Here is a 57308-nt window from a genome sequence, read left to right as displayed (position 1 = left end):
ATCTTTGAAGTCGGTATCGGTTATTCCGGGCGAACCTACCAAGAGGGCAAGAAAATCAATTGGAAAGACGGTTTCCGTGCCATTTATGCGATCATAAAGTACAACCTCTTTCGCTGATTTTTTGCAGCTACAAAAGGACTTACGCTAGAAACGTTTAATCGATGGCTATTAAATTCATGGATAACGTTTTTTAGATTAGCCAAATCTGTATTATTTTCATTTAAAACCCCGTTAATTTGAAGTATTTAGCAATTTAGTGTTAATTATTTATTTTTCCTATTGCTCTTTTAGGTATTTTATGGCAATTTACCTCAATTGGTATAAAATTTATATCGATTGAGTCAATTAAAGTAAACTTATTATAAAAATATGAATAATAAAATTAACATTGGTGGTGGATATGTTCCTTCCCAAAATATCCAGAATAAAAAAGATAATAAATCTGAAAACAAGGGCGACAAGATCAAGGACATTACTGAGGAGGAAATTTCCCAGTTGTTTAAAAAGAACTTGAAGATAAACCTTAATGAAACAGAGCAAAAGAATAAGATCTCTAAACCTTCGAAAATAACAAAAAAGATAACTGTTAAAAAACCAGTTGTTAAATTTGCTCCACCAAAGCCTGATTTAACCGGTATTTCTCGGGTCAAAGAAACGACACCCCGGCACCTAGATTCAAAATGCCTTTATCTGGAAAATAGGCAAGCCCATCTAGCCAACCAACAGAATAATACTAACCCAGCTTTTAAGAGAAAGCTTTTCTAATTTGAATAAACAGTCGCGATCAACTTGTTTTTTCGCAACAAAAAGGCCTCACACTATGTGGGGCCTTTTTTATTCTATCCGATTCTCGCTAATAAAATCACCTTAAGGTAAGGTTTCAATCCACTGCCGCATATACTCCTTATTGTTCGTGGGCTGAGGCAGATCCATAGGGGGAGTATTTTTAACATCGACTAATTTATAGAACCTAATTTGCCTCAATGGCCAGATGTGCTCATCTTTGTAAGGTTCTAGTACAAAATCGTTATCGAGGTCATAGTTCTTTTTAGCCTTCAGGAAGCCGCCGTCATAGACGTATGTGCCGGTCGGAGCATTTAACAACCGACTCTGCTGAACATATACCGGTGGGTTCCCTTTTTGTTTTAAATAATGCAATACCCGATCCTTGCGTTTTATCGCATACGCGGTGCTCATGGCGTCTACGCGGTGCATGATCCATATAAAGGGGGTCTCCGAGAGCACAAAATAGTGTTTTCCGGCCATTTCCGAGTTTTTGATGATATCGATCATCCAGTTGACGCGATCCACGGGCAGTTGATTCTGAGAATAGTGTTTAGCAGAAATTTTTGGCACGCAGAAAACAAGTATCCCTAGACAAATAAACCAGGAAAACGTTTGCCGATAGGCGGGGTTTGTCGTGTAGGAGTAAATCATCCAGATGGGGATAAACACCATAGGGATCAGCATTGGGAATGCCAGGCGGTGGATGATCGGATCGTCCAGTTGACCAAAAAAATAGAAGATGATCAGAAGTGTATTCATCACGAAGCCTAGGCAGAAAAAGCACAGAACGATCAGCGGAATCGGGAAGCGCTTTTTGGCCTTCAGGAGCTTGTAGACCACCAAAATAAAGAAGGGGATAAATGCTAGGGCAAGAATGGCAATCGGCAAAGAATTTGTCATTTCAAGGCCGGCATCAAGGAAGAAATTGAGGGCGTGGCCGATGTTTTGATAGGCGTATTGAAAGCCAAAGGGGCTTGTTGCTGAAGAACGATCCCATAATTGCCAGTGACCATCGTTGAGATCAAACACTTTGTGCGTCCATAGATAGGGGATGAGCAAAATAGGCGTGATCATCAATCCCCAGGAGGTCGTAATCTTCTTTTCTCGCCACCAGGCATAGAGAATGAGCAAGCCAGCCGGCGCAATGTACATGACGCTTTCATAGCGCACTTGCGCTAAAATAACCGTGGTTAAGCAAAGCGCATTGAGGTTAGTCTTTGTCGGTCGCTTAAGGTATTCCATCCCGATCAGCATAGTCCCGAGGATCATGACTATATTCAAAACCTCAAATCCAGCTCCATTAGAGGCACGCACAAAGAGCGGTAAAAAGGTAAATAATAGGACGGCAAACACACCTCCTGTTCGCGAAGCCAGTTTGAAGCCCACTAGATAAGTCAAAAAGAGAAACAAGCCGGTGAGAAAGAGGTTGAAATAAAAGGCATTTTCAGGGCGAAAACCGCTAAAATCATGGATAACGGAGAGAAAAAAGGGATAGGCAGAGGGGCGTTTGTCTACAAAGCCGTCCAATATATAAAAGGTGCCGGCGATCGTATGGGCTCTATTGGGCACTTGGACTATGCGATCTTGGTGCATGGACATAGATGTGGCCACCAGTACGGGTTCATCCATCACTATTTTGTATTCAACTTTCTCTTGAAGGCGAATGTACAAAAAGCAAAATATAATCAATAGGCAGACGAGGAGGTTCTTGGGTTCAGTCCAGAATGCTTTTGTTCGAAAGTGCTTATCTTTTAGGTAGGGCAGGAGGCATTTATAGAGAAAATAGAAAAATAGACCTGCCGTGACGAGCATGATCCAGTAACCCCCATATTTCACGAAGGTAACGGCTTGAAGTGGGGAAAACGCCCATTGCCCTACAACGAGCGATATAATTGCAATAACAGCAAACGCAAGAACCGGTTTCCAGTTTTTCATGATTTTTAAACAAAAAAAAGACCGCTCGCTTTTATAGCAAGCGGTCTACAAGAGTCGTCAATTAGATTAGTACGTAAATGAAACAGACTGACCACCGGTTGTGGTTACAGTCAGTGTTCCACCGTCTTCATCAACCGAGATACCTGTGTACGATTCACCAGCAACAGCTGCGATCGTATTGAAGTATGTTGGGGTCAATGCAGTATAAGCTACTTGCGAGGCACCAGTGTCCAATATGAATTGAGCACCAGCTGAAGCCACTTGTCGCAAGTTATTCGTGATAGCTTTTTCACGAGATTCTTGACGTACTTTTTGGAATGCTGGAATGGCCATGGCGGCTAATAGACCGATGATGACCACGACAATCATGATTTCAACGAGGGTAAAACCCTTTTTTGATTTGGAATTATCCATAATATTCGGTTGTTGGGTTTGGGTTTGGGTTCCTATAGATTTATGAAGCTATTGGGTAATCCCTACGGCTCCACTTCTTACCTAAATATACCACGGTTTTATGCGAAAACCAACTAAATTATGTATTTTATGGATGCTTTTTTATTGAAATATATGGCGTTTTAAAGGTGGGTTTATTTCCCTTAATATGCTGGTATTCCGGCAGTTGCACTTGTTCCGTTTGCGTTTGAGGGGTTGCTGGCTGCATGAATACGCGCAAAGATCATTTTGCCACCGGCAGAGGGAAGGATGCTAATAACTTCCGCTGTGACTGATTTTCCTATGAATTGAGCGGATTCGTTTACCACAACCATAGAGCCATCAGAGAGGTATCCTACGCCTTGGTGTTCTTCTTTTCCGGTTTTTACCAGGTCAACATCAAGGTATTGCCCTATGCTGATGTCCGGGTTTAGCGCTTTACTCAGCGCGTTTAAATTTAACCACGCAATACCGTGAAATTCCGCCAATTTAGCTAAATTAAAATCTGTGGTCATCAGCTTTGCTTTCAGTGTTTGGCAAAGATAAATGAGCTTGGAGTCTACTTGCTCGGCTTGATCTACATCCACGTCTTGTATTCGCAGGTCAATGTAGTTCATGTTCTTGAGCTTGTTGAGCACTTCAAGGCCTTTTCGCCCCTTGATTTGCTTCTGCGTATCGCCGGAATCCGCAACACGGTGCAATTCCTCGATAACAAACTTGGGAATAACGATCGCGGAGCTTATAAAACGGCTTTGGCAGATGTTTACAATCCGGCCGTCAATCAGAATACTGGTGTCGAGGACTATGAGGGGGACATCAACGTTATGCGGAACAAATTTAATATAAGGAATCAATAGATTGAAGTCGTCTTTGCCGCGTAGCGTAATAATGGTTGCCAGGTACACGCTGATGATGAAAAGAGCTAATCTGCTTAAATGAAGGGTTTGTGGGTCGCCTTGGTCGAATAGGGGGGATGAGGTAATTAAAAAGGCTATTAGCGAGCCGACTGCTATGCCAAATGCGACTGCGGTAAGCCCTCGCACAGAAAAGCCTTTAATGAACACATCTATAAGAATCGTTAATGTGCCTATAGCCGCTCCTATAAAGAGGCTAAGCGCCAAGTATTCTTGTAAGTCAGGGTTAGCGTACCAGAAAAGCCAAGCCCCGAATACGCATAATGCCATGAATAATATTCGGATGATGAGTATCGTTTTGTTCATATATTTATTTAAAAGCGGGTTTTTTGGGAGTGACGAATGTCAGTTGTTACGTATGTTCTATTTTGTTCAAATTTGCAATGTTAGATTTGATGGAAAGCTGCCTTTACCTTTACAAGAAAATCCAAAATAAAACAAGCGGGGTCAAAATAAACGCAACCATCGTCAGCCGAAGCGCCAATAACGCTTGGTTCTTTTTCCTTACTTTTTGTATGGATAGTGAAATGCACATGTGTAATATGAAAGTGCAATTTACTGCGATTGCCAATTCGATAATTTGAAGATGAGTGACATTTCTAACGTTGCCGTTATTGGCTGTGGTCTCTTGGGGGGATCAATCATACGAGCTTTGCGCAAGCATCGTATCCGTGTTTTTTCTTGGGATAAGGATGAAGTGGTCAATCAGTACTGCATGGCGCAATTGGGCTGTACTGTTTTGCAAAATGATTTTGCTGACATTAGTCACGTGGATGTCGTTGTCGTTTGTGTGCCGATTGATCACATGGAATCTGTCTTTAAGCGCATACAGCCACATATAACTCCCCATTGCCTTGTGACGGATGTCGGCAGCACTAAGCAGCGAATTTGTCAGATTGCTGATAGCATTTTTGATAACGGCAATTTTGTCGGAGCCCATCCTATGGCCGGTTCGGAGAAATCCGGTATCATGGCATCGGATGAAGCCATTTTTATTGGCAAGCTGTGTTTCATTACCGCTAGCTCTCATGCTCAAAGGCATAGTATCCAGGTCGCAAAAGACTTTTGGAGCCTGATTTCTTTGAAATTAGTGGAGGTGGATCCTGTTGAGCATGATGAAATTGTGGCTGGGGTTAGCCATTTCCCTCAATGCGTGGCCTCGCTTTTAAGTGCTTTTTTATTAGATGCGCTTCCTTCTGAATGGGGCGAATATGCCGGTAATGGGTTAAGGGATACAACAAGAATTGCCGCAAGTAACCCGGATATCTGGATCCCTATCATTCAGGAAAACCGAGAAAATATACAAAAGCTACTGGTCGGGTTTAAAGAAAAGCTTGCCCAGGCCGATTTATTATTACAAAATAACGATCTCGACGCCTTCAAGGTTCTTCTTGAAGCGGGGCAAATTTTTCGCAAAGATCTGGATAGATAATTTTGTCTTAATGAACGACAACGAACTCGCTATAACCCCCTTTCAGTCCGCTGTATCAGGCACCGTGCGCTTGCCTGGCTCAAAAAGCATCACGGCTAGAGCGCTTGTGTTGGCCGCGCTTTGTGCCGGACCTGTAAGGCTCAAGAATGTTTTGTTTTCAGATGACACCGTGGGTATGATGAACTGCCTGGAGCAACTCGGCTTTCAAGTAGATCGCGATGAAGCAAACTTAACCGTTACGGTTTATGGGCAAGGGGGCGATATCCCTCATTCAACCGCAGAAGTGAATGTGGGCAATGGGGGTACTGTTGCTCGCTTTATACCTGCTTTATTAGCCTTGAAAAAGGGGGGCTCTTATAAGTTGACAGCGGGTGAAGCGATGACGAAACGTCCTATGAGCCCTTTGTTAGGGGCTTTGGAGTCTGCGGGCGCTATTTCGGTTACTTATGATGGGGAAGTTGGTTATTACCCTTTTTCTATTCAAACAAACGGCTTGCCTGGTGGAAAGCTTAAGATTGATGCTTCGCGCAGTGGCCAATTTGTTTCCGCGCTCATGCTGGTAGCTCCTTTGGCCGAGGGGCCGTTGTCTATACAATTAGCGGGAGAAGCTGTTTCTAAGCCGTTTATTACGTTAACAGAGAAAATGATCCATGAGTTTGGTTACTCAAGCCAAATTTCTAGCTCGGATAACGTGTACGATTTTTCAGGTAATGGGCATTATTCTTTTAAGGGGGGTGAGTATGCGATAGAGCCGGATGCCACCGCTGCCAGTTACTTTATTGCCCTTGTCTTATTGGTGGGCGGTAGAATTATTTTTCCGGGGATGTCTTCTCGGATGAAGCAGGGCGATGCCGCTTTTGTGAATCTTATAAAATCTTTGGGGCTGGAAGTGAAGATGTCAGAAGACTCTTGGGTTGTGCAGCAAAAAATCCAAACCGCTATGATTGGCATGGAGCATAATTTTAGTGAAATATCCGATACTTTCTTAACGTTTGCCGCTATAGCTCCTTTATTGAAGGGGTATTCGTGTATTACCGGGATTGGCCACACGCGCCATCAGGAATGTGATCGCGTTAAGTGTGTCGCACAAGAGCTTAGAAAGCTTGGCCAGGAGGTTCATGAAACAGAAGCGACTTTAGAAATTCATCCCAAGCCGCTACAGCCGGCTGTGATTGATCCCCATGGTGATCATCGCATCGCCATGAGTTTTGCCGTATTGGGTTCTTATAACTTTAATGGGGATGGTAGTTCTTGGATTACTATCAAGGATCCGGGCTGTTGTTCAAAAACTTTTCCGAAGTTTTTTGACATCTTGGAAAATTTGCGTATTCAGTAAGGTCTATGGGGAATAAACCTTTTGTCATTATCGCTATGGATGGAGGCGCTGCTTCTGGAAAGTCTACGACTTCTAGGGCGCTTGCTAAGCGTTTTCATTTAATGCATGTGGATACAGGCTGCTATTATAGAGCCTTAACGTGGTATTTGCTTCAAAATAACGTTGATCTGTCTTTAGGGAATAAGGTAACGGCCTTTTTTGATGGTATGGAGTTAGGGACTAGTATCGAGGGCGAAACAGCTCATATTTCTTTCAATGGGGAGGTTGTTCCCGATTCTGTATTGCGCACGCCTGAGGTGAATGCTCGTGTCTCTACCGTCGCTGCTATCCCTCGAATCCGGCAGTATTTATTTGATTTTCAAAGGGAGCAAAAACACATTGCAAGGGAAGCTGGTTTTAATGGGCTCGTCATGGAGGGTAGGGACATCGGTACGGCTATTTTCCCAGAGGCTGATTTTCGCTTTTTCTTGGAGGCCGATATCGAAACCCGTGTTCAACGCAGAGCCGCTGAGGGTAAGGTGGACCACATCGTAAAGCGCGATCACGTGGACTCTACGCGCGCGGCCTCTCCTACAAATTGTCCGGAGGGTGCTATTCGCATCGATACTTCGCATCTCGGTTTTGAAGAGGTGGTCGATAAAGTCTGCGAAATTATCAATGGAGCCCTTTGCCCCGCAGGCGAATCTCGTTCATAAAAAGGATTACTAGTTGTTGTGAGTGCTGAAGATTACAATCCGATTTATGATATAGGCCATTCCCTTTCCTATAATCTCTTTAATCTCATGTTCCGCTGTGATAGCGTGGGCGCGGAAAATGTCCCCAAAGAGGGCCCTTTTATTTTAGCCTGTAATCACGTGAGTTATTTTGATCCCTTTCTGGCAGGTAGCCAGTTTAGGCGCCGGATCTATTTCTTTGCCCGCAAAACCCTTTTCTCATCACGCTTTAAGGCCTGGATACTAAATCGCTTTCATGCGATCCCCGTAGACCGCGATGGAGACTCGGATGTGGGCGCTTTAAAACGTGTGTTTAAGGTGCTGGAATCCGGTAATGGCATCTTGCTGTTCCCTGAAGGAACGCGCTCTAAGGATGGCCAAGTGCAGCCTGGAAAACGTGGTGTCGGGATGATTGCTTGCCGCACACAAGTGCCTGTTGTCCCTGTCCGCTTTTTTGGAGCCTTCGAAGCCTGGCGCAAGGGCGATAAATTGCCTAACTTTAACCAAGATATCACGATCGCCTACGGAAAACCCCTTTTCCCAAAAGATTATGATCCCGGTAAAAATGCTGAAAACCGCTACCAAGTTGTAACCGACAAGATTTTGGATGCGATCAGGCACCTGGAAAAACCCAAGTTTAACGGTGCTTAAAATAAACACCTAGTTGTTTGTTTTTTTATGTAAAAATTCTACTAAAGGCATAAGGGCGTAGGGTTGTTTCTGGGGTGATCTTATGTTCACTCTTTCAGGGCATAGTTTGTTCCACCTGGAACAAACTATGCCCTAATAACGACAAAAAGACCTTCCTCACCGAGGAAGGTCTTTTTGTCGTTAAAGCCGATTAAATAGCGGTCTTAAGCCATTTTTTCCTTATTACCAAAGAGCTTGCCAAGCATCAGGCTAACCAGGTAAATAGACCATTCCCCAGTGAACCCCAATCCCGCTCCTACAATGCCAAAGGCGCCATAGACCACGTTTTCGGAATACTTTTTAGAGTAGGTTGTTATAGTATCTAACAGGAAGGAAGGCTTGCTGTAGGCCAGATAGATACCGGCCGTTGTGGTCACCCCCGTTAGTAAGCCGGACCAGCTTGTTTTAGGCAAGAACGGGCCTGCAACCGTATTAAAGAAGCTAGTGACCATTCTCGCAAGCGGTGCTACAGGGCCAAGATAGCTCGTAAGGTCCTTTACAGCACGCTCAGAGAGATCCTTAGTCGTCTCATTGGTCAATGAAGGCAAGAAGATGCTTCCCACATAGTCTTTGCTGAATTTCAGAATGTTGACTACGGCTTTGTAGCTCGGATCACGTTCCGTTACGTCATACCCTAAAAGTGTGTCTAGCATTTTGTCTGCAAAAACTTCAATCAGTTTATCAACAACTTGTTCTTTTTTGGAAAAGTCAGGCTTTTTTTCATCTTTGAAATCGTCATCAACTTGCTTCAAGTCCTTTTGTACCTTGTCTAGAAAGAATTCAGCAAATTTTGCCGGATTAAGATCCAGTTTTGCTAAAACAGGTGTAAGTAGAGGCGATTTTGCAATTTCAGTTGCTACTTTTGTAAGATCCGTAGGATCTTTACTGACGATCTGTTCCGCAGCCTTTACGAACCCATCGAATAATTCCTGTGGACTCTTTAAAAGATTATTACCCAAAGTATTGATTTTACTCTTTATAAATTCGTGTACACCATTCTTTGTGAGGTTTTCGAGTTTGGTTTCTTTTCTTTTAATATAATTTTTTGCGAGTTCGCCCACCTCTTCATCGTCTTCTACGCTTAATTGAGAGTTATTAAGCTCCTCTTTTACTTTAGTGACCTCGTCGTCCTTCCTTTTGAGTTCGTCGTCCTTCTTTTTGAGTTCGTCTTTTAGCTTGAGGATCTTTGTCTCTTTCTTGAGAAGCTCTTCTTTAGTTTTTTCATCGAGCTTTTTGGTTAATTCATCATTTTTTTCTAAAAGAGTAGAGCTGATATTGAAAACTTCTTTGCTGAAAAGATTTTCATTGCTTAGGTTCAGGTCACCCTGTTTTCGAGGTGTTTTCTTGGTGCTGGAATTCTGCGACTCTACCTTTTTTTCATCAAAGATACCCTCTAGATTCTCAAGTTCTTCCTTTTTAAGAATCGGTGATATATTGGGGGAAGTGTTTTTACTGCCAGTTTTAATATCAGACATATGCTTATCTCCTTTTTTTTAAGGTTAGGGTTTGTTAGGGGATTAGGGTTTAAGTTAAATATTTATAGTTTGAAAAACAAACAAAAAGTGCGTGCGTTGTAAAAAAAGAGGCGATACAAGCCTGTTTGTATCGCCTCTTTTAGGGATCGAACTATTTGTAAGTTGCTAAATAGTAGCCTTTTTGGGGAGTATTCGACTAATCGTTTTTTCTACCAGAGAAGGTTGCTTCTTAATCCTGTTTTGGGTTTGTTGTTTAAGTGCCTGTTGTTTTTTTACATGTTTAATGATTTTTTTGGTGACCGTAATTCCAACATCGATCGCCAGGCCTCCTGTAATACCAAGAATGAGGCCGCTAGCGCCTCCAATTGCCATGCCGGGTACAACGCCAACACCTTCTGCAGCGACACCGACAGCAGCGCCCACGCCCAATCCAACGATGAAACAAAGCGTTCCCCCTGAAACCATAAAGATGCCGTAGTTTGGCATGAATCCGGCAATGTTCTTGAGCGAGCTTGCGACAACCGATGGTCCTTTGCTGAGCAGGTTTATGCCGTCCCCATCTGTTATGCTTTTTATCTCATCAAAATCGATTGATGGTCGACTACTGCTACTATCTGTTGATCCCCTTCTGCTGGATTTACCTGAAGAGCACGAATGTTCATTGAGTATGTTGATGATAATTGGTTGATTGTGGGAGATGACTTCTTTAGTGATGATTTCATTACCATTACTAAGCTGCATGCGTATGGACGTTGGCGATAAAGAGAGCCTGTTCACTATTTGTTGCTCTTTGTTTTCAATTTGAAGGGATCTGCGTTTTAAAGCCGAATCGCTCTTGCTTTTGGTTACCAATTTCTTGATATCTCGTTTCAGTTCAAGAAGATTGTCTTCTTTGCTCACCTTGCGATCCTCTAATTGCTCATCTAAGATAACGATTTGGTATTCACCTTCCTTGAGCCCAGTTTTATTAAGCTTTTTATTAAGGGAAGATAAATCCAAAAGTGGAATATCCAGCGTTTCTTTTTTTTCATTCTTGATTTCCTCAAAAACGGTTTCCTTTTTTTCTTCAATCGTTTTTTCTATGCTTTCTCTTCTGCGAAGGATAGGCATAGAGTTTAGCCTGCTCAGTTGTGTATTCATAAACCATCCTCTGTTCATTTGTTGTTGTGCGAGGTTATAGTATGGCTTTAGGGGTTATTTTTACGTTATGAATAATTTCTGTAAAAAACAAGAAAATAATGTAATATTTTTACAACAATATGCGATTATCACACTAGGTATAGGCTATGAGTCACCATGATTTCGTTGAGCGGGAGGAGTACGAAGGAACGCTCCATCATGCGAGGGTGAGGGATGATGAGTTCGGCACCGTTCATTTCTAGCGTGCCGTAGAGAAGGATATCGAGATCGATGGTTCTGGGTGCGTTCTGAAAAGGACGTTCTCTGCCTAAACGTTGTTCTATTTGTTGGCAGCGAGCTAGAAGCTCGTGAGGAGAAAGGGTTGTGTCTAATAGCACAACAGCGTTTAAAAACATTCCCTGATCGAGATAGCCAACAGGCTCTGTTTCGTGGTAAGACGAAGTTGCCCTTAAGGTGATGCCATCAGTCTCTGCTAAGAGCCCAATAGCTTTGTTTAAATAGTCGTTACGGTCGCCTAAGTTGCTACCGAGGGCAATATAAGCCTCCGTCATCATTATCGCTTTCTGTTGAGTCTGATGCCTGCTGACTCACAAATGCCCTGAATGGCTACCGAGGGCTTTGTTATGGTTAGGGCGATTTCCTGAATAAGGGAATAGTTTTTTAAAAGAAGCGTGCTAATGTGTTCTGCAAGCCCTTCGATAAGGTGGAATTGGGTTTGCTCTACAGTTTCTTTAATCAATTGGAATATCTCGGCGTAATTGACGGATTTGGTGATATCATCGCTTTCTCCGGCGGGCTTGAGGTTTAGCGTAAGCTCAAGATCAACTATAAACTTTTGTCCAAGCTTGCGCTCTTCTGGGAAGTAGCCGTGGTGGCCGAAAAAAGTCATTCCTTTTAAGATAATCGCATCCATCTTTTAAGCCGGGACCGGTTCTTGTTTTCTTTTTAAAATGGCTTCAGCAACCTTCATGGCACGGTAGTTATCTTTAACGTCATGGACACGAAAGATAGATGCGCCGGCAGCCATTCCCATGACAGTAGTTGCTGCAGTAGCGCTTGCAAGCTCTTTTGGGGGGAGATTAAGTAAGGAACTCAATGTGGACTTACGCGACGTACCCAGGACGACTGGATAACCCATGGCTACGATTTCATCGAGGCGACCGAGGAGTTCCATGTTTTGATCCGGATCTTTGCCGAAACCGAACCCAGGATCTAGCCAGATGTGACTTTCAGGGACGCCTGCATCAGTCGCAATCTTGATAGAGTTGTTTAAGAAACATTTTATGGAGTCTATTAAATCTCCTGGATAGAAAGTACCTTCTTGATTGTGCATGAGAATGACTCTGGCATTGTGTTTAGCTGCAACATGAGCCATTTTTGCGTCTTTTTGGAAGCCCCAGATGTCATTAACTATCTTGGCGCCTCCTTTGAGGGCGGCATCAGCGACATTTGATTTGCAAGTGTCTATGGATATTGGAATGCGAATTTGTTTTACCAGGCACTCAATAATAGGGATGACGCGTTTAAGTTCTTCGGTCTCGGTGATAGGTGTGTGGTCGGGTCTGCTAGATTCTCCTCCAATATCTACGATTGTGGCACCGGCCAAGACCATGCTTTTGGCGTGCTCTAAGGCGCGATAGGGATCTGTGAACTTGCCTCCATCAGAGAAAGAATCCGGGGTAACATTAAGGATGCCCATAATCTGGTAGGGGGCAGTAGAAAAGAGATCTGTGTGATTGTCCATACCTGTTATATTACAATTACTTAGGGGGTGGAGGTCAATTACGGATTTTTGGGTGTATGGAGGGTCTTTGAGATGACTTTTGCTTTAATTGTAAACCCTGTTTACGTGCGCTTATGATAGTTGATGTTTTGCATCAATGGAGAAAGTATCCAAAAAACAGATACGCATTTTAGAACCAAAAAATGATACGGATTATTATTTGAGTGAACTCATGAATTTCAAGAAACGTTTGCTAGTTTAAGAAAAATTATTTATTTATAACGTCTTGTACCCCAAATGAATCAGCTTCGATTCTGAAGATTGATTGAACCCCAAAAATACCCCGGATTTATGAATATATTTAAGAAATCTACTGGCAGTAATAAGAATTCACCCGTAAACACTCCTACGAAAAATAGTAAAAAGGAAAATTTAAAGCAGAACGAGAGTGGCGTGACGATTGTTAAAGACGATCCTAATACACCCAAGATCAAAGAGCAGAAATTTGATAAAAATAACAATATAAATGAGATCGTTATTGATATTAGATCTAACCAGGAAAATTTATTAGATATAAAAGAGGTAAAGACGGAGGAGGTTGAGGAAAGCAATGAACGCTTAGAGGAGAAAGAATCTAAACGAAATATGTGGGAGCTTCTGGGGCAAGTCGTAAACCAAGTATCTAAGAAAATAGTGGAAGAGGAGGAGAAAATAAGCTCAGGAAAAAATACCCCTGACGGCAGGGGGAATGATCACGAAAACTTGTTAGTGGAGCGCAAAGACTCTATTCTAGAGGAAAAAAGATTGATCAACCTTGAAGAAGAAAAGAAAGAAGAGAACATATCCGTTAACGAAGAGATTGTTGAAGAAAAAATTATCGATACCATCAAAAAGGAGGAAATAATTATTGAGGAGAAACCGAAAGAAAAGGAATTGGAAGAAAATCAAAAAAGATTGATAGATAATTTCGTAAAGCAGGCAAGAAGCTTGAAGAAATCAAGAGAGATGCGAAAGACTAAAGATCTTGAGTTAGAAAGCCGTACAAAGGAAAAGATCTTGAGGTTGTCAACCAAGAGGGAGAAGACAGAGGTAGGTAATGAGAAGGCGATAGAAGTGAGCGATATTGAAAATCAGAATGATGAAAGGGAGGAGTATGAAAAAAAAGTTCTTCTAGATGAAGATCAAGTGGACAAGTTTTTGAAGACAAAATTAGTGGAGTTTTTAACAGGTGCAACTGAGGAAGTAAAAGAAGATCTTAAGAAGCAACGTGGCAATAAAACAAAAAGCCAGATGGAATGTAATCATGAGATTATAAACAAAATGGAGAAAAGGGTTTCTGAAGAATTAAAAAAAGTTCAGAGTCCTAGGGAAGAGGAAGAGGTTGATCCACACGAAAAAGAGCGTGAGGAGATGTTGACGTTGATTGCTGATTTGATTAAGAAAAATAAACGCCTATCCCGAAAATTAGAGACCAATGGAGCTGGTGGATGGTTTACGTCTGACTTCGGTACCAGTATAGACGAGGTTCTGGGTGGAGGGCAAAATGAAACCGGAACCAATCAAGAAGGTGGGAATGTTGAGAATGCAAATAATAACACGGCTAACACAAGCGCCCCTTCAAGTCCAACTGAGCTCGTTACTCGAGCTATTAAGTGGCTTTGGAATAGTGGCTGGAAATTTACGGCAATAGGAGGTTTGTGTGGGTTTTTACTTGGCACATATGTTTTGGGATCAGTTATAAAGGCTTTATTTACAACAATTAATAGTAATATTACGGATGCGACCGCAAAAGCTTTTGTGGAGTCTCTAGAAAGCTTAGGTGGAGGCGTAATTCTGGCTGTTATAGGAATGATTATAGGGGCTCCCATTGATGTCATTGTTTGGTGTGTTCGTAAACGCTGGGTGCTTCCTCAGCGTAGACAACGCAACGAAAGGCTTGAAGATTTAGAACAAATGTTAGCTAATACCCAAAGCACAAGCCTTCAAGAGGCCTTACGGAAAATGATGCAAGAATCGAACTCTCAAGTAACGACACCTAATAATGGGGGCAACGGCAATACGAATCTTATGCTTCAAGAAAACCTTGTGTGAGTATAGCTTTGAGACCACTTTCAATCCTATTGGCAAAAGTAAAGCGGTAGCACTGTATTTAGTTGACCGATGAGAACTTTTTTAGCCTAATGGTTTACATGACTCAGGATCATAAAGCTCCCCATGGTAAGAAACATCATAGCAAAGGCGAAAGCGCCGGTAATGTGATTGAAGGTGTTTTTCAACAATCTTCTTTTGAGGATAAATTATGGATTTTTCTCAAAAATAACAAACGCCTAATCACTTCTGTTATTGTTGTGGTCGTATTATTAGGATTGGCTATTCCTGGGGTGAATTTATACCAAAGCTGGCATGCGTCAAAGGTACAGAAGGCCTTTGTTGCCGCAAAAACGAAAGCGCAGCAAGAGGCTTTTGTAAAAGCCAACCCAAATGAAATTTTAGCCGCAGTGACGATGCTAGAATTTGCAGATAGCGCATACAGCGAAGGTGATTATAAAAATGCACTGACCTGGTATCAAAAGTCAAAAGCGGGCTTAAAGGAGAACTTTCTCGCAGGCCGCGCGCGGCTAGGAATCGGAATGGCGACTATTTTATCCGGTAATGATGAGCAAGGCAGAATGCTTTTGGAAGAAATTGTAAGCGATGATCGTTTGATGAGCGCATATCGTGCTGAAGCAGCCTATCATTTAGCCCTGTTGTTAATGAAAGACGGTCAAGACAAGGCTGGTATGATGAGGTTAGTCTCTATCGGGCAGATGCCCAACGCCGGTATTTGGCAGCGACGAGCTATGGCTCTGAGACAAATGCTGTCTGATTCTTAATTTATAAATACATGTTACCCCAATTGGAACCCCTATTAAGTGGAATGGAAAGACTTCCTATAGCCGGTGTGAACTCAAAAGAAGTGCTCGTGATCGGCTCAATCGCGTATGATGATATTATTACGCCCTATGATCGAATCGACAACGTCCTAGGCGGCGCTGCAGCATTTGGTGCGATGGCAGCGAGTTATTTTACACAAACGCGAATCGTTGGGATTGTTGGCAATGACTTTACAGCAAGCGATCGTGCGATTTTGGAGAGACGCGGGATAGATCTTTCTGGCGTTGAAGTGGATAATGACCGAATTTCCTTTCATTGGAAAGGCAAGTACCACGAAGACTTTAATTCTCGGGAAACCCTAGAGATCAACATGAATGCATTTGAGGGATATTACCCAACCTTGCCCGAAGCGACCACAGAGATGGAGTATGCGATGCTTGGGAATATTGCGCCGGCATTACAGTTGCATGTTTTAAAGCAGTTTAAAAAGAGCACCTTTACGATTGCGGATACAATAGATCTCTGGATAGAAACCAAGCGAGCTGAGTTAGCAGAGCTGATTCAGCACATCAGCCTATTTTTGATCAATGACCGCGAAGCGACCCTGTTGACCGGAGAAGCGAATTTGATTCGGGCAGGTGAATCCATGTTAGCTATGGGAGTACCCATGACGATTATCAAAAAAGGCGAACATGGAGCTTATTTGTTTCACCCTGAAGGTGTTTTTGCCTTACCTTCCTACCCGGTAACGGAGCTGAGAGACCCTACTGGAGCCGGAGATACATTCGCAGGGGGAATGCTAGGGTATTTGGCCGCTGTTAATAAACGTGATTTTGCGTCTATTAAGAAGGCGATGGCTTATGGGACGATTGTAGCAAGCTTGACGGTGGAGGACTTTTTCTGCAAACGCCTAGAGCAAATGGGTGCGGTGGAAATAGCGCGGCGGTATGAGCAATTGGTGCAGATGACTCGCTTTGCGTAAAATAGACTTACGTGTATTGTTTACCGCACAAACTGACCATCTTGCATTGGAAGTGTATGGTCACACGCATTGGCGATTTCCGGATTGTGGGTGACGATGAGGATGGCTTGATCTCGCTCGTGAGCAAGCCGATATAACAGATCGAACGCGAGGTTAGAGTTTTTAGCATCGAGGTTTCCCGTGGGTTCGTCTGCTAAGATGAGCCTGGGAGAATTGGCTAAAGCGCGGGCGATGGCGACTCGTTGTTGCTCTCCCCCTGAAAGCTGGGTTGCCAAACGGTGGGCTTTTTGTCCCAGACCTACTTCGGTGAGGAGATCATTGGCGTGATCAAGCATTTCCGTATGGGAAAGCTTGCCAAGTTTTTTCATCGGAAAGAGAACATTTTCCAAAGCGGTAAATTCGGGTAAAAGGAAGTGAAATTGGAAGACAAAGCCGATGTTTTCGTTTCTGGCTTTAGTTTTGAGCTCATCTTGGTCAAGGGGCATTTCTTGACCGTTTAAGAAAATGTTGCCGCTATTAGGCTTGTCTAACAAGCCTAGGAGGTAGAGGAGAGTACTTTTACCGCAACCAGAAGGGCCAACGATTGAGTAGACGTTGGAGGAATCGAGAGAGATGGATACTCCTCTTAGAATATGGTTTGCGTTTTCACCAGAGCCAAGCGTGCGGTGAATATTGTTGGCTTGTAAAATAGTATAGTTGGAAGGATCTTTTTTCATGCGCTGGTTCCTCTGACGATGTCGCCTGGTTCTAGTTTTGCTGCTCTACGAGCCGGTATGTAGCTGGCAGTGATGACAACAATGAGCGCAAGCACACTGGCCATGATATAATGGGAGAGGCTCCAGTGGACAACAAAGCTGTCTGTGGAAAATATGCCTCGAATGCGAAGCGGGATTTTTGAAATGCCGTAGGTTGCGAATGCTGCAAAGATCCAACCTAGAACAGTTCCAGCCACGAGGACGATCCCTCCCTGGAGTAGGAAGATGCTGGAAATGTCTTTTCTGGTATACCCCATGGAACGGAGGATAGCGATCTCTTTGGTCTTTTCCATAACGATCATGACCAAGGTATTAAAGATGCCCAGACCGGAGATAAGAATAATTGTAAACACGGTTATTCCTGCGGAGACGCGTAAGGCTTTGAAAACGTCTAGCCAGACCTGCTCGCGTTCTTGCCAGCTAGCGGCATGGTGTTGGTAGCTGGATTCGATATGTGCGGCAATTTGCGGAGCTTTGCTGGGATCAAATAAACTGATTTGAAAAATGGAACCGCCAAAGGGTTGTTTTAATAAAGAACGGGATTCTGAGAGGTGCATGTAGACGCGAACTTTATCGATATCTGAGATGCCCGTTTCAACGATGCCGGAGACGCGGTATGCTTTTTCTTGGCCGTGGGTATTGAGGTAAACGTAATCGTTTACCGTGAGATTGAGGCGTTTTGCGAGGCGAGAGCCTAGGAGGACACTATTATTGTCTGAAGCGTAGTCGGCGATATCTCCTAAAATGACCTGACGAGGTAAGTCGGAAACAGTTGCATGGTCTTCCAGACGGATACCCATCAGTTTAGCGGGTTGATTGCGGAAGCCGCTTTTAGCATCAGCATTCCCCTCCAGGATTTCCGAAATGCCTGAAATTTCTGAGTAATTTGTTAATTCCTCTTTTAGCATATGAGGATACTCTATGCCATATATGTACTGTTTGCCCTCGTTTACCGGTACTCGAAAATTATCCTGATCATCGGGATTACTTGCGATACTTTGAATGGTAGACTGGAAATGCTCGGCAATACGGATAGCGCCGTTAGTACTTAGGATTGTTTTGATGAAAAAGTTTTCAAAACCGGAAGTTTGCGCCTGTGTTACGATAAAAAAGCCAACGCCGAATACGACCCCCAGGAGACTGAGAATCATGGAGCGTTTTTTTGAAGTGATAAATCTCCAGGCGATGTATAAATTAGTCTTCATCCTTAGCCTGAAATCTTTTGGGTTTTGACGCGTTGGCCATTTCTGAAGTTAAAAATGTCCTCCACGATAACCACTTCGCCCGATTTAAGGCCTTCTTTGATTTCCACTTTATCAAAACCAATGAACCCTGGAACAATCTTACGTAGCTCTACTTTGCCCTTATTAATTACGTAGACAAAGTTGCCTGTGAGAGCGCTTCTGGGCACGATGACAACGTTATCATGGGTTGCCTTAGTGATGCTTGCCTGTCCGGTCATGCCGGGAGCCAGATCTTCGGCACTATTTAATTGAACAAAGACAGACCGCCGCTTGGTGTCTGCATTTGCAGTAGCCAGTAATGAAGTGACCTTTCCGGAGACTAGTTTATTGCCGTGGCCTAGAAAATTGATCGAAACGGTTTGGCCGATGCTGATTCCAGGAAAGTCCTCTTCGTTGATGCTGACCTCGATCATATTATCCTTTGAAATAACCTTAGCGAGCGATTCTCCTCCATAGACGTGAGCGCCTGGAAGGAAGTAATTTTCCGTCAAAAGCCCATCAATAGGAGAGCGCACGATCATTTTTTCACGTTGCGAGAGGCGGCGATTGAGTTCATTTTTGAGCAACTCGACTTCAAGAGTGCGATTTAGGTCATCATTTTCATAGACACGGGTGACGCGTTCAAGGTCTTGCTTTCTTTTATTGAATTCAGCTTCAGGAAGTTGGCCATGTTTGAATAAAGTTTCTACGCGCGGCATATCCTGCTCAAGGCTTCTTTTTTCAGCTTCGTAAGGGGAGCCAATTTCTTGGCGTTTTAGAGCAGCCTCGTAGCGTAGCTGTAAATGTTCGATTTCGCGGTCGAGCTCGGAGGTATCGAGTTTAGCGACGATATCATTGCTTTTGACCTCAATCGAGCCCGTGTTTTTTGGTGCGAGAAGCTCTTGGATATCGCCGGCAGTTTGTGTTTTGACGACTGCTTCCATAGCAGCAAGAACTTTAACGTTTCCGGGAACGGCATTGACAGCTGAGCCCATTTTGGCAGCAGCTACTTTAGCGGTAGGCGTGGCCGAGTTAAATGCGTAATAAGCTATGCCAAGTACGAGTAATAAAGTGACGATTATAATAGATGATTTTTTCATGGTAGTGGTGTATGAATTTATATTTTTGAAGTATAGATAAGAAATTCGTTTACATGGTTAAAGTATTCTCTAATGAGGTTTGCCAGCTGATATTCTACGGCATCGCGATTGCTCTTAGAGCTTAAGAAATCAGTATATTGGATAATACCTTGGTCAAATAAATCTTGTTGGGCGTTGAGTTGATTTTCATTGAGAGCCAATTTTTGCATTTGGATTTTGATGTGATCACGCTCGATGGCTAGCCCGCGTAAGATATGAGAGGTTTCCCTGAGGGTCTTTTGGCGTTCTTGTTTGAGCTCGAGTTTGATCCGTCGTTGCTTTGCTTTTGAGGTGATTCGCTGGCCTTCGGTACGAAAACCATCAAAAATATTCCATCGAACTTCGAGGCCTGCAAAAACATTGGCCCGTCTAACACCACTGTCACTTGTCGTGCTATCAACATTGTCTTCAAAAACACCGGTGAGGAAATTTAATTTAGGTAACTGTTCCGAGTGAATGCGAATGAAATTGTTCTTTTCGATTTCGAGCTCTTGCTCTAATGCATAATAGCGAGGAGAGAGGTCCGTTGGGTCGAGTTGTGGATTTTTATCCAAGATGCTTTGAGCTAGTTTCTGGGGCGGTAAGCTTTGTCCCATATTAGGTTTTTCCCCACCTGTTAAATCACAAAAGTAACTAGTAGCGTTCTCTAAGTTGTTTGAAATATAGGCGAGTTCGAATTGAGCTTCATTGTATTGAATGCGGGCGATGTCGAGTTGATGGGCTGATACTATTTTCATGGCAGCCTTGTCTTCCGCATCTTTTAAGTTTTTTTGCGCAAGCTCTAACTTTTCTTCCGCGAGCTGTTTATTGAAGTTGAGCGCATAGATTTCCAAGTAGCTCCGGCGTATTTCCTTTAGTAGGTGAGCCTTCGCTTGGTTAAAGTCCATTTTACTCAGTTTGTGTTGTATTTCGCCGATACGCTTTTCCGCATCTATGCTGCCCCAGTGGTAAAGGGCTTGGCTAAGGGTTAAGCTTCCCGTGGGTACATATTGAGCTTTGGAAAAATTGTCTTCATTATCACGCTTTCGAATGATTGCGAGAACTTGATACCCCCCAGATAGCTGAGGGAGCTTTCGCGAAGCCATGGACTTTTTATTTCCTTCCGCTTCAGTAACCAATTCGGAGCGGATTAGAATTTGTGGAGCATTTTCTTCTGCTTTCCTTAAAATGTCTGAGAGTTCCGGGAACGCCTGCTCGGGTAAAAGGATGGAGTGGAGTTGAGGAGCCGCCGCTTCAATATCCTGAGCAACGCCCTTTGCTAGCATGAGTAACAAGGCGATACAAGGAATTAAAAAGTATGTTCTTAAGGGAGAAAGCATTATATGAATAAAAAATTATGTTTGGTTAAGATTTATATCAAATATACAAGGGTTTGGCAAGTCATCTATTTGGAGATAAGCTATTTATAAATTGTAGGAATTGGAGCTTAATCGCAGAAGACTGAAAGTGCTCTTGATAGCGAAGAGCTGCGTTTTTGAGAAGAATAGCCCTTTCATGTTCGTCATTTATGATGCGGTGAAAGGCTTCTGCCATTTTATGAGGGTCATTATCAGGGATGATCATCCCTGCGCCACCTACTGTTTCTGGGACGGCTGCATAGGCAAAGGCGACTATGGGGACTTGTTCGGCCATTGCTTCAATTAAAGGGACGCAAAGGCCTTCATGTTTGCTCGTTTTGGCAAAAATATGCGCTTTTTGGTAGGCGTGATGGAGTACATTGTCTGAACCGCCATTGATCCAGATCAAGGCATGGTCTACTTCTAGTTCCTTGGCGAGGTTATTTAAGTCCTCCACATATTTTTTGAGATAGCGATTTTGCTTCCCAAAAAGGGTTAGTTGGCTATTGGGATTATGCTCTTTATGATAAAAGGCGAACGCGCGGATAAGATCTGCATGATTCTTTTGAGGCGATATTCGCCCGACAGAAAGGATATTAACCGGTGTACCCGGGAGGTATTTTTCCTGAGGATCTGAGCTTGTTTTAATATGAGATACCAAGCTGTCTACAGGCGTGAAGGAGATCAGTGTTTGTGTGATTTTTGGATCTAGGCCGTGGCTAATTAACTCATTAGCATTGTAGTTAGATGGGGTACAAGCCCTATACCAGTCTATTTTGCATAGTTCAGACAAGAATGCGCGACCCTCACGGCACCGCTTGGTGTGGCTTTCGCTATAGCCTTCAAAAAACTCCGCGGGCGTGACGTTATGATAGCGAAGCACCTTCTTACAAGGCGTTTTCCTAAGAAACGCTATGCCCTCGTTCCATCCCGAAGTGAAGTGGTAGATGAGAATGTCGTCTTCGGTGAGTGGCAGCTTTTGAAGCACTTTAAAACTTTTAATGGGCTCATGCTTCAAAGAAGAATGACGTTCGTTTGCATAAATGTGAGCATCATACCCTGCGTCTATCAAAGAATAATATGTGCCCAAGGCATCAATGGAAACGCCATCTCCATAGGTGAGCCATCTGGCCAGTACGATGACTCGACCCTTATGCTTTTTGGTGCGCATTTCGAAGTATTGGTCGATTTGCTTTTTAATAACATCAGGAGAAAAGTGGTCTTGTGCATATATGCGACCGACTTCGCCCATTTTTTGAATTTGATTTGGGCTTTGCAAAAAGAGCTCCAGATATTTTACGAATTCCTCAGGACGATCATGGGAGACCAGAAAACCCGATTGGTTCGGGATAAAAGCCTCCTGCACGCCCACCGTATCGACTGCGATAATCGGCAGCCCGAGGGATTGCGCTTCTATGATGAAATTAGGGAAAGCGTCTTCTTTAGACGTGGAAACGGCAACGTCTGCAGCCTGGTAATACGGGGCAGGATTCTTTTGAAAACCCATGAAGTGAATTTTGTCTCCTAAGCCGAGTTGGTTGACGATCACCTCGCAGGCCCTTTTTTGCTCCCCTTCGCCCACTAGCCATAGCTGCCAATTTGCTTTTCTGTCTAATTTAGCAAAATGTTCAATGAGCTTTGCGTGGTTTTTGCCTGGGCGAAACCCTTGTACGCAGATAAAAATGATAGTGTCTTCACTAGCTCCAAATTTTTTTCGCTGCTCTAAGCGATCTTCACTTGAGAAAGAAATGGATTGCGACAGAACGATGGGATTGGGAATCACCTCAATTTTATTCGAATTAAACCCACGTTTCAGTAAGTCGTTTTTCCACCATTGGCAATTCGTTAAAATGCTTTTAGACGTTTTAAGAGAACGTTTGTAGAGGCAAGAAAGCTTTTTTCCTGTACGCAATGTGCTGATAACATGAAGCTTAGGGAAACGGTTTTGCACAAAGCTGCCATACATGTTTGCGATCCGCCCCATGCAGATAACGATATCCGGTGAGAGTTTTTTGATGGTTTTAAATAATCTCGGAGCATACCAATCGAAACCGGTATCCCCTTTTTGTAAGGAAAAAACCTTTTCATCTTTGACCTCATCCCAGAGTAGGCCACCCGGTCTGAGTGTGATTAGCAGGGCATCATAGCCAGCTTCATTTAAATGGTTTACCAGGAAGACGCTTTGTTTTTCCGTGCCCCCGCAACGTAAGTAATCTTGTAAAATGACGATTTTCATGTATTGAGATGGTAATACCTTTTTAAAAACCAGAGGACGAGGCTTCTAGGAGCAATTTTGGCGAGGCAGGGGCCGATTTTAGACTGAAAAAGATCTCCAATCGCATACTGGCCGCTTTTTTGCTTCAGCAATATTTTTCTAAGCGCTTTTGCCGCGTGTTCAGCAGTGGGGGCTGCGTGTCTGTGTTTTTCTATGGCAGCCCACGCCTTGTGGAAATGTTTATTCGAAAAAGATGTATCTTTATGAGCGACATCGTTAAACGCAGTCTGGTAATCGCCCGGCTGGATGTCGACTACATGGATGCCAGATCCTGTTGCTTCCAGAATTAAACTTCCGGTAAAAGTAGAGAGGGCGCTTTTAGCACCACTATACAAGGAAAGCAACGGTATAGGGAAAATGCCGCCAAGCGAGCTGATATTTACGATGGTTCCCTTTTTGTTAGCCAGCATTTTTTTGTAAAAAGCTTGGGTAAGCAGAATGGGGCCGGTGCACAGGAGTTGAACTTGATCCTCTATCTCTTGTTTGGGAAATTCTTCAAAGGGATAAAATGAACCTGCGCCTGCATTGTTTATGAGTAGATCGAACGATAATTCATCAGAATTTACTCTTTGGATAAGCTTGTCTAGAGAAGTGTTATCTAATAAATCCAGTTGCAAGCAATGGAAAGGAGTATCTTTGGGCAACTTTTCGGGAGCTCGGGAAGTGATCCAAACCTCTATGCCTTCATGGCGCAACATATCCGCGAATGCTTTACCGAGCCCGGAGCCTCCACCCGTGACGAGTGCCCTTGTGTAATAATTGGATAATTTGGACATAAAATATGTGGCTTGCTTATAGGCCGAACTTAAGATTAAACTCTATTGCGTGTCTTCCGCAAAGCAGAAAAGTAGGCCAATATACATTTTTACACATGAGTTTTTCCCTAAAAAAGCCGGAATTTCTATTTGTGTGCAAGAAATGGCCAAATCTCTAGCCGGTTTTGGGCGAGAAGTAACCGTTTTTGCTCCAAAGCATTCTGCTTTCAAAACGCACTTATTTCCCTATAGCACTGTGCCTTTGAACAATAGAGGAACCCATGGATGGGGTTGCCGCATTGTGACTATGCGGGAAATGATGCGCTATAAAGACAAAATTGCGAAAGGGGTACTGTGTTTGCCAGAGCCCGGACCAATTTTAGCGTTTATGTATTTAAGGCTATTTAAACGTATCCAGCCACAGAAATTAATTTTAATCCTGCACGGCAGTGAGATTTTACGCTTTGGGAAAAGCAGGCTGTTAAAATGCTTATTTCGAAGTTTGTTGCGGGATACTGATAGAATTCTTTTGTTTTCCAAGTATTGTGAAAAAACCCTTTGCGACTATTTTCCGGAAGCGAGCGGAAGAACGGTTGTTGCCCCGGGTGCTCTACGTAGCGAATTTGTACCGATACCCCCTAGGGACACCCATTTAATGAGTAATACGGTAAAATTACTGACAGTGGCACGCCTGCACCCCAGAAAAGGGCAAATGCAGGTGCTGGAGGCAATTAACGCTATGCCGTCAGCGTTAAAGGAAAAAGTAGTTTACCAGATTGCCGGGCCTATTGTTAAGGCAGCCTATTTCGAACAAATCAAACAATATGCCCAAACGCACCATATTAACATAGCATACTTGGGTGAAGTGCCTGAAGAAGCGTTGCCCCGCTGCTACCATGAGGCCGATATATTTGTAATGGCCAGTATTCCTTACCAGAATAGTATCGAGGGCTTTGGGCTAAGTTATTTGGAAGCTTCGGCAAGTGGACTTCCCGTTGTAGGGTATGATTCTGGAGGCGTTTCCGATGCGGTTTTAGACAACAAAACCGGCTTTTTAGCCCCTGTTGGTGGTGTTGATGAGTTATCCAAGATGTTGACGCGCTTAATTGAGCAACCAGAGTTACGTAAGCGTATGGGGAAAGCTGGTATAACCTTTGCAAAGCAGTGTTCTTGGATTAAAAATGCCAAAATTACCTTTGAGGATTGAAAAAATCCTTCGTTTTAGGGAATATATTAGAAATAAATTGATTTATACTTGACCGCAGGAAGGTTATTCCTTTTACTAGAAATTTGAAATTTTAATTGTAGGAAGATTTATTATGTCACGACACAGAAGTTTTAATCAAGGAGGCGGTTCAGGAAAGAAGAAGACCGTGCTTAAACGTTTTGACCGCATTAAGCTCTTAAAAGAGCGTGGACAGTGGTCTGAGGGGAACTCCGTTATGGGGCTTCGTAAGACAAAGCCTGCTGAGTGATTTAGTTTCTCAGAATGATTTCAAAAAGAGCAGCCGTTTAGGGATTAAGCGGTTGCTCTTTTTTTCTTAATGAATTTGGTAAGAGGGAGGAGAAGCCTTTTTGCGAAAGATAGACAGCGATAAACATCACGCAGCCGCCTAAAATAAGGCGCTCGTAATCTGTGTGCTCGCCAAAGATAATCAGTGAGGAAAGAATCGCTAATGGCACTTTGATATTATGAAAAACAGCCAATGTAGCGATTTTGGAAACCACAGCACCTTTGTTCCACCAGAAGAAACCAAGCCCTGTGGCGAAAACACCTAGAAAGGCTAATATGATGACTTGCTTAGCGCTCATCATTGAGAGGGTTGACCAGTCTCCGGCAACGGTTGTAGCAATTGCGGTTATGATTAAAGCGCCTGTGAAGACGATGGCATAAATTTCTCTATCCACTAAATGTGGGTTTTGATGACGCAGGCGGCGGTATTGGATTTCCCCTAATGCGAATGAAATATTCGCTATTTGCATGCAAATGAATCCCGTAAGAAGATTTTGAAACGACATACCATCGTATTTTATGATGCCTGCTCCCAAAACAGCCAAACTGGCCATGATAAGACTGTACTTTGGGAATTTTCTCTCGTAAATGCCGTTTATAAAGACGATATAAAGAGGCATCATAATGGCAAATAATGCTACTTGATGACTGTCTAGATATTGAAATGCAAATAGATAAGCTAAATAGCACACGCCATATTGCATTGCCCCGATGAGGAGTAGGCGAATTGTAAGCGATCGATTAAGGGACTTAACAACTAAGAAGGGAAGAAACAGCGGCAGTGCGCACAGGATTCTGCCAAATGCCAAAAAGTGAGGATCCAGGCCAGATAGACCTGTTTTGACTAAGCCGAATGAAAAGGCCCAAATGAGGGAGACGGTGATGAGATAAATCATTGTTAATCTTGTTTTCAAGAAAGATTAACAATGATTTATTTGACTGTCAAAGCAATCGTGCCGAATTACCAAATACCAGTGTCGGTCTTTTTGATAGACTTAGAGAAAGCAACAAGAAGTTTGATTGCATTTTCAACATCTTCGAGGTCAACTACTTCACTGGGCGTATGCATGTAGCGAAGTGGTATGGAGACTAGCCCAGTGGCTACCCCTTGTCTCGATATTTGAATAGAGCGGGCATCGGTGCCGGTTGGTCCCGGTTCTGCTTCCACTTGGTAAGGGATTTTATTGGCTTTGGCAACGGCGACAAGGCGCTCGAAGACAAAGGGGTTAATATTTGCGCCACGGCAGATAATGGGACCTTTGCCCAAATAAAATTCGCCGAATTGGCGTTTGTCGCAATCTGGGCTATCTGTCGCATGACCTACGTCAACGGCAACGGCAATGTCCGGGTTAACGGAATAACCGGAGAGGATAGCGCCGCGGGTGCCGACTTCTTCCTGGGTGGTTGCTACGGAGACGATTTTCGCCTGTAGTTTAGTTTTTTCTTGAGCAAGCCTTCTGAGTGTCTCGCAGACAACAAAGCAGCCTGCTTTATCGTCAAAGGCGCGAGCTGTTGCACGACATTTGCGAAGGATTTGGAAACCATGATCATAGACAATAGGGTCGCCGATCTCGACAAGCGATTCGGCTTCTTTTTTGTCCTGGGCGCCAACGTCAATCCAGATTTCATGACGTTGGGGAACTTTTTTACGGTCTTCCGGTGTCATGAGGTGGATAGCACGTTTGCCGGTGACGCCGTGGATAGTACCGTTTTTTGTTAAAATTTGAACACGTCTACCCGAGATTATAGAAAGGTCATGGCCACCGATGGTATTAAAATACACAAAACCCTTATCGTCAATGTAGTGGACCATTAATCCGAGTTCATCCATATGCCCTGCGAACATGACAACGGGGTTACCCTTCGGGTTTAAGGTAGCGAAACGGTTGCCCATGGTGTCTTTTTCGTAAACGTCAGCCGAGGGCTTGACGTATTTATCGATCACTGCTTGAGCCTCTTGCTCATAACCTGATGGGGAACGGGCATTCAGGAGGTCTATGAGGAATTCGGGTGTTTTAGGTTTTTTTGTTACAGCTTTCTTTACCATAAAGAGACTTTACATAATACCGTTTGAAAATACAATCTAGTTCTGTGGGCCTCAATGGCAAACCAATACCCCTGAAAAACCCCTAACAGATGGATCAATTATGAAGACAATAAGTGTTAAATGCCCATCTTTGTACACAAGAATTTTGGGCAAACAGGAGTTTATTAAAATCTTCTGTTTATTAAATTGCGCACTAGGAACTTATGAACAGTATTTAACGATCCCTGTAGGAGGAGTGCGGCCAGTTCTGTTCGGGAAAGGTAATCATTTGTTAACTGAGGGAATTCGCTATTTAAAGACGTTTGATGAAGAATCGACAAAGCTCTTAATTGAGAAGGGAAATAGTTATGCAAAAAAGGAGATCAGAGAACGGCTCATTGAAGTAGCTACAACAAAAGGCAAGAAGCTCGATCCTGTGGGGGTTGCTAGGAAAGTTTATGAGCAAGTTATGAAGGAAAACGATTTTACCGTATCCTTTTTCCTAGCGCTAAAACTCAAGGATTACCATCGCTATGAACATCCTCAAAGCGGGCTCAAAGAATTAGCTTTGGATAGATGCGTTGATTGGCTAACCAGTAAACTATAGCGAAAAATAGCTGCTTACGGCAAATGAGCTTTTGTAAGTGGAGTTCCCGCAGGGAGATCTTGTTTTGCTTTTTGACCCAGTAAACTTTCCCAAAATATTGGGTGCAAGCCAGTTGCGGGGCGTATAATCTTTATGTTTTGCGGGGTAAATACTTCATCTTTTTTAATGTCTTGAGAGACGAAGATGGACCTGCGAAAGCGTAGGCGAGACTCTTCTTGCTGCGTAGGGCCTATTTTATCCGTTCCAAATGCTTTGTAGACCAGTTTTAAAGCGTTTGCCAGTTGTTTAAATTCTTCAGGTTCTAATGCAAAACCGGCATCTAGGCTGCCATCATTACGATCCATAACAATATGCTTTTCGATCACGCAGGCACCTAGTGTGATGGCGCTAATGGCAATTTCATTCCCCAGGGAATGGTCTGAGAGCCCGATGAGGCAATTGAATTTAGAGGCCATTGCTGGAATAGATCGTAAATTAAAATCGGTGGGATCCGCGGGATAGGCGCTGACGCATTTTAAGAGAACGATGCTTGGCGTTCCAGCCGTATAAAGGGTATCGATCGCCACATGAATTTCTTTTTCGGTAGCCATACCAGTACTGAGGAGCACGGGTTTTTGGGTTTTACCAATATGCCTTAGTAATGGCAGGTGGTTGATTTCAAGTGATGCGACTTTGTATAGAACGGGGTTAATAGCCTTTTCTAAGTAATCGACTGCTGTCTCATCGAAGGGAGTGCTGAATAGCGTAGTACCAAGTTCTTGAGCGAATCGATTGAGCTCCGGGAGCCATTCCCAAGGAGTCATGCCTTCTTGGTACATATCGTACAAATGCCTTCCATTCCAGAGGGTGTTGTTTTCGTAAAAATCGGGCGCATCCACCGGTAACGTGAGCGTGTCCGGCGTATAAGTTTGTAGCTTAACGGCATCGGCCCCAGCATCGACAGCTGCTTTGATTAATTTTTTTGCGTGCTTAATATCCTGCTTATGATTGCCGGATATTTCAGCGATCAGGAAAGGGCTTTCTTTCGGGCTGATTTCTTTATTATTGATGGAGAATCGTTTTGCCATGTGCCGTTATGGGGCAAGTAGTTTTCAAAGTGTTGTATGTGTTTTTTGATATCAGCAATAGTCAATCGGTCGGGATTATTATCGCTTGTATAGGCGAAGTTACTAGGGCACTTTTTCCCTCCTTTCGGGAGGGCGCTTTTTGTCCAGAAACGAAGCGTAGGTTGAATGACATAGTAGTCCTTGTATTCAATGGTTAAGTGAGCCTCATCGCTTGGAATGAGCGTTTCGTGCATCTTTTCTCCTGGTCTCAGCCCCACGATCTTCTGCTTCGAATTGGGTGCAACGGCATGTGCCATATCGCCCAGTGTGCAACTAGGTAATTTAGGGATAAATAGTTCACCCCCAACCATTTTCTGGAGGCACTTCATGACAAATAGGACGCCTTCTTCCAGTGTGATATAAAAACGAGTCATATCCGGATTCGTAATGGTCAGGTGCTTTTGATCTCTTTGTTTTATAAATAGCGGGATAACGCTGCCTCTGCTACCGATAACATTGCCGTATCGTACCACAGAAAAAAGGGTAGGGCTTTGATTGCCTCTATAACTATTCCCGGCAATGAATACCTTGTCTGAGCAAAGTTTAGTCGCACCGTAGAGATTAACCGGGTTGACTGCTTTATCTGTGCTTAACGCAATTACTCTAGGCACATTTGCGTGCAGGGCGGCATCAACGATGTTTGTGGCACCGTTAACATTGGTTTTAATAAATTCATTTGGATTATACTCTGCTGCGGGAACTTGCTTCAACGCGGCTGCGTGGACAACAATATCCACTCCCTGCATGGCACGTTTTAATCTGTCAGCATCTCTGATATCGCCTAAGAAATACCGCATGCGCTTATTATTATAGAAAGTAGGCATTTCTTGCATTTCATGTTGTTTAAACTCATCTCTGGAATAAACAATCACACGCGAGGGAGCCATCTTGAGTACTTTAGCACAAAAATGACGACCGAAAGAACCGGTGCCGCCGGTTACGAGTATGGATTTGCCTTTAAACATTTGGGGAAAGTGGGGAATTTTGGGAGCCTTATTTTTTATACTAGCTGGCACTAGTAAAGATTTCCAGCTTATTATTTAATCTTCCCTAGAAAAGAAAAAACCCGCCAGAAAAATTTCTGACGGGTTTAAAGTTCTGATAAAAATCAGGTCAATAAGACTAGAGGTGAATTCTTACACCAAAGTCGATATTGTGTAGGTAAGGTGATTCCATCTTCAACTGGCCGCCTGCAGGATTGCGATAGCGAGGCTGAGTTGTTGAGAATAAGCGGTATCCAACATAAAGCGTGAATTGCTCTTGGAACATGTAACCAATTTGAGCCATTAACTGCCAGCCAAGAACATTGTCGCCACGGCTGTTTAATAGACGTACGCCTGCGCGGTTGATGTTACCCATTTTAGCATATGTCCAGCCAAGACCACCACCGAGGGAGATGATAACGTTTTCAAAAGCAGGGATGTCATAAGCTGCGTTAACTAATAAGCTGGTATACTCAACGCTACCGGAAGCATTTGCTTTACCAGTAGTTGGGGTGCTTGCTTTTTTAACAGAGTTTGTGCGATAGGAACCTTCGAGTTCGAAACGGAAGTTTTCCATGAACATCAAACCAACTGCAACGGCACCGCCGCCACCAGTTTTAAATGAGATTTCGCGTGCTGCACCTGTGGGAGTACTTTTGCTCTTTTGGTTTGAGTGGAAACCCACAGAACCGGAAGCACCGAGGTACCAACCATCAATATTGAATGAGTTGCTGCTGCTGCTTTTTGAGTTAGAGTTTTGAGCACCTACGAGTGTCAGTGCACTAGCGCAAAGACCCAAGAATAGGGTTAGAATTTTCTTTTTCATAGTAATTTGTCTTTTTTTAGGTTTTAACAAACCCCTTGGTAGGGGATAGTCTAATTGTCAGTTAAAAAGTATATTTCAAAGATGTCAAACGGATTTTCTAATTTTTTAAACGTTATTTCTGTGAAAATGATTTTTTTGTTTTTTCCCGCTTAAATATTAATTCGTAAGCCAACTTCCAATACACTTAAGATAGGGTGCTGCAATTTAACATTGGGGCTTCCTGCTGGCCCGCGAAAAGTAGGTTTTTCCATAAACATAAGGCGATAGCCGCCTATTAAGGTCCATGAAGGGGTGAATTCGTAGCCAATGCCAGCCATCACTTGGCCGGCGGCCAGACCACGTTGGGATTCCCTAATCACTGTTCCTAGCGTATTATTACGGATATTGCTAATCATAGCATAGGAATACCCAATGCCGGCACCGAGGTATACAGAAAAATCTTTAAAAGCTTCCGGTTGAATATCATAATAAACGTTTAAAAAACCATTTAGGTAGCCCACAGCGCCCTTGGCGGTAAATTTACCTAGCCCATCTGGTTTTACCCAAGCTGCTTTATTGTAAAAATATGAGACCTCTGCGGCAACGCGTACACTTGGGTATTGAGGAATGATTCGTCCTAAACTAAAAGTGCCCCCTTCGCCTGTCCTGAATCGAATTTTTGCATTTGGGGATTGATTGCGAGTTTTGATATCTTGTTGCTGGGAAAACGCCCCTGTTAACGCGATGTACCAGTTTTGAAAAGCTTCAGGTCGGGAATCAAAGGCAGGATCACCGGATTCGTAATAATAATCGTTGGCAAAGGCTTGTGGGAATGTCCCGCAAGCAAATAAAAGAATCCCGCACAGGATATAAATTTTTTTCATAAGGTAAATAGGCTAAAACTTGGTTTATATATCATAGCGTAAGCCAATTTCCACCATGTGGACAAATGGGTTGGTAAAGCGCACGTTGCTAAAAGTTGGACGTGTAGCCATTAATAAGCGGTAGCCGCCCCAGATGTTCCATTCTGCGTTTAAATTTTGAGCCAGCCCGATCATAACTTGCCCGGCAAACAAACTGTCATCACCTTTGCCAACCCGTGGGCCTGCGCCTCCTGTCACCCTAAACATTCTGGCAAGAGAGTAGCCGCCGCCAACACCGAAGTAAACGTCTAGCCCGTTGACGATTTCGTAGTCGTAGAAGAGGTTGATCAGGAAATTAATATATTCGAGGCGACCACTTGCGCTTACACCCCCTGCTTTATTTAGCGCTTGAGCTAAGTATGAAAACTCGAGTTCAGCTCGGAAATTTTGCCAGAAATGCATACCTGCAGAACCATGAAAGCCAGCACCTGTTTGAAATTGGTATGAAACGTTAGGGGTTTGCCCACGTGTTTTGATTTTGTCGTGAAAGTTAACGCTACCCGAGGCTGCTACGTAGAAGTTTTGATCTACTAAATTTATATCATCGTAATAATAATCGGTTTGGGCATCTGCGAAGGCCTTTATTCCAAGAGCTGATAAAATTCCAGCGGTGAGCGTGAGGAATAAGAGTTTTTTCATGCTGATAAACGGTTCTGAGGTTTTGAGGAAATGGTTTAGGGATTTAATCCTACCATCTATACAGGTGTTTTTTCAAGAGCTTGTCAACTCAACATTGCCTTAGCTCCTATACGTTATTAAATATGATAGCGAAACAGGCACAAAAAAACCCGCTTCAAATGAAGCGGGTTGTAAATTAGCTTAAAACAACTAACAACTAGAAGCGGTAACGAATACCGATTTCAAGATTGTTAATGTAAGCATCCTTCATCTTAGCTTTGGAAGTAACTCCTGTGCCAGCGAATGTGAGCTTCTTTACGTTGTGTGAAGGAACTGCGAATAAGCGATATCCAGCATAGATAGAAACATCTTCATTGATATTGTAGCCGACGCCCGCCATTGCTTGCCATGCGAAGACAGTTCTTGTGCTTCTGTAGTTAGCAATTGTTCCTACTGTAGGAGAAACCATGTCGTTCTTGATTTTCTCTTGAGCAACACCTGCACCAGCACCTACATAAACATAGAAGTCTTCAGAAACAGGGATGTCGTAGTAAACGTTAGCCATCAAGGAAGCGTAGCTTACATGACCTTTGCCATTGTTAAGAGGCACATTGATGCCTAAAATAGATGCTGTTGTCTTCTTGATATTGTTTTGACGGTATGCGCCTTCAATTTCAAAACGGATTTGATCGAAGATATAACCTACGGCAACACCACCACCCAAGCCGAATTTGTATTCGGTTGTGTTAGGCGTGTTTAGGCCTGCAAGATTAAGATTTTTCAAGCTAGAATCATTGTGCCAGCTGCCGTTACCGAAACCGGCTACGTAGAAGTCAGAAGTACCAGCGAAAGCTTGGCCGCCAATAAAGGAAGCTGCAGCTATTAGTATTGTTAGTAGTTTTTTATTCATAATATATTATCGTTAGGTTTATTGTTTATGAAACGAGCCAATATTTAATTACTTTTGCGCTACAAGGTCAATGTTTTTCGCTTTATTTTTTTTATAAAAAAACCCGCTTCAAATGAAGCGGGTTGTAAATTAGCTTAAAACAACTAACAATTAGAAGCGGTAACGAATACCGATTTCAAGATTGTTAATGTAAGCGTCCTTCATCTTAGCTTTGGAGTTGATTGAACCACCCGCAGCTGTTGTTGTGAAACGCTTGATGTTGTGTGAAGGAACCGCGAATAAGCGATATCCAGCATAGATAGCAACATCTTCATTGATATTGTAACCAACACCAACCATTGCTTGCCATGCAAACACTGTTCTTGTGCTTCTGTAGTTAGCAATTGTTGTTGCAGGAGATGCAATCATGTCGTTCTTGATTTTCTCTTGAGCAACACCGGCACCCGCACCTACGTAAACGTAGAAGTCTTCAGAAACAGGAATATCGTAGTAAACGTTAGCCATCAAAGAAGCATAATTTACATTGCCTTTACCTTTATTAAGGGTAAGACCTGTAACAGTGCTTTTCTTGATGTCGTTTTGACGGTATGAACCTTCAAGTTCGAAACGGATTTGTTCGAAGATATAGCCAACTGCTACACCACCGCCGAAGCCGAACTTGTACTGAGTTTTGTTTGTTACACCAATGTTTTTGATGCTGGAGTCATTATGCCATCCACCGTTACCGAAACCGGCTACGTAGAAGTCAGAATCACCTGCGAACGCTTGGCCACCAACGAAGGAAGCTGCTGCGATCAATATAGTTAATAGTTTTTTGTTCATAATTATCTTTAGGTTTGTGTTAATTTATGAATTGAGGGGACATTCTTAGATTTTCTGTTGGTTGTGTCAATATTTTTGTTTAAAGATTTTTACTTCCTTTTTATGTGAAAAGAAAAACGTCTACTTTGTGGTAAGAAAAAGCTTAGAAACGATAACGGACCCCGAGCTCTATGTTATCAATGAACGCATTCTTAATCTTTGCTTTGGATGTGGCACTGGGGCCATGGATGTCTTTGATGTTGTGACCGGGGACAAAGAAAAACTTGTATCCGGTATAGATCGTCCAGCTTTGATTGATGGCATAACTAAGCCCCGCCATGGCTTGGCCGGCAAATACAAGCCTTGTGCTTTCGTAACTTAAGGTGCTGCCTTGCTGGAAGCGGATAGTTTGTTTAATGGTTTCTTGGGAAATGCCCGCACCCGCGCCGATATAAAGAGAGAAGTCGTAGCCAAGGGGGATATCGTAATAACAATTCAGGATGAGGGAATCGTAGGAGACGGCTCCTTTTTCCGGAAGAAAAAAGGGGAAGGGGAGAATAATGAACAAGAAAATATCTCCGAGGTCCATGTCGCTCTTCATGACACGGTTTTCCCTGGAAGAGCCTTCTATTTCAAAACGGAATTGCTCGAAGACGTAACCGATTGCTAGTCCTGCGCTCACACCTATTTTTGTGGAATCGTTAAGCGAAGCGCCAAATTGAGGCATGTTTATTTTAACATTGTTTCTCGCGGTAATTCCCCCGAAGGCACTGATGTAGTAGTTGCTTTTGTCTATAGCCTCATCTTCTGCGGACGCCTGTGTGAGGATTCCAGCTATAATCGCCAATAGCGATATTATTATTCTTTTAGTCATGTATGCAGTTTTAGTTGAAAAGCCAGATATTAGACGTTTTAAAAGGAAATTTGTCAATGATGGAAAAGGTGGCTTGTTTTGGATCAAATGATTTGTCTATCAATACTAACGACTCTATTATTCATAGCTGCCTTGACAAATATAGCTTTGGCTGGAATAATTTCTAGGATGCGAAGATTTGGCGTGTTACGCAGGAGTGCACATTTTATCATTCTGGGGTTAGGGCTGTCATTGCTTATCCCTGGGCTCTTTGGTGCTAACGGATTGGGGAAGGCGAACTGGAATGTGGGTTATGTCTACCGGGAAAAGATGTCTGAGGAAGATTTTTTGAGGATATCGGAGTTTTTTACTGGCAAAGAGAATATGGGTTTTCATTTAGTATTAAGAACAAACTCAGAGGAGCGCGAAGGTCTATACTTTATAATAGGTTTAAACGGGAATGTTAATGATTTGCCCAAAGGAACCGAATTAAGAATTAATTATATATTAAGTGATAATCCGGATCCCCAGACGATTTCCTTTGATTTGCCGGAAGGGCAAGGGATGTCCCGTGAACTTTATGTTGGTCTAACGGGGGAAAGTATGCCGTTGGACGGCGAGCCTCCCTTAGCTTGGGAAATCGAGTTTTTAGACGCTGAAAAGGAGATTTTAATTAAAAACCAGAGCTTTTTGTGGAAAATGCCACAAGCTGATACGGCTGGATAGTCGACCTCGAGCGGTTTTATGTTAGATTTCGGTTTAGCTTGAAGAGCCTGGAAATCGGGGAAAGGAGTTATAATATCTTCCCTATATAGCTTTTTTTTAAAAAACACTATTATTTTTAATTTTTAGTATTGACGTACTTTTAAAAGAATTGCAAATTAAGTACCTTACATTCACAGCCCTACCAAGCCAAGGAAATTTCAGGTGGGCCCTTGTAGCTCAGTCGGCAGAGCGCATCCTTGGTAAGGATGAGGTCGGCGGTTCAATTCCGCTCGAGGGCTCCATTAAGAAACAAAAACATATTTAAACTTAAATCTTCAGAGAAAATGGCAAAAGAAAACTACGAACGCACAAAACCACACGTCAATGTTGGAACAATTGGCCACGTTGACCACGGTAAAACTACGCTGACAACAGCGATCTTAAAAACGCAGTCTGACAAAGGCTTAGCAGAGTTCAAGTCCTATGCGGATATCGCTAAGGGCGGAACAGTACGTGACGATTCTAAGATCGTAACGATTGCTGTGGCACACGTTGAGTACGAGAGTGACAATCGTCACTACGCTCACGTTGACTGCCCAGGACACGCTGACTTCGTTAAAAACATGATTACCGGTGCTGCCCAAATGGACGGTGCTATCCTTGTTGTTAGTGCTGCTGACGGCCCTATGCCACAGACTCGCGAACACATTCTTTTGGCTCGCCAGGTTGGAGTGCCTAACATCGTTGTTTTCTTAAATAAAATTGATTTATTGGATGACCCAGATCTTCAAGAACTTGTTGAGATGGAAATTCGTGAACTCTTGAGTAAATACGAATTTGATGGTGATAACATCACAATCGTTAAGGGTTCAGCTTTGGCTGCTCTCGAAGGCAAGCCAGAAGGCGCGAAGGCTATCCAAGAACTTCTTGATGCAATCGACAAGGATATTCCTATTCCTCAGCGTGAAGTTGACAAACCTTTCCTTATGTCTGTTGAGGACGTATTCTCTATCACGGGTCGTGGTACTGTTGCGACAGGCCGTATCGAACGTGGTGTCGTTAAAGTGGGTGAGGAAGTTGAGATCGTTGGTCTTGGCGATACAAAGAAAACTATTTGTACCGGTGTTGAAATGTTCCGTAAGCTTCTTGACCAAGGTCAAGCAGGTGACAATGTTGGTCTATTGCTTCGTGGTATTGATAAAGAAGCCATCGAACGTGGCCAAGTTTTGGCAAAACCAGGTTCTATTAAGCCACACACAAAGGCTAAGGCTGAAATTTACGTCCTAACCAAGGATGAAGGTGGTCGCCACACTCCATTCTTTAACGGATATCGTCCTCAGTTCTACTTCCGTACGACAGACGTAACAGGTATCTTGAATCTCGCAGAAGGTGTTGAGATGGTTATGCCTGGTGACAACTTGTCAGTTACAATCGAATTGCAGAAACCAATCGCTATGGAAGCGGGGCAGCGTTTTGCTATTCGTGAAGGTGGCCGTACAATCGGTGCCGGACGTGTAACAGAGATCATTGCATAATATCTTTAATATATAACGTTTTTGCCGAGTGCTCTTTACGTAAGGGGCTCGGCTAAATGTTATGCAGAGGCTTTATAAAAAATAATACAATTACAAAAATTTAGGAGAATAGCGCAATTGGTAGAGCAACGGTCTCCAAAACCGTAGGTTGGGGGTTCGAGTCCCTCTTCTCCTGCCATAAAAAAAATGAAAAATCCATTTAAAGTCACCAGAATATTCATGTCCGAAATGGTGGGGGAGCTCAAAAAAGCATCCTGGCCAAATCGCAAAGAATTGCGTGATTCTACGATCGTGGTGCTAGTCGGTATCGCTGTTTTAGGAGTTTATGTCAGCGTGGTAGATTTTTCATTATTTCAAGTGGTTCAATTGTTCACCTCATGGGCCCGTTTTGGTATTTGGGGGTAGCTACTCGCTAGAGAATTTTAAAGATGTCTAATATACAATCAATTCATGATTACCGATGGTACGCGATACAGACCCTTTCCAATCAAGAGGGGAAAGTAAAGCTGTATTTGGATAAGTTTATCGAAATCGAGAAAATGGATGAATGGATTAAGGAGGTATTGGTCCCAACGGAAACAGTTGCAGAAGTTAAAGCTGGTAAGAAATCCAGTCGTGTTCGCAAGTTTTATCCCGGGTATGCCTTTATTCATATGAAGTTGTATGACGAGGATAATAAAATTCTTCAAGCCCCTTGGTTGTTTGTTAAAAACACACAGGGTGTCATTAATTTTGTGGGCGGAGAGCGTCCAGTTCCTTTAAAGGAGGACGAAATTGATCGTATTTTAAGTCAAGTACGTGAGGCTGAAGGCAAAGAAGTACCTAAGGTTCAATATGAAATGGGGCAAACGGTTAAGATTAATGATGGTCCATTTTTGAATTTAACGGGTCGTATCGATGAGATAGATCCAGAACGCGGAAAGCTTAAAGTATCCGTTTCCATTTTTGGTCGCTTTACTCCTGTTGAATTGGAGTATTGGCAAGTGGATCGGGTAGAAGGATAGTTTTTATAAAAAAATAATTGTACAATATAGGAAATCGGTCATGGCAAAAAAAGTAATTACTCAAATCAAACTTCAGCTTCCTGCAGGCGCTGCAAATCCAGCTCCTCCCGTAGGGCCAGCACTTGGTGCTGCTGGGGTGAACATTATGATGTTCTGTAAAGAATTTAACGCAAAGACAAAAGAGAGAGCGGGTCTTATTATTCCTGTCGTTATTAGCGTTTATGCGGACAGATCATTCTCTTTTATATTGAAATCGCCGCCTGCGGCTATATTGCTTAAGAAGGCAGCTGGTATCCCTAAGGGTTCGGGTGTTCCTAACCGTACTAAAGTAGGTAAGGTAACGCGTAAGCAAGTTGAGGAAATCGCTAGAACAAAACTTGAAGACATGAATACAGATGATATTCAAGCTGCCATGAGAATGGTAGAAGGTGCGGCTCGCAGTAGTGGTATTGAGATTATTGATTAATTTATAGGATAGGAGAGTCATATTGTGAAAAAACATAGTAAACGTTTTAAGGAAGCACTCAAGATTGTGAAATCTGAGAAAGCTTATAATCTCGATGAAGCTCTTGCTTCAATGAGCAAGACACCTGCGGTCAAGTTTGACGAAACAGTCGAATTAAATTTTCGTTTAGGGGTAGATCCTAAACAGAGCACGCAAATGGTGCGCGGAACTGTAAGACTGCCTAATGGTAGTGGTAAAAAGGTTCGCGTCATAGTTTTTACTGAAAACGCACAGGCAGCGTTAGATGCCGGTGCAGAGTTTGCAGGCCTTAAGGACATGATTGAAAAAGTCCAAGGTGGATGGATGGATTTCGATGTTGCGATTTCAACAACATCCGCGATGAAAGAGGTTCGTTCTTTAGCACGTGTACTCGGACCTAGGGGGCTTATGCCAAATCCAAAATCCGGTACTGTTTCTGATGATGTCATTAGTGCTATTCAGGATGTAAAAGCTGGTCGCGTTGAATACAAGATGGACAAAACAGCTAATATGGCTGTGGTTGTCGGAAAACGTTCATTTGAAGCTAGTAAGCTCAAAGAAAACGCGGAAGCCGCGTTAAAGAGCGTTCTCGAGAGCCGTCCAGATGGTATTAAGGGACAATATATAACAAATGTAACGCTTGCTTCAACCATGGGCCCAGGTCTTAAATTGAGCAGCGATCTTTACACAAGCAAAAGCAGATAAAGGTTATGAGAGAAGGAAAACAATATTTAGCAAAAGCAGTAGCTACACATTTAGAGAAATCAAGTTATGTGTTGTTGCTCGATTATAAGGGCGCAACGGTTCAAAATATCGCGGACATCCGTGCTTCTTTGAAAAAACATAAAGCTGAGTTTCACGTCGTCAAGAACAGTGCTCTTAAAGTTGCTGCAGAACAAACAGAACGCCCAGACTTTACGGACTTTTTATCAGGACCTGTCGCCATTATCGTTGGAGGTGACAATCCTTCCGAAGCAGCCAAGGTCATTGTTGAATTCCGTAAGAAAAACGAAAATAAGTGTGCCTTTAAAGTAGGTGCCTTAGGTGATCGTGTTTTGACAGCTCAGGAAATTAACGAACTATCAAAATTGCCAAGTTTGGATGTATTGCGAGCACAACTCATGGGCTTATTCAATCAACCAGCCGAAAAACTTGTCAGGGTATTCAATGCAGTACCTCAAGGCGTCTTAAATGTCTTGGATGCTCACGCGAAAAAAGGATAAATAAATATCATTTACACAAACAATGGTTTTATTTTACTCTTTACATGAAATTCAAAATCATTAATCTGTAACTTTTTAATCAAAAAATTAAAAAAAACCTGTTAGGGGAGAATATCCCTTAAATTTCCAAAAGGAAGCTAACACTTAAAAGAAAAAAAACAAAATGGCTAATATTACAAAAGAACAAGTCGTAGAATGGTTAGGTAACCAAACCGTAATCGAAATTGCCGGACTGGTAAAGGAACTCGAGGACAAGTGGGGCGTAAGTGCTGCTGCTCCTGTTGCAGTTGCTGCAGTTGCGGGTCCTGCCGCAGAAGTTGCGGAAGAAAAGACCGAGTTTGATGTTATTCTTAAATCTGGCGGCGAAAAGAAAATCAATGTGATTAAAGAAGTTCGTGCGATCACTGGGTTGGGCTTGAAGGAAGCTAAAGACCTTGTTGAAGGTGCTCCTAAAACTGTCAAGGAAGCAACCAGTAAAGCCGATGCTGAAGACATCAAGAAAAAGCTTGAAGCAGCTGGTGCCGAGGTTGAGATTAAATAACTACAGTTTTTTTTCACTTGAAAGAGTCATACGAGCCTTATTGCAAGACTCGTATGGCTTTTATTATTCTGACGCAAAATACCCCTTTTCAAAGAAATCGTTATCACTGTTTAAAATTTTTTCATCTAGCTAAAAAAGTATGTCCAAGTCCGAGCGCATTAATTTTGGAAAATTAAAGGAAATCATCACACCTCCCAATTTGATTGAAAATCAATTGGATTCATATGAGGAGTTTTTACAGAAGGACGTAGCGCCCTCTAAGAGAAAGAACTTAGGGTTAGAAGCTGTCTTCCGCGAAGTCTTCCCGGTAGAGAGCTACGATGGGCGTTGCAGTTTGCAGTACGTTTCTTATAACATTATCGCTCCCAAATTGTCGGAGATCGAGTGCTTACGAGAAGGGTCATCCTATTCCGTTTCTTTATACGTCACATTAAAGCTCGTAGAAGAGGGTGTCGAACGTGATGAAGAGATTTACATGGGCGAAATCCCCATGATTACCAAAAGTGCGTCATTTATCATAAATGGAGCCGAGCGTGTTGTTGTTAGCCAATTGCACCGTTCTCCTGGTATCTGCTTTGAAGAGGCTTTTCACACCAGTGGTAAGGCGCTCCACTCTTTCCGTATTATTCCTGATAGGGGTACTTGGTTAGAGGTTCAGTTTGACCAAAACGACCTTCTTTATATTTATTTAGACCGTCGCCGTCGTCGTCGCAAATTCCTTATTACAACTTTATTGCGCGCGATGGGTTACGGCAAGGATTCGGACATCTTGAATCTTTTCTATAAACTAGAAAAATTGAATTTGAAAAAAGCAGCCGCAATGGAGAATGTTTCTAACCTAGTATTGGTTGAAGACATTGTTGATGCTGAGCAGGGTATTGTTTTAGCACGCGCTTTCGAGCCGTTGACAAAAACGATTGTACGGTCTTTCATCAAGGCAAGGATTGATTCTGTTAACGTGATTGACACTTCTATTGATGATGGTGCAATTATCCGAAGCTTGAAAAAGGATCCAACTCGTAATGAGGAAGAGGCCTTAAAGGACATTTATAAGCGTTTGCGCCCAGGGGAACCAACGACTACTGCCAATGCCCGTGCTTTAATTAAAAGACTTTTTAATGACCCTAAGCGTTATGATTTGGGTCGCGTCGGTCGTTATAAGCTCAATCAGAAATTAGGCTTAAATATCGATTTAGAGACCAGAATTATTGTCATCGATGACATTATTGCAGCGACCAACTACTTGGTGAAGCTCAAAAGAGGCGAGGGGATTGTTGACGATATTGACCACTTAGGTAGTCGTCGTGTACGTACTGTAGGTGAGCTCGTCGCAAACCAATGTCGTGTCGGTCTATCTCGTACAGAACGTTTGGTCAAAGAGCGTATGACTTTGTATGATCAAAGCGCTGATTCTATTTCTCCTCAAAAACTGATTAATCCTAAGGCGTTAAGTACTGTTATCAGAGACTTTTTTGCGCGTAGTCAGCTTTCTCAGTTTATGGACCAAATTAACCCATTGGCAGAAATAACGCACAAGCGTCGTTTATCAGCTTTGGGGCCAGGTGGCTTGAACCGTGACCGTGCCGGATTTGAAGTGCGTGACGTTCATCCATCTCACTATGGTCGTATTTGTCCAATTGAGACACCGGAAGGTCCAAATATTGGTTTGATCAATTCATTGAGTACTTATTCTCAGATCAACGAATTTGGATTTATTGAAACGCCTTACCGCGTTGTTACTGACAGTGTTGTTACTGATGAAGTTCACTATTTAACAGCCGACCAAGAGGAATCCTTCGTTATCGCACAGGCTAACTCTGAGATTGATGACAAAGGCAAGCTGCAAGGTAAAGTGGCTGTTCGCTTACGCGACATGGTGCTTGAAGTTCAGCCTTCTGAGGTTCATTACATGGACGTTTCTCCAAAACAGCTTGTTTCCGTAGCTGCAGGGATTATTCCCTTCTTGGAGCATGACGATGCTAACCGCGCATTGATGGGATCAAACATGCAACGTCAAGGTGTACCGCTGTTGCAAACAGAAGCTCCATTTGTGGGCACTGGTTTGGAGCGCAAGGTCGTCGAAGACTCCGGAACAGTTATTATATCTGAATCCAAAGGCGTGGTTGCTTCTGTGGACGCAAATCAAATCGTTGTTACAAAAGACGGTAAAATGCCTCGGGTAAAGCCAGATGAAGCTCTGCAAACGGATGTTAATCAAGAACTTTATGTTTACGGTTTAAGGAAGTTCATGCGTTCTAACGCTGCAACTTGTTTTAACCAAAAACCAATTGTGTGCAAAGGCCAACCTGTTAAGAAAGGTCAGGTCATTGCGGATGGTGCGTCTTCCGATAATGGGGAGCTCGCATTAGGCCGAAATGTTTTAGTGGCCTTCATGCCATGGAACGGATACAACTTTGAAGATGCTATTCTCTTAAGTGAGAAGTTGATTAAAGATGATGTCTTTACCTCAATCCACATCGAAGAGTTTGATGTGGCCGCAAGAGACACAAAGCTAGGACCGGAAGAAATCACCCGTGATATTCCTAATATTGGTGAAGAAGCTTTGAAGAATCTTGACCGAAACGGAGTTATCCGAATCGGTGCTGAAGTTAAGCCAGGTGATATCCTCGTGGGTAAAATTACGCCAAAGAGTGAAACTGAACTTGCTCCAGAAGAGAAACTTCTGCGCGCCATCTTCGGTGAAAAAGCCGCTGATGTTAAGGATACTTCACTCGATGTTCCATCCGGTATCTACGGTATTGTCATGGATGTTAAGGTTTCAACCCGCATCGATGGCGAGCGCGAAAAGCTCTCTCCTTCCGATAAAAGACGTCAGTTGAAGCGCATTAACGAAGAATTTAAGAACAATAGCGATCAATTGCGCGATGAGTTGACAGAATCCTTGTCTAACATTTTGTTAGGGGAGAAGATTCCTTTAGATGTCTTTAACGCTGAAACAGGCGAGGTCGTGATTCCTGCTAACCGCAAGATAACAAAGACACTGCTCAGAAAGCTAGCTGCCATTTCGGATAATATTCAAATCGATCCTTCTCCTGTTCGTATCAAGATCATGGAGATTGTTGACAATTTCCAACGAAGGTTCCAAGAACTGGAGGAAGAGAGAAGCGTCAGAGTTAAAAATGTTGAGTCTGGTGAAGGTATTGAAGCAGGTGTTATTAAAAATGTAAAAGTTTACATCGCTACGAAACGCAAAATCCAAGTGGGTGATAAAATGGCTGGTCGCCACGGTAACAAGGGTGTTGTTGCAAAGATTGTTGCAGAAGAAGACATGCCTTTCTTGCCAGACGGTACGCCGATTGAAATCGTACTAAATCCACTAGGGGTACCTAGCCGGATGAACGTTGGACAGGTTTTAGAGACGCACTTAGGTTGGGCATGTAAAAAGCTGAATCTCAAAGTGGCAACTCCAGTATTTGACGGGATTTCTGAAAAAAGAATACGTGAATATTTAGAAGAGGCGAAATTACCTTATTCTGGTAAATCTCAATTATATGATGGCCAGACAGGTGAGCCATTTGACCAACACGTTGTTGTCGGCTACATCTATATGATGAAGTTGAACCACTTAGTGGCAGACAAGATCCACGCTCGTGCGGTTGGGCCTTATAGCTTGATCACGCAACAGCCTTTGGGCGGTAAAGCACAGTACGGTGGTCAGCGTTTCGGAGAAATGGAAGTGTGGGCTCTTGAGGCATATGGCGCTGCTTATACGCTGCAAGAATTGCTCACCGTAAAATCCGATGACGTACAGGGCCGTACAAAAATATACGAAGCCTTGGTAAAAGGGGACAATTCATTGTCTGCCGGTACGCCACAATCATTCAACGTTTTAATGAAGGAAATTCAAAGCCTTTGTTTAGATGTTCGTTTAGGTACAGACGAAAAATAACTTCAAATTATTTATAAAGTTAAATTACGCAATTTATGAGTAGCCACAGTCAAGCGCACAAACACGAAGATAAACACGAGCATAAGCACGATTTTCTGCTCGAAAGCGAACAGTCTTTCGATAGCGTCGGCATTTCCATAGCTTCTCCGGAAATTATCCGTTCCTGGTCTCGTGGTGAGGTTAAGAACCCAGAGACCATTAACTACCGTACCTTTAAGCCAGAACCAGGAGGTCTTTTTTGCCAACGCATTTTTGGACCGGTTCGCGATTACGAATGTGCTTGTGGAAAGTACAAGCGCATCAAATTTAAGGGTGTTGTTTGTGACCGTTGCGGCGTTGAAGTGACCGTTTCTCGTGTTCGTCGTGAACGTATGGGGCATATTGACCTTGCGGTTCCAGTAACCCATATATGGTTCCTGAAGAGCATGCCTAGCCGCCTAGGCCTTTTGCTGGATATGACAGCAAGAAATCTTGAGCGCGTCGTTTACTATGAGAACTACATGGTGACCGATCCAGGTCGCACGCCATTAGAAGTAAAACAACTTTTAACGGAACAAGAGTACTTGCAATCGCAAGAAGAGTATGGTGACGATTCGTTTGTTGCTAAAATGGGTGCGGAAGCTATTCGCGATGTTTTGGCTGGATTAGATTTAGAGTCTTTATCCGTTGAATTGCAAGAGCAGATGCACAGCACGCGCTCCAAGCAAATTAAGCGCAAGTTGGCCAAACGACTCAAAGCAATTGAAGGTTTCCTTCTATCAGAAACACGTCCTGAATGGATGATTCTTGAAGTTTTACCTGTTATACCTCCAGATTTAAGGCCGCTAGTGCCATTGGAGGGAGGCCGCTTTGCGACAAGTGACTTAAATGACCTTTATCGCCGTGTTATCAACCGAAATAATCGCTTGATGAACCTATTGCAGCTGAAGACTCCTGACGTTATTATTCATAACGAAAAGAGAATGCTGCAGGAAGCTGTTGACGCGTTGTTTGACAATGGACGCCATGGTCGTTCTGTAACAGCTGCGGGTAACCGTCCTCTCAAGTCCTTAAGTGATATGCTTAAAGGAAAACAAGGTCGTTTCCGTCAAAACCTTTTAGGAAAACGTGTAGACTATAGTGGTCGTTCTGTAATCGTTATCGGTCCGGAACTTAAAATCTATCAGTGCGGTTTGCCTAAGAAAATGGCGCTCGTATTGTTTGAGCCTTTTATTATTCGCCGCCTAAAAGAACTCGGGTTTGTTCACACAGTTCGTGGTGCGCGCAAAATGATCGAAAAGAGATCGCCTGAAGTTTGGGATATTTTAGAAGAGGTGACAAAAGATCACCCTGTCTTGCTAAATCGTGCGCCTACGCTGCACCGTTTATCCATTCAAGCATTTGAACCGGTCTTGATCGAGGGAGATGCTATTCGTATTCACCCACTTGTCTGTCCTGCTTATAATGCTGACTTTGATGGTGACCAAATGGCTGTTCACGTACCGCTTTCATTAGAGGCGATCATGGAATGTCGTTTGATGATGTTGGCGTCTCATAACGTGTTCTTACCTTCCAGTGGTAAGCCGATTTTGACACCTGGCCAGGATATTGTTCTCGGAGCTTATTATTTAACACTAGAGCCAAGACGCAAACCTACAAAGACGGATCACATTCCCTTGATTGCGAATGTCGATGAAGCCTACATGGCTTATTCAGACGGTGTTTTCACGTTACATAGCTGGGTCGATTATAGTAACCCAGACTTTGGTAAGGAAACAATATTCGGGAATGAAGCTCGAAAGGTTATTCGTACTACTGTGGGCCGTATTATTTTTAATACTGTTTGGCCTAAGGAAATTGGTTTTATTAATTTCCCTGTTACCAAAGGTAAGCTAGGTGACATTATTTTGAATACCTACAAAGTGGCGAGCAAGGAAGATACAGTGCGTATTCTTGATGAGCTCAAAGAACTAGGCTTTAAAATAGCTACAAAAGCAGGTATTTCTATCGGTATCGGAGATATGATAATTCCAGACGATAAGCCTGAAATTATCAAAAAAGCGCGTAAACGTATCGATGAGGTAGAGGCTCAATATCGCAAGGGTATTATTACTCCAGGAGAAAGATACAATAAGATTATTGATATCTGGACAGGCGCTACAGACGATATCGCTAAATCCGTGTTCCAGCAACTAGAAGCTAACGAAGGCAAAGAGGAAGTTAATCCAGTATTCTTGATGATGGACTCCGGTGCTCGTGGTAATCGCCAGCAGGTTCGTCAGCTTTGCGGTACTCGTGGTCTCATGGCTCGTCCTTCTGGTGAAATTTTGGAACGTCCGGTTCTTTCCTCATTCCGTGAAGGTCTTTCCGTTTTAGAATATTTTAATTCAACGCACGGTGCACGTAAAGGTCTTGCGGATACAGCTCTTAAAACGGCTGACGCTGGTTACCTAACGCGTAAATTGTGTGACGTTGCTATGGATTCTATCATTGCAGAAGAGGACGATGGTAACCGCGATGGTATCTGGAAACAGCCTATCTTTGAAGGTGATGACGAAATTGTACACCTTTCTGAGCGTATTGCAGGCCGATGCGCATCGGATGACATTCATAATCCTTTGAATCCAGACGAAATTCTCGTTGGAAATGGCGAATTGATCACCGAAGAAGTTGCTCAAAAAATCGAAGATTTAGGTATAGAGCGTGTAAAGGTGATGTCACCTTTGACGCACTATAAGCGAGGTGGTGGTATTCCTGCTAAAGCTTATGGGGTAGACCCATCTACCGGCGATCTCGTATCGGTTGGTACAGCAGTTGGTATTATAGCCGCACAATCTATCGGTGAGCCTGGTACTCAGTTGACGATGCGTACGTTCCACATCGGTGGTATTGCTAGTCAGGTCTTTAAGACTCCTGAAATTCGGGTGCGCAACAGCGGTCGAATCAAGTATAAGGGATTGAGACTCGTTCAAACAGCTGATGGCGCAAGTATTGCCATCAATAAGACCGGTTCTGTTGTTATTTTAGACGATGAGGATCGTGAACTCGAAACTTATAACGTAGTTGCAGGCTCTGTTTTAACCATTCCTGATGATGGAGCTATCGAAAGTGGGGAAGTGCTCGCTATGTGGGATCCGCACAATATTCCAATTCTTTCTGAAAAGGGTGGTGTGATTGCCTATAGGGACATGATTCCAGGTGTGACAATCAAACGCGAGTTGGATGACTCTACTGGTCGCATTACAACTGTAGTTGTTGAACACAAAGAGGACCTTAATCCAACGATTGAAATTGTAGAACTCCCGGAAGGCACTAAGATCAAATCCGGTGCTAAAGGAAAAGTTATTGCTACTTATTCCATCCCAACAGGCGCCCAGGTGGCTGTTAATGAAGGTGACGTTATTCATCCAGGTGCATTGCTTGCAAAAACACCACGTCAAGCCTCTCGTACACAGGACATTACTGGTGGTCTTCCTCGGGTTGCTGAGCTTTTCGAAGCACGTAGACCAAAGGATGCGACTGAAATGGCAAAGATCGATGGTATCGTATCGCTTACCGGAATTATTCGTGGCAAGAAGCGCTTGACTATTACAGATCCTGAAACAGGTCTACAAGAGGAGCATTTAATTCCTCACGGTAAGCACGTTATTGTTCATCCAGGCGACTTTGCGCACAAAGGCCAGCATCTAACAGAAGGTTCTGCCGATCTGCATGAGATCCTAGACATTTTGGGGCCAAATGCTGTTCAAGAGTACTTGTTGTCCGAAATTCAAAAAGTTTACCGTTTACAAGGCGTTACAATTAACGATAAGCACATCGAAATTATTATTTCCAAAATGCTTCGTAAAATACGTATTGTTGAACCAGGAGACTCTGAATTCTTCTGGGGTGAACAAGTTGACCGTTCTCAATTTATGATGGGCAACGAGTCCATTATCGAGGCAGGTGGTCAGCCAGCTGAAGGGGAACCAATATTGCTCGGTATTACCAAAGCTTCATTGGAAACTGAAAGTTTCATTTCTGCCGCATCCTTCCAGGAAACAACTCGTGTACTGACAGATGCTGCAATCATGGGCAAAATCGATCCATTGCATGGCTTTAAGGAAAACGTGATCATGGGTCACCTTATCCCGGCCGGTACTGGTTTACCAAAATTCAGACGCATACACGTGGAGCCAAAAGACGAATCTTCAGTAGAAGAAGAAGCTAATGGTGAAGCGGATTCGGATGCCGAAGTCACAAGAAAACAAGAAATTCTTACCTAAAAGGTACGAATTTTAAGAAAAATAACTTGCAAAATTATGCGAGATACATACTATTTAACATTTATTTCAACAGTCAAAGAATAATGCCAACGATCAAACAGCTCATAGATAAAGGGAGAAAGCAAAAGAACAACAAATCCAAGTCTCCTGCACTCAAACGCAATCCATTTGTAAGTGGAGTATGTGTTCAGGTAATGACACGTACGCCTAAGAAACCAAACTCAGCTGTACGTAAAGTCGCCAAGGTTAGATTAACTAATGGCATGGAAGTTATTGTTTACATTCCCGATGAAGGTCACAAGTTGCAAGAACACAGTCTTGTGTTGGTTCGCGGTGGTCGTGTAAAGGACTTACCGGGTGTGCGTTATCACGCCGTTCGTGGTTCACGCGACTTGGCTGGGGTTGAAAAACGTCGCAGAAGTCGTTCAAAATATGGGGTAAAGCGTCCAAAGGAAGCTAAAAAAAGTTAATTTTTAAGGAATAAGTCACTATGTCTCGTCGTAGAAGAGCAACAAAAAGAGAATTGTCACCAGATCCACGTTTTGAAAGCGTGTTGGTGACGCGTTTGGTTAATTTGGTAATGGAGCGAGGAAAGAAATCCCTTGCTCAGCGTATTGTTTATGCAGCATTGGCACGAGTAAGCGAAAAGCTTGAAAAAGGGGATCCTGTTGACCTCCTTTTAGGAGCCTTGGAAAACACTCGTCCAAAGATTGAGGTAAAAAGTCGCCGGGTTGGTGGTGCCACTTACCAGGTTCCTGTTGAAATTCCTTATGAGCGCCAGCAATCCCTCGCATTGCGTTGGATGCTTACAGCAGCTCGTAACAGAAAAGGAATCCCTATGGACGAAGCTTTAGCTCAAGAGATTATAGACGCGTATAATAATACGGGTAACGTTGTTAAGAAAAAGGAAGAAACGCACCGTATGGCTCAAGCGAATAAGGCGTTTGCTCACCTACGCTGGTAGCCTTAATAAGCAGGTAAGGATTTCTATATCATGGATACACAAGAAAGAGAAAATTTGTCATCAGCCAATTCCCCGGCACGCGCAACTCCGTTGGAGTTCACAAGGAATATTGGTATTGCCGCACACATCGATGCTGGTAAAACAACGACCACAGAGCGTATTTTGTTTTATGCAGGCGTTGTACACAAGATGGGTGAAGTTCACGAAGGAACAGCTGTTACAGACTGGATGGAACAAGAGCGTGAGCGTGGTATTACCATTACCTCAGCCGCTATTTCCTGCTCATGGACAACCAAAGAGGGCCCATTTGCAAACATCAAAAATCAGGTTAACATCATTGATACTCCTGGACACGTTGACTTTACTGCTGAAGTAGAGCGTTCGTTGCGTGTTCTCGATGGAGCAGTTGGTGTTTTCTGTGGTGTTGCGGGTGTTCAACCGCAATCTGAAACCGTGTGGCGTCAGATGGATAAATATGCCGTTCCTCGTTTGGCCTTTATCAACAAGATGGACCGCACAGGAGCTGATTTCCTTTCCGCAGTAAATGATATTCGCGAAAAGCTAGGCGGTAACGCACATCCTATTTATTTAAATATTGGTGCAGAAGAGAATTTAAAGGGATTGATTGACCTCGTTAAAATGCATGCATGTGTTTATGACGAAACAGACCCGGATGGCATGCGTTTCAATGTGGTGGATATTCCAGCAGAGCACATGGAAATGGCTCAGCAATATCGCGATGCATTGATTGAGGCAGTATGTGATTTTGATGACGAATTAGCAGAAAAGTATTTGGGTGGTGAAGAAATTACGTCCAATGAACTGAAGCGGGCTATTCGTAAAGCAACACTGACAAGAGAATTCCTTGGCGTGATTCCAGGAAGTGCCTTTAAAAATAAGGGCGTTCAGATGCTGCTAGATGCCGTTGTCGATTATTTGCCAAGTCCAATCGATTTGCCTCCAATGAAGGGCTGGGATGATGAAGAGGAAGTGAGCATTAAACCAGATGATAAAGCTCCAGTAATCGGTCTTGCATTTAAGATCATGACGGATCCTTATGTAGGTAAATTAGTATTTTATCGCATTTATGCCGGTACTTTGAATAAAGGTTCAGTTCTTTACAATCCACGCACCCGTAAAACAGAGCGCATAAGCCGTCTAATGGTTATGAAGGCTGATTCACGTGAAGATATTGACGTTGCTTACTCTGGAGATATCTGTGCTGTTATTGGTGTCAAAGAAGTCGTAACAGGAGATACTCTTTGCGATAAAAGCTTAGAAGTGATGCTTGAGCCGCCTACATTCCCAGAGCCTGTTATCAGCATGTCTATCGAGCCAAAGTCTAAGGCTGACCAAGAAAAACTTTCTATTGGACTACAACGTTTAGCAGAAGAAGACCCAACGTTCCGTGTATCTTCTGATCCTGAGACAGGGCAAACGATTATTGCGGGTATGGGTGAACTTCACCTTGATATTATTCGCGACCGTTTATTCCGTGAATTTAAGGTGCAAGCTGACGCTGGAAAACCCCAAATTGCATATCGCGAAACAATCAAAAAAGCAGCAGATGCCGAAGGCAAATTTGTTCGCCAATCTGGTGGTCGCGGTCAGTATGGTCATGCTGTTATCAAGATTGAACCAGCTGAAAAGGGTAAGGGCATTGAAGTTCTCAATGAAATCGTAGGTGGCTCTATTCCTCGTGAATACATTAAACCAACACAAGAAGGTATTCTTGAAGGTTCACGCAATGGTGTTATTGCCGGGTATCCTGTAATTGACTTTACTGTTCGTATCGTTGATGGAAGTTATCACGAAGTGGACTCTTCTGAAATGGCATTTAAAATGGCAGGTATCTTCGCCTTTAAAGAAGCTATGAAGAAGGCCGATCCAGTTCTTTTAGAGCCTATCATGAAAGTAGAAGTTTCTACACCAGATGAGTATCAGGGCGATATCATGGGTGATATTAACCGTCGTCGTGGGCAAATTCAAAACATGGAAACAAAGGGCAATTTAACCATTGTCACAGCGTTTGTTCCTCTGGAAACTATGTTCGGTTATGCCACAGATGTACGCTCTCTTTCTAAGGGTCGTGCTTCTTACTCGATGGAGCCATCACACTTTGATCAAGTTCCGAATAGCCAATTAGAGAAAATTATAGATAATTCACCACGCACAATTGCTCGCACATAATATGTCAAACAAAAATAAACAAAAGATTCGCATTCGCCTCGAGGGCTATGATTCAAGCGCCATCGATGGTGCCGCACGGGAAATTGTTGATACAGCAAAACGCTCAGGCGCAAGAGTAGCCGGTCCAGTACCTTTACCAACGCATATTGATAAAGTTTCTGTTAACCGTTCTACACACGTTAACAAAAAATCTTCAGAGACGTTCGAACGCCGTACGCACACCCGATTGGTAGATATCATCGAGCCTACAGCCCAAACCGTTGACGAATTAAAAAAATTAAATCTCCCTGCAGGCGTAGCTATTGCAATTTCTGTGTAAAAAAATATTGACACAGATTTGTTTATAGTTTTTCCTATAACTTTTATCAAACTAAAGCAGGCGCTTTGCAACAAAGTAAAACCTGCCGCTTAGAACTTATGACTACGAATAATAAAGAAGTACATTTAATTGCTGACAAGGTCGGGATGACGCAAATGTTTGACGACAATGGTCGCCTGATTCCTGTTACAGTCCTTAAAGTCCAAGAAACTAAGGTTCTTCAGATTAAAACAATCAAGAACGATGGTTATAACGCCGTGCAAGCCGGTTACGGCGAGCAAAAGCCTCATCGCGTGAGCAATGCTGTAAAAGGTCATTGCAAAAAAGCAAATGTAGAAAAGCCTGTTGAGGGAATCTACGAATTTCGCACCGATGAAGCGGAGCAATTTAATCCAGGTGAGATTTTAGCGATTACAAATTTCGAAGCTGGTCAAAAAGTTGACATTAGTGGTGTCAGTAAGGGTAAGGGCTTCCAAGGAGTTGTTAAACGATACGGCTTCGATGGAGGACCTGCAAGTCACGGTTCCATGTCTCATAGACGAGGTGGTTCTTATGGTAACTGCCAAACACCTGGTCACGTTATTAAAGGAAAGAAAATGCCGGGTCACATGGGTGCTGTTTCTCGTACATCGCAGAACATGCAGATCGTCAAAATTTTTGAAGATCAAGGATTAATTGTCATCAAGGGAAGTATCCCTGGTTACAATGGATCCACTGTCAGAATCCGTAAGACTAAGAAGAGCAGAAAATAAGCATATAATAAAATTAAGTAGTAAATAGATATGAAATACAAATTTTATAAAAAAGACGGATCTCAGGCTGGCGAAAAAGAAATTGCTAACGTACCTACGTTTGAGGGCAGAGATGGTTTTGATGCATTGCGCCAAGTCGTTTTAGCATATCAAGCAAATGCCCGTCAAGGGAGCGCGTGTGCGAAATCAAAAGACGAAGTAAGAGGCTCAGGCAAAAAGCCTTGGCGTCAAAAGGGTACTGGTAATGCCCGTCACGGTTCCCGCAGAAGCCCTATTTGGGTTGGCGGTGGTGTTGTGCACGGCCCAAGACCTCGTGACTATACGCAAAAAATCAATGTCAAAGTAAAAAAGGTTGCTCTTAAAAGAGCCATCTTTGAACGTTCTTCAGATCACGGCATTTCCTTGATTGAAGCCTTTGAAGTAGCGGAGCCTAAGACTAAGCTCTTTAATGCTGTGTTGGATAACATCAAACCAGAAGGTACAGTTCTCTTGGTTGATACTGATTTCACCGAAAAGTTTGCATTATCAGCACGTAACATCCCACACGTTTTTATGGTGGATGCGCGCTCAATCAATGCATTGGATTTTGGTAATTATAAAAAAATTATCATGACCGAAGAAGCTTTTAATCTTATTCTCGCACGCGTAAATAATTAATTTTTATAAAAATATGGCAGCACCAGATACAATTTTAAAAGAAATTCGAGTTACTGAAAAAACAAGCGTTTTGTCTTCCGAGCTCAATAAATACACCTTCGAAGTCTTCAAAGGAGCAAACCGTAAGCAAATCGCTGACGCTGTAGAAGCTGTGTTTAAAGTAAAAGTTCAAGACGTTAATGTCATGAATCAAAAGGGTAAGCGTAAAAGCAATCGCGCCAAGCGCGGTCTAATACGTAAGCCAGATACGCGTAAGGCTATAGTAACGCTTTGTGAAGGAAGCAAAATCGAAATAATGTAAGTAAAATAATATGGCAACAAAGAAACATAGACCAATTACACCTTCGTTACGTTTTTACGAATCAAATAAACAAGATTTGGCTCCGAATAATCCTGTTTCAACACTGACAAGTATTTTAAAGAAAGACAGTGGTAGAAATAATTACGGACGTATCACTTCTCGACGCAGAGGTGGGGGACATAAAAGAAGATACCGTGAAATCGATTTCAAGCGCGAGAAAAAGGACATTTACGGAACAGTTGTTTCGCTGGAGTATGACCCGAATCGCTCTGCAAATATTGCATTAATCAATTATCCTGATGGCGAAAAACGTTATATTTTGGCCCCAGCTGGTATCATTATCGGTAACCAGATCGTAAGCACAGATCGTTGGTTAGACGAATATAAGCCAGGTTATTCATTGCCTTTAATAATGATTCCTCTGTCAACATTCGTTCATTGTGTAGAAATTGAACCCGGTCGTGGAGCACAAATTGCTCGTAGCGCAGGATCTGCTGCACAATACGTTGCTTTGGATGAAACTAAAGGTTTAGCAACTTTGAAAATGCCCAGCGGTGAGCTAAGATATGTTAGTATGAACTGTCGAGCTACTGTTGGAAAAGCAGGTAACTCTGAACACCGTAATCGTAAATTGGGTAAAGCTGGCCGTAATAGATGGCTTGGTAGAAGACCTCGTGTACGTGGTGTTGCAATGAACCCTGTTGACCACCCAATGGGTGGTGGTGAAGGCCGTACTTCCGGTGGTGGACATCCTTGTTCTCCATGGAACCAATTGGCTAAGGGTGGTAAGCGTACTCGTAGGAAGGCTAAGCCAACAAATAAGATGATAATCGTTAACCGAAAAGGTAAAAAATTTAAGAGGTAATAAATAATATGGCACGCTCTCTAAAAAAAGGATTTTTTGTAGATCCCTCACTGTGGGATAAAATAGCTGAGGCTCAAAAAAGCGGAAATAAAAAACCTATCAGAACCTGGTCACGTCGTAGCACGATCACGCCAGAATTTGTTGGGCTTAATATAGAAGTTCATACGGGTAAAGCTTTTGTTACTGTCTATGTCACAGAAAACATGGTTGGACACAAATTAGGTGAGTTTTCACCAACACGTAAGTTTATTGCTCACGGAGGTACCGCTAAGAAGTAATTATTATGGAAGTTCAAGCAATATCAAAATACGAGCGCATTTCTGCTTTAAAGCTAAGGGATTTGGCAAGACAACTTAAAGGGCTTAATGCTAACGACGCTTTGGATCGTTTAGCGCTAGTACCCGTAAAAGGAGCCAGATTTATCCATAAGGTTTTAAAAAGTGCGATCGCAAACGCTGAAAATAATAACAACTTATCCGCTAGCAAGCTTTGGATTCAAGGTGTTTATGTGGATCAAGCTATCACGTTTGGTCGTTTTAGACCAAGTGCGAGAGGCTCTGCTCACCCATACAAAAAGCACACAAGTCACATCAAAGTCGTATTAACAGAAGAAAGATAATTTAGTATATGGGACAAAAAGAACATCCAATCTGTTTTAGATTACCAGTAGAAAAGTCAGAAGGCTGGCTATCCAAATGGTATGACGATAAGAACAAACGTAAATGTGCTCAGTGGATTTATGAAGATGACCTTATCCGTAAAACATTAAGTAAAAAGCTTCGTTATGCTTCCGTAGCTAAGATCGTTATCGAAAGAGCCTCTGGCCGAATTCGTATAACAATCGTAACCGCGCGACCAGGTGTTGTTATCGGGCGTCGTGGCCAAGAGCTCGAAGGGCTTAAGTCACAGCTCGAAAAAATTACGGGTCAGGAAATCATTCTAGACATACAAGAAGAGAAAAAACCGGATATCGTTGCGCAAATCGTAGCCGAGAGTATCGCTCTCCAGCTCGAGCGAAGAATATCATTTCGTCGTGCTATGAAAAAAGCGATTCAAACAGCAAGCAGTTTGGGTGTAGATGGTATAAAAGTTCAGTGTGCCGGACGTTTGGGTGGAGCAGAAATTGCTCGCACAGAACGCCAACACTGGGGACGGGTACCTCTTCAGACAATTCGCGAAAAAATTGATTATGGGTTCTCCGAAGCCCACACCATCTACGGCTTGATAGGTGTCAAAGTTTGGATTTGTAAAAGAAAAGAAGCATAAAAAATATTAACTACTTTATAGGCAATGGCAAAGAGACAACCAGCACGCACAAAATATAGAAAAACGCATAAAGGGCGTAATCGCGGCTCTGCAAAGGGGTGTGATTATATGGCTTTTGGTGAATACGGTATACAAGCACTCGAACGTGGGCTTGTATCTTCAGATCAATTAGAAGCTGTACGTGTCGCGATTACAAGACATTTAAAGCGGAGAGGTAAGGTTTGGTGTCGAGTATTCCCACATAAGCCAGTCACAAAGAAACCTGCTGAAACACGTATGGGTAAGGGTAAGGGACCTGTAGACCATTATGTCGCAGTTGTTAAGCCCGGCACTATTTTATACGAAATCGGGGGTATACCTATGAGCATGGCGCGCCAAGCACTAGCTTTGGGAGATTCAAAATTATCATTTTCATGCCGCTTCATAGCGCGCGATGTTGTATAGCAGGAGGAGTTTGTCAAAATCATGAAATCAAAAGAAATAAGAGAACTTTCTAGGGAAGAAATTCAGAGTAAAATCAAAGAGTGTAGGAGCCAACTATTGGGCCTCCGACTTAAGAAACAGGCAATGAAGATAGAGAATCCAGGCAAGTATGCGAACACTAGAAAAGATATCGCTCGCATGGAAACCATATTGAGAGAGAAAGAAAACGTAAGCGTTTAAGCAACAATTAACGAATGATGGCCATGGCTGAAAACACAAGAAACAAAAGAAAAATTTTAATTGGGGTCGTTTCCGGTAAATCGGGTGATAAAACGGTTAAGGTGGTAATTGAATACAAGATTCCACACCCAAAATATAAAAAAGAAATTAAACGTAAAACAACCGTTACCGTACACGATGAGGCTAACGAATGTGGGCTAGGGGATAAAGTAGAAATCATGGAGACACGTCCGCTCAGCAAAACAAAACGTTTTCGTATCACCAAAGTTTTAGAAAAAGCACCAATGTTTGCATAAAGCATAATTGAGAAGGGTTTAAAGATGTTACAGACAGAAACAGTAGTAAATGTTGCGGATAATACGGGTGCTAAAAAGGCCTTGATTATACGAATTCTCGGTCAGAGAAAAGATACAGCCAATGTAGGGGATATCGTGGTTGTTGCAATCAAAGAAGCTTCCCCAGACGCGACGGTCAAAAAGGGCACTGTTGCCAAGGGAGTTATCGTACGCACAAAATATGCAATTCATCGTGAAGATGGCAGCTACTTGCGCTTCGATGACAATGCCATTGTTATTATTGATAATAATAAAAACCCAAAGGGAACACGTGTGTTTGGTACCATTG

59 protein-coding genes, 2 tRNA genes and 1 pseudogene (2 of these 62 cut by a window edge) are annotated in these 57308 nt (G+C 42.9%); 39 read left to right on the top strand and 23 right to left on the bottom strand.

Annotation, left to right across the window (positions count from 1 at the left end; all coding sequences use genetic code 11):
• Together AUJ82_01980 and AUJ82_01975 are read left to right on the top strand one after the other, a co-directional pair.
• Positions 1–117 carry the 3' portion of a glycosyl transferase gene (locus AUJ82_01980; GenBank protein ID OIO60765.1) on the top strand. It extends 573 nt beyond the left edge of the window, so only the last 117 of its 690 coding nucleotides appear in the window; its start codon lies beyond the left edge, outside the window; its stop codon occupies positions 115–117.
• 252 nt (positions 118–369) lie between these two features.
• Positions 370–765, top strand: coding sequence for a hypothetical protein (locus AUJ82_01975; protein OIO60764.1), 396 nt, complete (start codon positions 370–372; stop codon positions 763–765).
• Positions 766–867: 102 nt separating this feature from the next.
• Here AUJ82_01975 and AUJ82_01970 read toward each other — a convergent pair whose 3' ends face one another.
• The 3 genes and pseudogenes from AUJ82_01970 to AUJ82_01960 all read right to left on the bottom strand — a co-directional run bounded on the left by AUJ82_01970 (position 868) and on the right by AUJ82_01960 (position 4373).
• On the bottom strand, positions 868–2721 hold the full coding sequence (locus AUJ82_01970) for a hypothetical protein (protein OIO60763.1): 1854 nt from the start codon (positions 2719–2721) through the stop codon (positions 868–870).
• A 207-nt stretch (positions 2722–2928) separates the two neighbouring features.
• A pseudogene (locus AUJ82_01965) lies at positions 2929–3135 on the bottom strand (pilus assembly protein).
• 182 nt (positions 3136–3317) lie between these two features.
• Positions 3318–4373 (bottom strand): twitching motility protein PilT, encoded by a 1056-nt coding sequence (locus AUJ82_01960; GenBank protein ID OIO60762.1) that lies wholly within the window; start codon positions 4371–4373, stop codon positions 3318–3320.
• Positions 4374–4450: 77 nt separating this feature from the next.
• On the opposite strand from AUJ82_01960, the gene AUJ82_01955 reads away from it, so the two are divergent.
• Genes AUJ82_01955 through AUJ82_01935 form a run of 5 tightly spaced genes read left to right on the top strand, consistent with a single transcriptional unit; the run spans position 4451 to position 8199 of the window.
• Complete coding sequence (locus AUJ82_01955) at positions 4451–4651, top strand: hypothetical protein (protein ID OIO60761.1); 201 nt, start codon at positions 4451–4453, stop codon at positions 4649–4651.
• Positions 4652–4653: 2 nt separating this feature from the next.
• Positions 4654–5499 carry a hypothetical protein gene (locus AUJ82_01950; GenBank protein ID OIO60760.1) on the top strand — a complete coding sequence of 282 codons (846 nt, stop codon included), beginning with the start codon at positions 4654–4656 and terminating at the stop codon, positions 5497–5499.
• Positions 5500–5509: 10 nt separating this feature from the next.
• Entirely contained in the window at positions 5510–6835 is a 1326-nt protein-coding gene (locus AUJ82_01945) for a 3-phosphoshikimate 1-carboxyvinyltransferase (protein OIO60759.1), read from the top strand.
• Between the two features lie 5 nt (positions 6836–6840).
• Positions 6841–7530 (top strand): cytidylate kinase, encoded by a 690-nt coding sequence (locus tag AUJ82_01940; GenBank protein OIO60758.1) that lies wholly within the window; start codon positions 6841–6843, stop codon positions 7528–7530.
• Between the two features lie 18 nt (positions 7531–7548).
• A complete protein-coding gene (locus AUJ82_01935; GenBank protein OIO60757.1) occupies positions 7549–8199 on the top strand; it encodes a hypothetical protein in 651 nt (216 codons plus the stop codon).
• A 203-nt stretch (positions 8200–8402) separates the two neighbouring features.
• On the opposite strand, the gene AUJ82_01930 is transcribed toward AUJ82_01935, so the two are convergent.
• The 5 genes from AUJ82_01930 to AUJ82_01910 form a co-directional block, all read right to left on the bottom strand.
• The gene (locus tag AUJ82_01930; GenBank protein ID OIO60756.1) at positions 8403–9713 is read right to left on the bottom strand and encodes a hypothetical protein; all 1311 of its coding nucleotides are present in this window, start codon (positions 9711–9713) and stop codon (positions 8403–8405) included.
• Positions 9714–9878: 165 nt separating this feature from the next.
• Entirely contained in the window at positions 9879–10823 is a 945-nt protein-coding gene (locus AUJ82_01925) for a hypothetical protein (GenBank protein OIO60755.1), read from the bottom strand.
• Positions 10824–10981: 158 nt separating this feature from the next.
• Positions 10982–11407, bottom strand: a complete 426-nt coding sequence (locus AUJ82_01920) for a 2-amino-4-hydroxy-6-hydroxymethyldihydropteridine diphosphokinase (protein OIO60754.1) — start codon at positions 11405–11407, stop codon at positions 10982–10984.
• Positions 11407–11766, bottom strand: a complete 360-nt coding sequence (locus AUJ82_01915) for a dihydroneopterin aldolase (GenBank protein OIO60753.1) — start codon at positions 11764–11766, stop codon at positions 11407–11409. Before AUJ82_01915 ends, AUJ82_01920 begins: the two co-directional genes overlap by 1 nt.
• A 3-nt stretch (positions 11767–11769) precedes the next feature.
• Complete coding sequence (locus AUJ82_01910) at positions 11770–12597, bottom strand: dihydropteroate synthase (protein ID OIO60752.1); 828 nt, start codon at positions 12595–12597, stop codon at positions 11770–11772.
• Positions 12598–12927: 330 nt separating this feature from the next.
• On the opposite strand from AUJ82_01910, the gene AUJ82_01905 reads away from it, so the two are divergent.
• From AUJ82_01905 to AUJ82_01895, 3 genes are all read left to right on the top strand, one after another.
• Complete coding sequence (locus AUJ82_01905) at positions 12928–14667, top strand: hypothetical protein (GenBank protein OIO60751.1); 1740 nt, start codon at positions 12928–12930, stop codon at positions 14665–14667.
• A gap of 98 nt (positions 14668–14765) precedes the next feature.
• Positions 14766–15449 carry a hypothetical protein gene (locus AUJ82_01900; protein ID OIO60750.1) on the top strand — a complete coding sequence of 228 codons (684 nt, stop codon included), beginning with the start codon at positions 14766–14768 and terminating at the stop codon, positions 15447–15449.
• 44 nt (positions 15450–15493) lie between these two features.
• Positions 15494–16432 carry a hypothetical protein gene (locus AUJ82_01895; GenBank protein OIO60749.1) on the top strand — a complete coding sequence of 313 codons (939 nt, stop codon included), beginning with the start codon at positions 15494–15496 and terminating at the stop codon, positions 16430–16432.
• Positions 16433–16452: 20 nt separating this feature from the next.
• On the opposite strand, the gene AUJ82_01890 is transcribed toward AUJ82_01895, so the two are convergent.
• The 6 genes from AUJ82_01890 to AUJ82_01865 form a co-directional block, all read right to left on the bottom strand.
• Entirely contained in the window at positions 16453–17148 is a 696-nt protein-coding gene (locus AUJ82_01890) for an ABC transporter ATP-binding protein (protein ID OIO60748.1), read from the bottom strand.
• A complete protein-coding gene (locus AUJ82_01885) occupies positions 17145–18392 on the bottom strand; it encodes an ABC transporter permease (GenBank protein ID OIO60747.1) in 1248 nt (415 codons plus the stop codon). Before AUJ82_01885 ends, AUJ82_01890 begins: the two co-directional genes overlap by 4 nt.
• 2 nt (positions 18393–18394) lie before the next feature.
• Entirely contained in the window at positions 18395–19510 is a 1116-nt protein-coding gene (locus AUJ82_01880) for a hypothetical protein (protein ID OIO60746.1), read from the bottom strand.
• A 17-nt stretch (positions 19511–19527) separates the two neighbouring features.
• Positions 19528–20868: a hypothetical protein gene (locus tag AUJ82_01875; GenBank protein OIO60745.1), complete on the bottom strand. Its 1341-nt coding sequence runs from the start codon at positions 20866–20868 to the stop codon at positions 19528–19530.
• Between the two features lie 61 nt (positions 20869–20929).
• Entirely contained in the window at positions 20930–23122 is a 2193-nt protein-coding gene (locus AUJ82_01870) for a hypothetical protein (protein OIO60744.1), read from the bottom strand.
• The gene (locus AUJ82_01865) at positions 23119–23937 is read right to left on the bottom strand and encodes a hypothetical protein (GenBank protein OIO60743.1); all 819 of its coding nucleotides are present in this window, start codon (positions 23935–23937) and stop codon (positions 23119–23121) included. The genes AUJ82_01870 and AUJ82_01865 overlap by 4 nt, the downstream gene beginning before the upstream one ends.
• A gap of 49 nt (positions 23938–23986) precedes the next feature.
• Between AUJ82_01865 and AUJ82_01860 the strand changes: the two genes are divergently transcribed.
• Positions 23987–25123 (top strand): hypothetical protein, encoded by a 1137-nt coding sequence (locus AUJ82_01860; protein ID OIO60742.1) that lies wholly within the window; start codon positions 23987–23989, stop codon positions 25121–25123.
• 305 nt (positions 25124–25428) lie between these two features.
• Here AUJ82_01860 and AUJ82_01855 read toward each other — a convergent pair whose 3' ends face one another.
• Both AUJ82_01855 and AUJ82_01850 read right to left on the bottom strand, forming a co-directional pair.
• Complete coding sequence (locus AUJ82_01855) at positions 25429–26325, bottom strand: hypothetical protein (GenBank protein OIO60741.1); 897 nt, start codon at positions 26323–26325, stop codon at positions 25429–25431.
• 65 nt (positions 26326–26390) lie between these two features.
• A complete protein-coding gene (locus AUJ82_01850; protein ID OIO60740.1) occupies positions 26391–27476 on the bottom strand; it encodes a peptidase M42 in 1086 nt (361 codons plus the stop codon).
• 100 nt (positions 27477–27576) lie between these two features.
• Between AUJ82_01850 and AUJ82_01845 the strand changes: the two genes are divergently transcribed.
• Positions 27577–28062, top strand: coding sequence for a hypothetical protein (locus AUJ82_01845; GenBank protein ID OIO60739.1), 486 nt, complete (start codon positions 27577–27579; stop codon positions 28060–28062).
• A 14-nt stretch (positions 28063–28076) separates the two neighbouring features.
• Here AUJ82_01845 and AUJ82_01840 read toward each other — a convergent pair whose 3' ends face one another.
• The 7 genes from AUJ82_01840 to AUJ82_01810 form a co-directional block, all read right to left on the bottom strand.
• Positions 28077–29129, bottom strand: a complete 1053-nt coding sequence (locus AUJ82_01840) for a pseudaminic acid synthase (protein OIO60738.1) — start codon at positions 29127–29129, stop codon at positions 28077–28079.
• Positions 29130–30290: 1161 nt separating this feature from the next.
• Positions 30291–30977 (bottom strand): hypothetical protein, encoded by a 687-nt coding sequence (locus AUJ82_01835; protein ID OIO60737.1) that lies wholly within the window; start codon positions 30975–30977, stop codon positions 30291–30293.
• A 149-nt stretch (positions 30978–31126) separates the two neighbouring features.
• Positions 31127–31840, bottom strand: coding sequence for a hypothetical protein (locus AUJ82_01830; protein OIO60736.1), 714 nt, complete (start codon positions 31838–31840; stop codon positions 31127–31129).
• 24 nt (positions 31841–31864) lie between these two features.
• Positions 31865–32518, bottom strand: coding sequence for a hypothetical protein (locus AUJ82_01825; protein OIO60735.1), 654 nt, complete (start codon positions 32516–32518; stop codon positions 31865–31867).
• Positions 32519–32714: 196 nt separating this feature from the next.
• The gene (locus AUJ82_01820) at positions 32715–33407 is read right to left on the bottom strand and encodes a hypothetical protein (protein ID OIO60734.1); all 693 of its coding nucleotides are present in this window, start codon (positions 33405–33407) and stop codon (positions 32715–32717) included.
• A gap of 150 nt (positions 33408–33557) precedes the next feature.
• The gene (locus tag AUJ82_01815) at positions 33558–34229 is read right to left on the bottom strand and encodes a hypothetical protein (protein ID OIO60733.1); all 672 of its coding nucleotides are present in this window, start codon (positions 34227–34229) and stop codon (positions 33558–33560) included.
• A gap of 142 nt (positions 34230–34371) precedes the next feature.
• Positions 34372–35082: a hypothetical protein gene (locus AUJ82_01810; GenBank protein OIO60732.1), complete on the bottom strand. Its 711-nt coding sequence runs from the start codon at positions 35080–35082 to the stop codon at positions 34372–34374.
• A 168-nt stretch (positions 35083–35250) separates the two neighbouring features.
• On the opposite strand from AUJ82_01810, the gene AUJ82_01805 reads away from it, so the two are divergent.
• The 27 genes from AUJ82_01805 to AUJ82_01675 form a co-directional block, all read left to right on the top strand.
• Complete coding sequence (locus tag AUJ82_01805) at positions 35251–35787, top strand: hypothetical protein (protein OIO60731.1); 537 nt, start codon at positions 35251–35253, stop codon at positions 35785–35787.
• A gap of 205 nt (positions 35788–35992) precedes the next feature.
• Positions 35993–36068, top strand: a tRNA-Thr gene (locus tag AUJ82_01800).
• A gap of 42 nt (positions 36069–36110) precedes the next feature.
• Positions 36111–37301, top strand: coding sequence for a translation elongation factor Tu (locus AUJ82_01795; protein OIO60730.1), 1191 nt, complete (start codon positions 36111–36113; stop codon positions 37299–37301).
• 102 nt (positions 37302–37403) lie between these two features.
• A tRNA-Trp gene (locus AUJ82_01790) sits at positions 37404–37479 on the top strand.
• Positions 37480–37487: 8 nt separating this feature from the next.
• Positions 37488–37706, top strand: coding sequence for a preprotein translocase subunit SecE (locus tag AUJ82_01785; protein OIO60729.1), 219 nt, complete (start codon positions 37488–37490; stop codon positions 37704–37706).
• Positions 37707–37729: 23 nt separating this feature from the next.
• Positions 37730–38305: a transcription termination/antitermination factor NusG gene (locus AUJ82_01780; GenBank protein ID OIO60728.1), complete on the top strand. Its 576-nt coding sequence runs from the start codon at positions 37730–37732 to the stop codon at positions 38303–38305.
• Positions 38306–38345: 40 nt separating this feature from the next.
• Positions 38346–38771, top strand: a complete 426-nt coding sequence (locus AUJ82_01775) for a 50S ribosomal protein L11 (protein OIO60727.1) — start codon at positions 38346–38348, stop codon at positions 38769–38771.
• 24 nt (positions 38772–38795) lie between these two features.
• Positions 38796–39494 carry a 50S ribosomal protein L1 gene (locus AUJ82_01770; GenBank protein OIO60726.1) on the top strand — a complete coding sequence of 233 codons (699 nt, stop codon included), beginning with the start codon at positions 38796–38798 and terminating at the stop codon, positions 39492–39494.
• 5 nt (positions 39495–39499) lie between these two features.
• Positions 39500–40012, top strand: coding sequence for a 50S ribosomal protein L10 (locus AUJ82_01765; protein ID OIO60725.1), 513 nt, complete (start codon positions 39500–39502; stop codon positions 40010–40012).
• A 163-nt stretch (positions 40013–40175) separates the two neighbouring features.
• Positions 40176–40553 carry a 50S ribosomal protein L7/L12 gene (locus AUJ82_01760; protein ID OIO60724.1) on the top strand — a complete coding sequence of 126 codons (378 nt, stop codon included), beginning with the start codon at positions 40176–40178 and terminating at the stop codon, positions 40551–40553.
• Positions 40554–40692: 139 nt separating this feature from the next.
• Positions 40693–44463: a DNA-directed RNA polymerase subunit beta gene (locus AUJ82_01755; GenBank protein OIO60723.1), complete on the top strand. Its 3771-nt coding sequence runs from the start codon at positions 40693–40695 to the stop codon at positions 44461–44463.
• 95 nt (positions 44464–44558) lie between these two features.
• Positions 44559–48707 (top strand): DNA-directed RNA polymerase subunit beta', encoded by a 4149-nt coding sequence (locus AUJ82_01750; protein OIO60804.1) that lies wholly within the window; start codon positions 44559–44561, stop codon positions 48705–48707.
• Between the two features lie 83 nt (positions 48708–48790).
• On the top strand, positions 48791–49177 hold the full coding sequence (locus tag AUJ82_01745; GenBank protein ID OIO60722.1) for a 30S ribosomal protein S12: 387 nt from the start codon (positions 48791–48793) through the stop codon (positions 49175–49177).
• A 20-nt stretch (positions 49178–49197) separates the two neighbouring features.
• Positions 49198–49671: a 30S ribosomal protein S7 gene (locus tag AUJ82_01740; GenBank protein ID OIO60721.1), complete on the top strand. Its 474-nt coding sequence runs from the start codon at positions 49198–49200 to the stop codon at positions 49669–49671.
• A gap of 30 nt (positions 49672–49701) precedes the next feature.
• On the top strand, positions 49702–51861 hold the full coding sequence (locus tag AUJ82_01735) for a translation elongation factor G (protein ID OIO60720.1): 2160 nt from the start codon (positions 49702–49704) through the stop codon (positions 51859–51861).
• Position 51862: 1 nt separating this feature from the next.
• Positions 51863–52180 (top strand): 30S ribosomal protein S10, encoded by a 318-nt coding sequence (locus AUJ82_01730; protein ID OIO60719.1) that lies wholly within the window; start codon positions 51863–51865, stop codon positions 52178–52180.
• A 98-nt stretch (positions 52181–52278) separates the two neighbouring features.
• Complete coding sequence (locus AUJ82_01725; protein OIO60718.1) at positions 52279–52932, top strand: 50S ribosomal protein L3; 654 nt, start codon at positions 52279–52281, stop codon at positions 52930–52932.
• 30 nt (positions 52933–52962) lie between these two features.
• The gene (locus AUJ82_01720) at positions 52963–53589 is read left to right on the top strand and encodes a 50S ribosomal protein L4 (GenBank protein OIO60717.1); all 627 of its coding nucleotides are present in this window, start codon (positions 52963–52965) and stop codon (positions 53587–53589) included.
• Between the two features lie 13 nt (positions 53590–53602).
• Positions 53603–53890 carry a 50S ribosomal protein L23 gene (locus AUJ82_01715; protein ID OIO60716.1) on the top strand — a complete coding sequence of 96 codons (288 nt, stop codon included), beginning with the start codon at positions 53603–53605 and terminating at the stop codon, positions 53888–53890.
• 10 nt (positions 53891–53900) lie between these two features.
• Complete coding sequence (locus tag AUJ82_01710) at positions 53901–54755, top strand: 50S ribosomal protein L2 (GenBank protein OIO60715.1); 855 nt, start codon at positions 53901–53903, stop codon at positions 54753–54755.
• Between the two features lie 8 nt (positions 54756–54763).
• A complete protein-coding gene (locus AUJ82_01705; protein ID OIO60714.1) occupies positions 54764–55033 on the top strand; it encodes a 30S ribosomal protein S19 in 270 nt (89 codons plus the stop codon).
• Positions 55034–55038: 5 nt separating this feature from the next.
• Positions 55039–55374 carry a 50S ribosomal protein L22 gene (locus tag AUJ82_01700; GenBank protein OIO60713.1) on the top strand — a complete coding sequence of 112 codons (336 nt, stop codon included), beginning with the start codon at positions 55039–55041 and terminating at the stop codon, positions 55372–55374.
• Between the two features lie 8 nt (positions 55375–55382).
• Complete coding sequence (locus AUJ82_01695) at positions 55383–56021, top strand: 30S ribosomal protein S3 (protein OIO60712.1); 639 nt, start codon at positions 55383–55385, stop codon at positions 56019–56021.
• A 24-nt stretch (positions 56022–56045) separates the two neighbouring features.
• Positions 56046–56465 carry a 50S ribosomal protein L16 gene (locus AUJ82_01690; protein OIO60711.1) on the top strand — a complete coding sequence of 140 codons (420 nt, stop codon included), beginning with the start codon at positions 56046–56048 and terminating at the stop codon, positions 56463–56465.
• 21 nt (positions 56466–56486) lie between these two features.
• Entirely contained in the window at positions 56487–56684 is a 198-nt protein-coding gene (locus tag AUJ82_01685; GenBank protein OIO60710.1) for a 50S ribosomal protein L29, read from the top strand.
• Between the two features lie 23 nt (positions 56685–56707).
• Entirely contained in the window at positions 56708–56980 is a 273-nt protein-coding gene (locus AUJ82_01680; protein ID OIO60803.1) for a 30S ribosomal protein S17, read from the top strand.
• A 24-nt stretch (positions 56981–57004) separates the two neighbouring features.
• A protein-coding gene (locus tag AUJ82_01675) for a 50S ribosomal protein L14 (protein OIO60709.1) crosses the window boundary here: on the top strand, positions 57005–57308 show its 5' portion. 62 nt of this gene lie beyond the right edge of the window; only the first 304 of its 366 coding nucleotides appear in the window; its start codon is at positions 57005–57007; the stop codon falls past the right edge of the window.

The sequence above is a fragment of the Verrucomicrobia bacterium CG1_02_43_26 genome (assembly GCA_001872735.1).
Classification (GTDB): domain Bacteria; phylum Verrucomicrobiota; class Verrucomicrobiia; order Opitutales; family CG1-02-43-26; genus CG1-02-43-26.
Note: the sequence above shows the minus strand (reverse complement) of the source record. Positions and strands in the feature narration are given on the sequence as shown.

Bases quoted from the DNA above. Each gene is read 5' to 3' on its own strand.
- AUJ82_01975 (OIO60764.1), top strand. From the start codon at position 370: ATGAATAATAAAATTAACATTGGTGGTGGATATGTTCCTTCCCAAAAT.
- AUJ82_01970 (OIO60763.1), bottom strand. From the start codon at position 2,721: ATGAAAAACTGGAAACCGGTTCTTGCGTTTGCTGTTATTGCAATTATA.
- AUJ82_01960 (OIO60762.1), bottom strand. From the start codon at position 4,373: ATGAACAAAACGATACTCATCATCCGAATATTATTCATGGCATTATGC.
- AUJ82_01955 (OIO60761.1), top strand. From the start codon at position 4,451: ATGTTAGATTTGATGGAAAGCTGCCTTTACCTTTACAAGAAAATCCAA.
- AUJ82_01950 (OIO60760.1), top strand. From the start codon at position 4,654: ATGAGTGACATTTCTAACGTTGCCGTTATTGGCTGTGGTCTCTTGGGG.
- AUJ82_01945 (OIO60759.1), top strand. From the start codon at position 5,510: ATGAACGACAACGAACTCGCTATAACCCCCTTTCAGTCCGCTGTATCA.
- AUJ82_01940 (OIO60758.1), top strand. From the start codon at position 6,841: ATGGGGAATAAACCTTTTGTCATTATCGCTATGGATGGAGGCGCTGCT.
- AUJ82_01930 (OIO60756.1), bottom strand. From the start codon at position 9,713: ATGTCTGATATTAAAACTGGCAGTAAAAACACTTCCCCCAATATATCA.
- AUJ82_01925 (OIO60755.1), bottom strand. From the start codon at position 10,823: ATGCCTATCCTTCGCAGAAGAGAAAGCATAGAAAAAACGATTGAAGAA.
- AUJ82_01920 (OIO60754.1), bottom strand. From the start codon at position 11,407: ATGATGACGGAGGCTTATATTGCCCTCGGTAGCAACTTAGGCGACCGT.
- AUJ82_01915 (OIO60753.1), bottom strand. From the start codon at position 11,766: ATGGATGCGATTATCTTAAAAGGAATGACTTTTTTCGGCCACCACGGC.
- AUJ82_01910 (OIO60752.1), bottom strand. From the start codon at position 12,597: ATGGACAATCACACAGATCTCTTTTCTACTGCCCCCTACCAGATTATG.
- AUJ82_01905 (OIO60751.1), top strand. From the start codon at position 12,928: ATGAATATATTTAAGAAATCTACTGGCAGTAATAAGAATTCACCCGTA.
- AUJ82_01900 (OIO60750.1), top strand. From the start codon at position 14,766: ATGACTCAGGATCATAAAGCTCCCCATGGTAAGAAACATCATAGCAAA.
- AUJ82_01895 (OIO60749.1), top strand. From the start codon at position 15,494: ATGGAAAGACTTCCTATAGCCGGTGTGAACTCAAAAGAAGTGCTCGTG.
- AUJ82_01890 (OIO60748.1), bottom strand. From the start codon at position 17,148: ATGAAAAAAGATCCTTCCAACTATACTATTTTACAAGCCAACAATATT.
- AUJ82_01885 (OIO60747.1), bottom strand. From the start codon at position 18,392: ATGAAGACTAATTTATACATCGCCTGGAGATTTATCACTTCAAAAAAA.
- AUJ82_01880 (OIO60746.1), bottom strand. From the start codon at position 19,510: ATGAAAAAATCATCTATTATAATCGTCACTTTATTACTCGTACTTGGC.
- AUJ82_01875 (OIO60745.1), bottom strand. From the start codon at position 20,868: ATGCTTTCTCCCTTAAGAACATACTTTTTAATTCCTTGTATCGCCTTG.
- AUJ82_01870 (OIO60744.1), bottom strand. From the start codon at position 23,122: ATGAAAATCGTCATTTTACAAGATTACTTACGTTGCGGGGGCACGGAA.
- AUJ82_01865 (OIO60743.1), bottom strand. From the start codon at position 23,937: ATGTCCAAATTATCCAATTATTACACAAGGGCACTCGTCACGGGTGGA.
- AUJ82_01855 (OIO60741.1), bottom strand. From the start codon at position 26,325: ATGATTTATCTCATCACCGTCTCCCTCATTTGGGCCTTTTCATTCGGC.
- AUJ82_01850 (OIO60740.1), bottom strand. From the start codon at position 27,476: ATGGTAAAGAAAGCTGTAACAAAAAAACCTAAAACACCCGAATTCCTC.
- AUJ82_01845 (OIO60739.1), top strand. From the start codon at position 27,577: ATGAAGACAATAAGTGTTAAATGCCCATCTTTGTACACAAGAATTTTG.
- AUJ82_01840 (OIO60738.1), bottom strand. From the start codon at position 29,129: ATGGCAAAACGATTCTCCATCAATAATAAAGAAATCAGCCCGAAAGAA.
- AUJ82_01835 (OIO60737.1), bottom strand. From the start codon at position 30,977: ATGAAAAAGAAAATTCTAACCCTATTCTTGGGTCTTTGCGCTAGTGCA.
- AUJ82_01830 (OIO60736.1), bottom strand. From the start codon at position 31,840: ATGAAAAAAATTTATATCCTGTGCGGGATTCTTTTATTTGCTTGCGGG.
- AUJ82_01825 (OIO60735.1), bottom strand. From the start codon at position 32,518: ATGAAAAAACTCTTATTCCTCACGCTCACCGCTGGAATTTTATCAGCT.
- AUJ82_01820 (OIO60734.1), bottom strand. From the start codon at position 33,407: ATGAATAAAAAACTACTAACAATACTAATAGCTGCAGCTTCCTTTATT.
- AUJ82_01815 (OIO60733.1), bottom strand. From the start codon at position 34,229: ATGAACAAAAAACTATTAACTATATTGATCGCAGCAGCTTCCTTCGTT.
- AUJ82_01810 (OIO60732.1), bottom strand. From the start codon at position 35,082: ATGACTAAAAGAATAATAATATCGCTATTGGCGATTATAGCTGGAATC.
- AUJ82_01805 (OIO60731.1), top strand. From the start codon at position 35,251: ATGCGAAGATTTGGCGTGTTACGCAGGAGTGCACATTTTATCATTCTG.
- AUJ82_01795 (OIO60730.1), top strand. From the start codon at position 36,111: ATGGCAAAAGAAAACTACGAACGCACAAAACCACACGTCAATGTTGGA.
- AUJ82_01785 (OIO60729.1), top strand. From the start codon at position 37,488: ATGAAAAATCCATTTAAAGTCACCAGAATATTCATGTCCGAAATGGTG.
- AUJ82_01780 (OIO60728.1), top strand. From the start codon at position 37,730: ATGTCTAATATACAATCAATTCATGATTACCGATGGTACGCGATACAG.
- AUJ82_01775 (OIO60727.1), top strand. From the start codon at position 38,346: ATGGCAAAAAAAGTAATTACTCAAATCAAACTTCAGCTTCCTGCAGGC.
- AUJ82_01765 (OIO60725.1), top strand. From the start codon at position 39,500: ATGAGAGAAGGAAAACAATATTTAGCAAAAGCAGTAGCTACACATTTA.
- AUJ82_01760 (OIO60724.1), top strand. From the start codon at position 40,176: ATGGCTAATATTACAAAAGAACAAGTCGTAGAATGGTTAGGTAACCAA.
- AUJ82_01755 (OIO60723.1), top strand. From the start codon at position 40,693: ATGTCCAAGTCCGAGCGCATTAATTTTGGAAAATTAAAGGAAATCATC.
- AUJ82_01745 (OIO60722.1), top strand. From the start codon at position 48,791: ATGCCAACGATCAAACAGCTCATAGATAAAGGGAGAAAGCAAAAGAAC.
- AUJ82_01740 (OIO60721.1), top strand. From the start codon at position 49,198: ATGTCTCGTCGTAGAAGAGCAACAAAAAGAGAATTGTCACCAGATCCA.
- AUJ82_01735 (OIO60720.1), top strand. From the start codon at position 49,702: ATGGATACACAAGAAAGAGAAAATTTGTCATCAGCCAATTCCCCGGCA.
- AUJ82_01730 (OIO60719.1), top strand. From the start codon at position 51,863: ATGTCAAACAAAAATAAACAAAAGATTCGCATTCGCCTCGAGGGCTAT.
- AUJ82_01725 (OIO60718.1), top strand. From the start codon at position 52,279: ATGACTACGAATAATAAAGAAGTACATTTAATTGCTGACAAGGTCGGG.
- AUJ82_01720 (OIO60717.1), top strand. From the start codon at position 52,963: ATGAAATACAAATTTTATAAAAAAGACGGATCTCAGGCTGGCGAAAAA.
- AUJ82_01715 (OIO60716.1), top strand. From the start codon at position 53,603: ATGGCAGCACCAGATACAATTTTAAAAGAAATTCGAGTTACTGAAAAA.
- AUJ82_01710 (OIO60715.1), top strand. From the start codon at position 53,901: ATGGCAACAAAGAAACATAGACCAATTACACCTTCGTTACGTTTTTAC.
- AUJ82_01705 (OIO60714.1), top strand. From the start codon at position 54,764: ATGGCACGCTCTCTAAAAAAAGGATTTTTTGTAGATCCCTCACTGTGG.
- AUJ82_01700 (OIO60713.1), top strand. From the start codon at position 55,039: ATGGAAGTTCAAGCAATATCAAAATACGAGCGCATTTCTGCTTTAAAG.
- AUJ82_01695 (OIO60712.1), top strand. From the start codon at position 55,383: ATGGGACAAAAAGAACATCCAATCTGTTTTAGATTACCAGTAGAAAAG.
- AUJ82_01690 (OIO60711.1), top strand. From the start codon at position 56,046: ATGGCAAAGAGACAACCAGCACGCACAAAATATAGAAAAACGCATAAA.
- AUJ82_01685 (OIO60710.1), top strand. From the start codon at position 56,487: ATGAAATCAAAAGAAATAAGAGAACTTTCTAGGGAAGAAATTCAGAGT.
- AUJ82_01680 (OIO60803.1), top strand. From the start codon at position 56,708: ATGGCTGAAAACACAAGAAACAAAAGAAAAATTTTAATTGGGGTCGTT.